General features: G+C 64.4%; 57 protein-coding genes and 1 tRNA gene (2 of these 58 cut by a window edge). 28 read left to right on the top strand and 30 right to left on the bottom strand.

Annotated features, from left to right (window positions below; translation table 11 throughout):
- The 8 genes from GJ654_RS11120 to trxA all read right to left on the bottom strand — a co-directional run.
- On the bottom strand, positions 1-781 hold the 5' portion of the coding sequence (locus tag GJ654_RS11120) for an ammonium transporter (protein WP_155446226.1). The gene continues 764 nt to the left of window position 1, outside the view; only the first 781 of its 1,545 coding nucleotides appear in the window; its start codon is at positions 779-781; its stop codon lies beyond the left edge, outside the window.
- 79 nt (positions 782-860) lie between these two features.
- Positions 861-1,199 carry a P-II family nitrogen regulator gene (locus GJ654_RS11115; RefSeq protein WP_155446225.1) on the bottom strand — a complete coding sequence of 113 codons (339 nt, stop codon included), beginning with the start codon at positions 1,197-1,199 and terminating at the stop codon, positions 861-863.
- Between the two features lie 234 nt (positions 1,200-1,433).
- Complete coding sequence (gene tesB / locus GJ654_RS11110; RefSeq protein ID WP_155446224.1) at positions 1,434-2,321, bottom strand: acyl-CoA thioesterase II; 888 nt, start codon at positions 2,319-2,321, stop codon at positions 1,434-1,436.
- Between the two features lie 80 nt (positions 2,322-2,401).
- Complete coding sequence (locus tag GJ654_RS11105) at positions 2,402-3,718, bottom strand: ammonium transporter (RefSeq protein ID WP_155446223.1); 1,317 nt, start codon at positions 3,716-3,718, stop codon at positions 2,402-2,404.
- Positions 3,719-3,739: 21 nt separating this feature from the next.
- Positions 3,740-4,078 carry a P-II family nitrogen regulator gene (locus GJ654_RS11100; protein WP_155446222.1) on the bottom strand — a complete coding sequence of 113 codons (339 nt, stop codon included), beginning with the start codon at positions 4,076-4,078 and terminating at the stop codon, positions 3,740-3,742.
- A gap of 132 nt (positions 4,079-4,210) precedes the next feature.
- Positions 4,211-4,426, bottom strand: a complete 216-nt coding sequence (locus tag GJ654_RS11095; RefSeq protein WP_155446221.1) for a Trm112 family protein — start codon at positions 4,424-4,426, stop codon at positions 4,211-4,213.
- 9 nt (positions 4,427-4,435) lie between these two features.
- Positions 4,436-5,107: an LON peptidase substrate-binding domain-containing protein gene (locus GJ654_RS11090; RefSeq protein ID WP_155446220.1), complete on the bottom strand. Its 672-nt coding sequence runs from the start codon at positions 5,105-5,107 to the stop codon at positions 4,436-4,438.
- A 9-nt stretch (positions 5,108-5,116) separates the two neighbouring features.
- Positions 5,117-6,025, bottom strand: coding sequence for a thioredoxin (gene trxA / locus GJ654_RS11085; protein ID WP_155446219.1), 909 nt, complete (start codon positions 6,023-6,025; stop codon positions 5,117-5,119).
- 211 nt (positions 6,026-6,236) lie between these two features.
- On the opposite strand from trxA, the gene GJ654_RS11080 reads away from it, so the two are divergent.
- Positions 6,237-6,311: transfer RNA gene (locus tag GJ654_RS11080), tRNA-Gly, on the top strand.
- Positions 6,312-6,466: 155 nt separating this feature from the next.
- Here the strand turns inward: GJ654_RS11080 and GJ654_RS11075 are convergent.
- Positions 6,467-6,685 carry a hypothetical protein gene (locus GJ654_RS11075; protein ID WP_155446218.1) on the bottom strand — a complete coding sequence of 73 codons (219 nt, stop codon included), beginning with the start codon at positions 6,683-6,685 and terminating at the stop codon, positions 6,467-6,469.
- 272 nt (positions 6,686-6,957) lie between these two features.
- On the opposite strand from GJ654_RS11075, the gene GJ654_RS11070 reads away from it, so the two are divergent.
- Positions 6,958-7,353, top strand: a complete 396-nt coding sequence (locus tag GJ654_RS11070) for a hypothetical protein (RefSeq protein WP_155446217.1) — start codon at positions 6,958-6,960, stop codon at positions 7,351-7,353.
- Positions 7,354-7,533: 180 nt separating this feature from the next.
- Here the strand turns inward: GJ654_RS11070 and GJ654_RS11065 are convergent, their stop codons facing one another.
- Both GJ654_RS11065 and GJ654_RS11060 read right to left on the bottom strand, forming a co-directional pair.
- Positions 7,534-8,811, bottom strand: a complete 1,278-nt coding sequence (locus GJ654_RS11065) for a hemolysin family protein (RefSeq protein ID WP_155446216.1) — start codon at positions 8,809-8,811, stop codon at positions 7,534-7,536.
- A 72-nt stretch (positions 8,812-8,883) separates the two neighbouring features.
- The gene (locus GJ654_RS11060) at positions 8,884-9,477 is read right to left on the bottom strand and encodes a TetR/AcrR family transcriptional regulator (protein WP_196305514.1); all 594 of its coding nucleotides are present in this window, start codon (positions 9,475-9,477) and stop codon (positions 8,884-8,886) included.
- Positions 9,478-9,592: 115 nt separating this feature from the next.
- Between GJ654_RS11060 and GJ654_RS11055 the strand changes: the two genes are divergently transcribed.
- From GJ654_RS11055 to GJ654_RS11040, 4 genes are all read left to right on the top strand, one after another.
- Positions 9,593-10,603 (top strand): HlyD family secretion protein, encoded by a 1,011-nt coding sequence (locus GJ654_RS11055; RefSeq protein WP_246664697.1) that lies wholly within the window; start codon positions 9,593-9,595, stop codon positions 10,601-10,603.
- Complete coding sequence (gene rbbA, locus GJ654_RS11050; protein ID WP_155446213.1) at positions 10,600-13,305, top strand: ribosome-associated ATPase/putative transporter RbbA; 2,706 nt, start codon at positions 10,600-10,602, stop codon at positions 13,303-13,305. The genes GJ654_RS11055 and rbbA overlap by 4 nt, the downstream gene beginning before the upstream one ends.
- Positions 13,306-14,433, top strand: coding sequence for an ABC transporter permease (locus GJ654_RS11045; protein WP_155446212.1), 1,128 nt, complete (start codon positions 13,306-13,308; stop codon positions 14,431-14,433).
- A 386-nt stretch (positions 14,434-14,819) separates the two neighbouring features.
- Positions 14,820-15,701: a hypothetical protein gene (locus tag GJ654_RS11040; RefSeq protein ID WP_155446211.1), complete on the top strand. Its 882-nt coding sequence runs from the start codon at positions 14,820-14,822 to the stop codon at positions 15,699-15,701.
- A gap of 18 nt (positions 15,702-15,719) precedes the next feature.
- On the opposite strand, the gene GJ654_RS11035 is transcribed toward GJ654_RS11040, so the two are convergent.
- The 3 genes from GJ654_RS11035 to GJ654_RS11025 form a co-directional block, all read right to left on the bottom strand.
- The gene (locus tag GJ654_RS11035; RefSeq protein WP_155446210.1) at positions 15,720-16,280 is read right to left on the bottom strand and encodes a hypothetical protein; all 561 of its coding nucleotides are present in this window, start codon (positions 16,278-16,280) and stop codon (positions 15,720-15,722) included.
- A 145-nt stretch (positions 16,281-16,425) separates the two neighbouring features.
- A complete protein-coding gene (lepA, locus tag GJ654_RS11030; protein WP_155446209.1) occupies positions 16,426-18,231 on the bottom strand; it encodes a translation elongation factor 4 in 1,806 nt (601 codons plus the stop codon).
- 83 nt (positions 18,232-18,314) lie between these two features.
- Complete coding sequence (locus GJ654_RS11025; protein ID WP_155446208.1) at positions 18,315-18,725, bottom strand: hypothetical protein; 411 nt, start codon at positions 18,723-18,725, stop codon at positions 18,315-18,317.
- A gap of 192 nt (positions 18,726-18,917) precedes the next feature.
- On the opposite strand from GJ654_RS11025, the gene rph reads away from it, so the two are divergent.
- Positions 18,918-19,628: a ribonuclease PH gene (gene rph / locus GJ654_RS11020; RefSeq protein WP_155446207.1), complete on the top strand. Its 711-nt coding sequence runs from the start codon at positions 18,918-18,920 to the stop codon at positions 19,626-19,628.
- On the top strand, positions 19,625-20,248 hold the full coding sequence (rdgB, locus tag GJ654_RS11015) for an RdgB/HAM1 family non-canonical purine NTP pyrophosphatase (RefSeq protein ID WP_155446206.1): 624 nt from the start codon (positions 19,625-19,627) through the stop codon (positions 20,246-20,248). Before rph ends, rdgB begins: the two co-directional genes overlap by 4 nt.
- On the opposite strand, the gene GJ654_RS11010 is transcribed toward rdgB, so the two are convergent.
- Positions 20,249-20,944, bottom strand: coding sequence for a carbonic anhydrase (locus GJ654_RS11010; protein ID WP_155446205.1), 696 nt, complete (start codon positions 20,942-20,944; stop codon positions 20,249-20,251).
- Positions 20,945-21,206: 262 nt separating this feature from the next.
- On the opposite strand from GJ654_RS11010, the gene GJ654_RS11005 reads away from it, so the two are divergent.
- The 4 genes from GJ654_RS11005 to GJ654_RS10990 all read left to right on the top strand — a co-directional run bounded on the left by GJ654_RS11005 (position 21,207) and on the right by GJ654_RS10990 (position 26,431).
- Positions 21,207-22,091, top strand: coding sequence for an HpcH/HpaI aldolase/citrate lyase family protein (locus GJ654_RS11005; protein ID WP_155446204.1), 885 nt, complete (start codon positions 21,207-21,209; stop codon positions 22,089-22,091).
- Between the two features lie 87 nt (positions 22,092-22,178).
- Positions 22,179-24,071 carry a COG4223 family protein gene (locus tag GJ654_RS11000; protein ID WP_155446203.1) on the top strand — a complete coding sequence of 631 codons (1,893 nt, stop codon included), beginning with the start codon at positions 22,179-22,181 and terminating at the stop codon, positions 24,069-24,071.
- Positions 24,072-24,099: 28 nt separating this feature from the next.
- Positions 24,100-25,662, top strand: a complete 1,563-nt coding sequence (locus GJ654_RS10995) for a heme biosynthesis protein HemY (RefSeq protein ID WP_155446202.1) — start codon at positions 24,100-24,102, stop codon at positions 25,660-25,662.
- A 250-nt stretch (positions 25,663-25,912) separates the two neighbouring features.
- Entirely contained in the window at positions 25,913-26,431 is a 519-nt protein-coding gene (locus tag GJ654_RS10990; protein WP_155446201.1) for a L,D-transpeptidase, read from the top strand.
- A gap of 66 nt (positions 26,432-26,497) precedes the next feature.
- Here GJ654_RS10990 and secB read toward each other — a convergent pair whose 3' ends face one another.
- Positions 26,498-26,962: a protein-export chaperone SecB gene (gene secB, locus GJ654_RS10985; RefSeq protein WP_155446200.1), complete on the bottom strand. Its 465-nt coding sequence runs from the start codon at positions 26,960-26,962 to the stop codon at positions 26,498-26,500.
- 173 nt (positions 26,963-27,135) lie between these two features.
- On the bottom strand, positions 27,136-27,582 hold the full coding sequence (locus tag GJ654_RS10980; RefSeq protein ID WP_246664696.1) for an FxsA family protein: 447 nt from the start codon (positions 27,580-27,582) through the stop codon (positions 27,136-27,138).
- A 128-nt stretch (positions 27,583-27,710) separates the two neighbouring features.
- Between GJ654_RS10980 and GJ654_RS10975 the strand changes: the two genes are divergently transcribed.
- From GJ654_RS10975 to GJ654_RS10960, 4 genes are all read left to right on the top strand, one after another.
- A complete protein-coding gene (locus tag GJ654_RS10975) occupies positions 27,711-28,358 on the top strand; it encodes a Tim44/TimA family putative adaptor protein (protein ID WP_155446198.1) in 648 nt (215 codons plus the stop codon).
- Positions 28,355-29,458 carry a murein transglycosylase A gene (gene mltA / locus GJ654_RS10970; RefSeq protein ID WP_155446197.1) on the top strand — a complete coding sequence of 368 codons (1,104 nt, stop codon included), beginning with the start codon at positions 28,355-28,357 and terminating at the stop codon, positions 29,456-29,458. Before GJ654_RS10975 ends, mltA begins: the two co-directional genes overlap by 4 nt.
- A gap of 4 nt (positions 29,459-29,462) precedes the next feature.
- The gene (locus GJ654_RS10965) at positions 29,463-30,011 is read left to right on the top strand and encodes a Smr/MutS family protein (RefSeq protein ID WP_264586207.1); all 549 of its coding nucleotides are present in this window, start codon (positions 29,463-29,465) and stop codon (positions 30,009-30,011) included.
- A gap of 92 nt (positions 30,012-30,103) precedes the next feature.
- Positions 30,104-31,108: an adenosine kinase gene (locus GJ654_RS10960; protein ID WP_155446196.1), complete on the top strand. Its 1,005-nt coding sequence runs from the start codon at positions 30,104-30,106 to the stop codon at positions 31,106-31,108.
- A gap of 75 nt (positions 31,109-31,183) precedes the next feature.
- Here the strand turns inward: GJ654_RS10960 and GJ654_RS10955 are convergent, their stop codons facing one another.
- The 7 genes from GJ654_RS10955 to rsmB all read right to left on the bottom strand — a co-directional run bounded on the left by GJ654_RS10955 (position 31,184) and on the right by rsmB (position 41,127).
- Positions 31,184-31,591, bottom strand: coding sequence for a hypothetical protein (locus GJ654_RS10955; protein ID WP_155446195.1), 408 nt, complete (start codon positions 31,589-31,591; stop codon positions 31,184-31,186).
- 192 nt (positions 31,592-31,783) lie between these two features.
- On the bottom strand, positions 31,784-33,373 hold the full coding sequence (purH, locus tag GJ654_RS10950) for a bifunctional phosphoribosylaminoimidazolecarboxamide formyltransferase/IMP cyclohydrolase (RefSeq protein WP_196305512.1): 1,590 nt from the start codon (positions 33,371-33,373) through the stop codon (positions 31,784-31,786).
- Between the two features lie 298 nt (positions 33,374-33,671).
- Entirely contained in the window at positions 33,672-33,950 is a 279-nt protein-coding gene (locus GJ654_RS10945; RefSeq protein WP_155446193.1) for a hypothetical protein, read from the bottom strand.
- Between the two features lie 128 nt (positions 33,951-34,078).
- Positions 34,079-35,734, bottom strand: a complete 1,656-nt coding sequence (locus GJ654_RS10940) for a hypothetical protein (protein WP_155446192.1) — start codon at positions 35,732-35,734, stop codon at positions 34,079-34,081.
- Positions 35,735-35,777: 43 nt separating this feature from the next.
- A complete protein-coding gene (locus tag GJ654_RS10935; protein ID WP_155446191.1) occupies positions 35,778-36,857 on the bottom strand; it encodes a hypothetical protein in 1,080 nt (359 codons plus the stop codon).
- A gap of 982 nt (positions 36,858-37,839) precedes the next feature.
- Positions 37,840-39,531, bottom strand: a complete 1,692-nt coding sequence (locus GJ654_RS10925) for a heparinase II/III family protein (protein ID WP_246664695.1) — start codon at positions 39,529-39,531, stop codon at positions 37,840-37,842.
- 174 nt (positions 39,532-39,705) lie between these two features.
- Positions 39,706-41,127 (bottom strand): 16S rRNA (cytosine(967)-C(5))-methyltransferase RsmB, encoded by a 1,422-nt coding sequence (rsmB, locus tag GJ654_RS10920; protein WP_155446190.1) that lies wholly within the window; start codon positions 41,125-41,127, stop codon positions 39,706-39,708.
- An 88-nt stretch (positions 41,128-41,215) separates the two neighbouring features.
- Between rsmB and GJ654_RS10915 the strand changes: the two genes are divergently transcribed.
- The 3 genes from GJ654_RS10915 (at position 41,216) to GJ654_RS10905 (ending at position 44,128) form a co-directional block, all read left to right on the top strand.
- Complete coding sequence (locus GJ654_RS10915) at positions 41,216-41,425, top strand: DUF1674 domain-containing protein (protein ID WP_155446189.1); 210 nt, start codon at positions 41,216-41,218, stop codon at positions 41,423-41,425.
- Between the two features lie 60 nt (positions 41,426-41,485).
- Entirely contained in the window at positions 41,486-42,343 is an 858-nt protein-coding gene (gene gluQRS, locus GJ654_RS10910) for a tRNA glutamyl-Q(34) synthetase GluQRS (RefSeq protein WP_155446188.1), read from the top strand.
- 78 nt (positions 42,344-42,421) lie between these two features.
- A complete protein-coding gene (locus tag GJ654_RS10905) occupies positions 42,422-44,128 on the top strand; it encodes a methyl-accepting chemotaxis protein (protein ID WP_155446187.1) in 1,707 nt (568 codons plus the stop codon).
- A 43-nt stretch (positions 44,129-44,171) separates the two neighbouring features.
- On the opposite strand, the gene GJ654_RS10900 is transcribed toward GJ654_RS10905, so the two are convergent.
- The gene (locus tag GJ654_RS10900) at positions 44,172-45,380 is read right to left on the bottom strand and encodes a polyhydroxyalkanoate depolymerase (RefSeq protein WP_155446186.1); all 1,209 of its coding nucleotides are present in this window, start codon (positions 45,378-45,380) and stop codon (positions 44,172-44,174) included.
- Between the two features lie 211 nt (positions 45,381-45,591).
- Between GJ654_RS10900 and GJ654_RS10895 the strand changes: the two genes are divergently transcribed.
- A complete protein-coding gene (locus tag GJ654_RS10895) occupies positions 45,592-46,248 on the top strand; it encodes a glutathione S-transferase family protein (protein WP_155446185.1) in 657 nt (218 codons plus the stop codon).
- A 188-nt stretch (positions 46,249-46,436) separates the two neighbouring features.
- On the opposite strand, the gene GJ654_RS10890 is transcribed toward GJ654_RS10895, so the two are convergent.
- Both GJ654_RS10890 and GJ654_RS10885 read right to left on the bottom strand, forming a co-directional pair.
- Positions 46,437-47,615, bottom strand: coding sequence for a urate hydroxylase PuuD (locus GJ654_RS10890; protein ID WP_155446184.1), 1,179 nt, complete (start codon positions 47,613-47,615; stop codon positions 46,437-46,439).
- Between the two features lie 3 nt (positions 47,616-47,618).
- A complete protein-coding gene (locus GJ654_RS10885; protein WP_155446183.1) occupies positions 47,619-48,287 on the bottom strand; it encodes a phosphatase PAP2 family protein in 669 nt (222 codons plus the stop codon).
- 203 nt (positions 48,288-48,490) lie between these two features.
- On the opposite strand from GJ654_RS10885, the gene GJ654_RS10880 reads away from it, so the two are divergent.
- Complete coding sequence (locus GJ654_RS10880) at positions 48,491-49,081, top strand: 2-hydroxychromene-2-carboxylate isomerase (RefSeq protein WP_155446182.1); 591 nt, start codon at positions 48,491-48,493, stop codon at positions 49,079-49,081.
- Positions 49,082-49,145: 64 nt separating this feature from the next.
- Positions 49,146-49,940, top strand: coding sequence for a HesA/MoeB/ThiF family protein (locus GJ654_RS10875; RefSeq protein ID WP_196305511.1), 795 nt, complete (start codon positions 49,146-49,148; stop codon positions 49,938-49,940).
- Positions 49,941-49,956: 16 nt separating this feature from the next.
- On the opposite strand, the gene GJ654_RS10870 is transcribed toward GJ654_RS10875, so the two are convergent.
- The 3 genes from GJ654_RS10870 to msrA form a co-directional block, all read right to left on the bottom strand.
- Positions 49,957-50,307 carry a RidA family protein gene (locus tag GJ654_RS10870; RefSeq protein WP_155446181.1) on the bottom strand — a complete coding sequence of 117 codons (351 nt, stop codon included), beginning with the start codon at positions 50,305-50,307 and terminating at the stop codon, positions 49,957-49,959.
- A gap of 54 nt (positions 50,308-50,361) precedes the next feature.
- A complete protein-coding gene (locus tag GJ654_RS10865) occupies positions 50,362-50,913 on the bottom strand; it encodes a TIGR00645 family protein (protein ID WP_155446180.1) in 552 nt (183 codons plus the stop codon).
- An 82-nt stretch (positions 50,914-50,995) separates the two neighbouring features.
- Positions 50,996-51,643 (bottom strand): peptide-methionine (S)-S-oxide reductase MsrA, encoded by a 648-nt coding sequence (gene msrA, locus GJ654_RS10860; RefSeq protein WP_155446179.1) that lies wholly within the window; start codon positions 51,641-51,643, stop codon positions 50,996-50,998.
- 76 nt (positions 51,644-51,719) lie between these two features.
- On the opposite strand from msrA, the gene GJ654_RS10855 reads away from it, so the two are divergent.
- The 6 genes from GJ654_RS10855 to GJ654_RS10830 all read left to right on the top strand — a co-directional run.
- Positions 51,720-52,601, top strand: a complete 882-nt coding sequence (locus GJ654_RS10855; RefSeq protein ID WP_155446178.1) for a LysR family transcriptional regulator — start codon at positions 51,720-51,722, stop codon at positions 52,599-52,601.
- Positions 52,602-52,604: 3 nt separating this feature from the next.
- Positions 52,605-53,252 carry a Crp/Fnr family transcriptional regulator gene (locus tag GJ654_RS10850; protein ID WP_155446177.1) on the top strand — a complete coding sequence of 216 codons (648 nt, stop codon included), beginning with the start codon at positions 52,605-52,607 and terminating at the stop codon, positions 53,250-53,252.
- Between the two features lie 71 nt (positions 53,253-53,323).
- Positions 53,324-53,509 carry a YgaP family membrane protein gene (locus GJ654_RS10845; RefSeq protein WP_155446176.1) on the top strand — a complete coding sequence of 62 codons (186 nt, stop codon included), beginning with the start codon at positions 53,324-53,326 and terminating at the stop codon, positions 53,507-53,509.
- Positions 53,510-53,600: 91 nt separating this feature from the next.
- On the top strand, positions 53,601-53,726 hold the full coding sequence (ykgO, locus tag GJ654_RS10840; protein WP_088521155.1) for a type B 50S ribosomal protein L36: 126 nt from the start codon (positions 53,601-53,603) through the stop codon (positions 53,724-53,726).
- Positions 53,727-53,789: 63 nt separating this feature from the next.
- Complete coding sequence (locus GJ654_RS10835) at positions 53,790-54,227, top strand: DUF1810 domain-containing protein (protein WP_155446175.1); 438 nt, start codon at positions 53,790-53,792, stop codon at positions 54,225-54,227.
- Positions 54,228-54,235: 8 nt separating this feature from the next.
- On the top strand, positions 54,236-54,546 hold the 5' portion of the coding sequence (locus GJ654_RS10830; protein ID WP_155446174.1) for a hypothetical protein. 250 nt of this gene lie beyond the right edge of the window; only the first 311 of its 561 coding nucleotides appear in the window; the start codon lies at positions 54,236-54,238; the stop codon falls past the right edge of the window.

Raw genomic sequence — 54,546 nt, 5'->3', positions numbered from 1 at the left:
TGCCGCCCGCGAAGTCGAGCGCGCCCGACTGGAAGATGCGGCCGGCGTCGGCGTTCACGGCGTCCAGCGCGGCCTGCGCGGTGGCCTTGTCAGCCTCCGTGGTCGCCTTGGCGAGAGCCTTGGCGGCGTCGCCGATCGCGTCCGGGCCGGCCCAGTACCAAACCATGTGGGCGATCGGGAAATAGATCACCGTCACCCAGAGCAGGATGAACAGCATGACCGCCGAGAACTTCATGCGCTCGGCGAAGGCGCCGACGATGAGGGCCGGGGTGATCATGGCGAAGGTCATCTGGAACACGAAATAGGCGAGTTCCGGAACCACGACGCCGTTGGAGAAGGTGGCCGCGACCGAGCTGGGGGTCACGCCGCTCAGGAAGACCTTGGAGAAACCGCCGACAAAGTCGTTGACGGCGCCGCCGTTGGTGAAGGTCATGGAATAGCCGTAGAGCGTCCAGACCACGCCGACCAGCGAGACGATGGCGAAAACCTGGGTGAGGATCGACAGCATGTTCTTGGTGCGAACGAGACCGCCGTAGAACAGGGCGAGACCCGGGATGGACATCATCAGCACCAGCGCGCTGGAGATCAGCAGCCAGGCGGTGTCGCCCTTGTTGGGGACGGGCGTCGCCGCTGCGGCGGCGGCGGGTTCAGGCGCAGCAGCCGCGGCCGCGGCCGCGGCGGGCGCCGCGTCTTGGGCATAGGCCGCGCAAGCGCAGAGGGCCACGCCGGCTAAGGCGAGCCCGAGCGCTTTCAGCCCGGTCTTCGATGGTGACAAATTCATCATTTCACTCCTGGGACACATGAGTTGGCGAAGTCCGGTCCCACGCCTCCGGGTCGGGGCGGACCATCGCGGGAAGGGATCAGAGCGCGTCGGAATCACGCTCGCCGGTGCGGATGCGGATCGCCTGCTCTAGCGGGCTGACGAAAATCTTGCCGTCGCCGATCTGGCCGGTGCGCGCGGCGCCGGAAATGGCCTCGATCGCCTTGGCCACGAGATCGGCGGCCACCGCGACTTCGATCTTCAGCTTCGGCAGGAAGCTCACGGCATATTCGGCGCCGCGATAGATTTCGGTGTGGCCCTTCTGGCGGCCGTAGCCCTTCACTTCCGTGACCGTGAGGCCGTGGACGCCGACCGCGGTCAGCGCGTCGCGCACCTCATCCAGTTTGAACGGTTTGATGATCGCCGTTACGATTTTCATTTGTTGATCCCTGTTCTTGGCGAAAGAAAATTTCGCTTCTTGGGCGGGCCGGCCGGGCACAGCCGGCGACCTGCTCTGCCTTAACAAGGACCATGCCAGACGCTGAGTCGTAGGGATTCATTAGGTTTTTTGAGCAGAAGCGCGGCTTTTCCCGCGCAATCCGCCTTCCGGAGAGGCAGATGGCGATAAATTAGGCAGACTCGCGCGGCGGCGATGCGGGCGGCGCCTTTTTCCTCACCACTGCCCCAGGCCCGGCGCCGGATCGCGGCGAAGGCGAATGAGGCCTTCCTGCGCGACCGAGGCGATCAGCGCGCCGTCGCGGCTGTAGAGCGCGCCCCGGCTGAAGCCGAGGCCGCCGCGCGCGTTGGGGCTGTCCTGCACATAAAGCATCCACTCGTCGGCGCGGAACGGGCGATGCATCCACAGCGCGTGGTCGAGGCTCGCCGCCTGGATGTCGGGATGGAACACCGAGCGGCCGTGCGCGATCAGCGAGGTGTCGAGCAGGGTCATGTCGGAAAAATAGGCCAGCGTCGCGCGATGCAGCGCGGGATCGTCGGGCAGGAGCGCGGTGGCGCGCACCCAGACTTTTTGCACGGGATCGTCCTGTTTTCCGCGCGAAATATAGCGACCGGGGTCGACGGGCCGCATTTCGATGGGGCGCTCCCGCTGAAAATAGCGGCGCACCGGTTCGGGCATTTGCGCCCCGTAGCGGGCGAGGAAATCACTCTCGTCAGGCAAGTTTTCTGGAGCTGGGACGTCTGGCGGCGAAAACGCGTGCTCGAGCCCGTCCTCCGCATTGAAGAACGAGGCGGCCATCGAAAAAATGACGCGGCCGTGCTGGATGGCCTGGCAGCGGCGGGTCGCAAAACTGCGACCGTCGCGAATGCGATCGACCTGATAGACGATGGGGGTGGAGGGATCGCCGCCGAGCAGGAAATAGCCATGGAGGGAGTGGGCGGGGGCCTGAGGCGCGGTGCGTTGCGCCGCAACCAGCGCCTGGGCGATCACCAGACCGCCGAACACGCGCTGCCAGCCGACCTGGGGGCTGCGGCCGCGAAACAGATTTTCCTCGATCTTTTCAAGATCGAGAATCTCAAGCAATTCGTCGACTGCGCGCGCCATAACCGTCCCCAGACAAAAAAGCGCCGCGGCTGGGCCGCGGCGCCGATCGGTTCACAATTGAACGCTTGCGACCAAGACGGTCAAGCGTGCAGCGATTCCCCGTGCAGGGCGAGGTCGAGGCCTTCGCGCTCCTGGTCCGGGCTCGCGCGCAGGCCGATGACGAGATCGACGAATTTGAGCACGATGGCGGTGCCGAGCGCGCACCACAGCCCGACGACGAGCACGCCGACGCCCTGGACCATCAGCTGATGCCAGTTGCCCTCGATCAGGCCGGAAACGCCCGGCTGTCCGTCGGCGGCGCTCACGGACGCGGTGGCGAACACGCCCGCCAGCAAGGTGCCCAAAACGCCGCCGACGCCGTGGACGCCGAACACGTCGAGCGAATCGTCGTAGCGCAGTCTCATCTTGAGCACGGTCGAGGCCCAGAAGCAGATGAAGCCGGCGAGCAGGCCGATCACCGCGCCATGCCAGGGCAGGACAAAGCCCGAGGCCGGGGTGATCGTGCCGAGACCCGCAACGGCGCCCGAGATCAGGCCGAGCACGGAGGGTTTTCCGCGCTGGGCCCATTCGATGCCGCCCCACACCAGCGCGCCGGCGCAGGCCGAAAGATGCGTTGCGGTGATGGCGTAGACCGCGCGCGAGCCGACCCCCAGAGCCGAGCCGCCATTGAAGCCGAACCAGCCCACCCAAAGCAGCCCTAAGCCGACGAAAGCCATGGACAGGTCATAAGGAGACAGGTTTTCGCGGCCATAGCCCATGCGGTTGCCGACCATCAGCGCGGCGATCAGGCCGGCAATGCCCGCGTTGATGTGCACGACGGTGCCGCCGGCGAAGTCGATCACGCCGAGAGTCTGCAAGAAGCCGTTGCCCCAGACCCAGTGGGCGCTGGGAATGTAGACGACGAACAGCCAGAGCGCGGCGAACAGGGTGAAGGCCGAGAATTTCATCCGGTCCGCCGCGGCGCCGCCGATCAGCGCCACTGTGATGATGGCGAATGTCATCTGGTAGATGCAGAACAACAGTTCTGGAATGGTCTTGGCCAGCGGGCTGATCGTGTCGAGGCCGATGCCGCTCAGGAACGGGGCGGAAAAGTCGCCGATCCAGGCGCCGTCGCCGCGGAACGACAGGCTGTAGCCGATCCCGAACCACAGCAGCGACACCAGCGCCGTCGCCATCAGGCTCTGCGCCATGGTCGCGAGCACGTTCTTCTTGCGCACCATGCCGGCGTAGAACAGGGCCAGACCCGGCAGGGTCATCATCAGCACCAGCGCGGTCGAAAAAATCATGAAGCCGGTGTCGCCCGCGTCGATCTTCGCATCGGCCGCCAGGGCGGGCGTCGCGCAGCAAAGCATTCCCAGCGCCCCGGCGACGCCGGGGCGGGCAAGATACTTTTTCATGGGGAGGGCCTTTGTTCGCGGTCAGACCGCGTCGTTGTCGGTTTCGCCGGTTCGGATGCGCAACGCGTGCTCAATCGGGCTGACGAAAATCTTGCCGTCGCCGATCTGGCCGGTGCGGGAGGCCGATACGATGGCTTCGAGCGCCGACGCGACCTGTTCGTCGCGGACGACGATCTCGACCCGCAGCTTCGGCAGGAAGCTGACCATATATTCGGCGCCGCGATAGATTTCGGTATGGCCCTTCTGCCGGCCATAACCCTTGGCCTCGCTGACGGTCATCCCGTCGATCTTCAATTCCAGCAGGCGTTCTCGGACTTCATCGAGTTTGAAGGGTTTGATGATGGCGGTGATGAGCTTCATGACGGGGACCAGAAAATAGCCGTTATGCCTGACAGGTATGCGCAAGCTGTGCCATTTTTAGGCACAGTCAGCGTGAGAGTCATGCGCAAATTTTAACAAGAATGCTGGCCTGCCAGGCAAATCGCTCAATAATCAGGCGGCATCATCCTCGAGTCGGCGCGCTTCTTCCGGCAGCATGATCGGAATGCCGTCGCGGATCGGATAGGCGAGGCGCGCCGCCAGCGACACCAGTTCGTTGCGTTCGGCATCGAAGCGCAGCACGGTCTTGGTCAGCGGGCAGACCAGGATCTCCAGCAGGCGCGGATCGATGCCGGCGGCGCCGGCGACGGATTTTCTTTCCTCGGTCATTTCAGAATCCTATTGCAGGGGGCGATCGGAATGGGTGGCGCGCGACAGGGCGATTTCCGCCAGCGCGAGCAGCAGGTCGGCGCGGCCCGTCAGGCCCGTGGTTTCGAGCAGCGCCTGCTTTTCCGAGGGGTTGAACGGGCCGATCATCGAGAACACGGAGATCATGTCGAAATCCGGCATGGCCTCGATGTCCTTGCGGGCGATGTCGAGTTTCAACGCCTTGGCGAGGTCGAAGGCGATGACGTTGAGTCCATCGCGACGCTCCGGCGAGATGGTCTCCTCGGGAGCGAAATCGTCCGAAAATTCGGAAAAATCGACGCGCGCCCGGCGGTAGGGGGCCTCGACCGGCAGTTCCTCGACCAGCCGGAAGCGCGCGATGCCGCTGAGCACGACAAAATAGCGGCCGTCGCCGGTCTCCGACATTTGCGTGATGCGGCCCGCGGCGCCGATGGGGCGAAGCGGCGGCGTCTCGCCCGGCGCCCCATCGCGGTCGTCGCGCGGCTGGATCAAGCCGATGATCCGTTCGGCGCGCATGGCGTCGTCGAACATGGCGAGATAGCGCGGCTCGAAAATGTTCAGCGGCAATTGTCCGCCCGGCAGCAGAATGGCGCCGGTGAGCGGAAACAGCGGCAATTCGTCGGGAAGCTCCGTCGGCGCCCGGTAGGGTTTGTTCATCCCCATGGAGGCTCCTCAGGAAAACAGCAGCGACGACAATTGCCGGCGCGCGGCGCGGGTGGCCGGGTCGGCCGGGCCCCAGCTGTCGAAAAATTCCAAGAGCAGTTTTCGCGCGGCTTCGTCGTTCCACTTGCGGTCGTGCTTGATGATCACCAGCAGCTCCTGCGCCGCCGCCTCGCGTTTTCCGGCCGCATTGAGGGCGACGGCGAGGTCGTAGCGCGCCGGATGGTCGTGCGGCGCGGTTTCGACGCGCGCCAGCAGCAACGCCATGTCGCCGACCCCGCCGGCCTTTTCTTCCAGCGCCAGGGCGGCGCGGGCGGCGGCCACGGCGGGGGTGTTGGCGTGTTTTTCCGGGATTTGCGCGAGAATCGCCTTGGCCTGCTCCGAATCGCCTTGCGCCAGGGCGCAGCGGGCGAGGCCGGCGAGCGCCGCAGGCTGCTCGGGATCGTTTTGCAGAATCTGCGCGAATCCCGCTTCGGCCACGGCGACCTGCCCGGCCTCGAGCAGAGCCTGCGATTCGGCGAGCAGGGCTTCCACATCGACGCCGCCGGGGCCGAGCAGGCGCTGAATAAAAGCTTTGATCTCGCTTTCCGGCAAGGCGCCGGTAAAGGCGTCGGCCATCTGGCCCTGGACGAAGGCGACCACGGCCGGCACGGACTGGACGCCCATTTTCTGCGCGATCTGCGGGTGTTCGTCGATGTTCATCTTGGCGAGACGCACTTTTCCGCGCGCCTCGCGCACGATTTTTTCCAGGCGCGGGGTCAGCTGCTTGCACGGCCCGCACCAGGGCGCCCAGAAGTCCACCAGCACGGGGCGGTCAAACGATTCCTCCATCACCTCCGCGCGGAATCCTTGCAGGGTGACATCGACGATATCGGGCCTTTGCGGCGCCATGGCGGGGGAGGGCGATTGCGGGCCGGGCATGAGGCATTCCATTGGGTGCAGGGACGGATTTGCCGGCTAAAATGGCGGCGCGCCGGCCCTTTCGCAAGTTTTTTGGCGCGGAGGGGCCCCAATTTTATCGCCCAGGTCCCGAGAGACAGGTTTTGAAAAAAAAGTGGTCACGGCCCTGTTGCAATGTCCAAAAGTTTGCGGCATATAGCCGTCATGCCGCGGCCAGCGGCGCTTGACGGATGCGGGTGTAGCTCAGGGGTAGAGCACAACCTTGCCAAGGTTGGGGTCGAGGGTTCGAATCCCTTCGCCCGCTCCAGTCAAAACAAGGGGTTAGACGACCTCGCCCAACCCAGGGCAAAAAAAGTCGCCAACCAGAAAGAATCACGCGGTCGAGAGGGTCGTCACGGGCTTGCCGCAATGGCGGCCGCGACAGGTCTTGCCCGTTATCAGGAATTTGGTCGGGAACGCAATTCAGGCTGACGCCCCGTGATCCACGTCGGAGAAAATTCTCCAGAGCTTGTCGCATTCGAGCTGCAGACCTTCATCGCCGCGCACGAAAAGAAAGCGTTCAACGGAACCGTCGGAGCGCCACCGGATGCGGATCGCAAATGGTTGCGCGATACCTGCGCCGAATGCCTGCGTACGGCGCCGCAACCGTCCGCTCGGATCGGGAAGGAACGGGGTCGCCAAGATGCTCCCAGCGCCGGCGAGGGCGGCCAGGCCGCTTGACCGCCGGCCAGCCGATTCAGGCGAGACTTATTAAGGCGCAAGGCCTTCGTGACGGCGCGTCTCGAGCCGGAGGCGCGGGCAAGCCCGTAAAGATTAGCGATCATTTTGCGCAAATTTTCTTCAAATGCATAAAATGCAACGAAGCGCGTTGGTCGTCCCTTCGTATCTGACCATCAATTCTCCGTGTGCGTGCGGCGCACGTTTTTCGCATCGTTTTTCTTCCGAGAAGACCCATGAACAAGACCGACTCCCTCCAATCGAACGAACCGCAGACCAAGCTGACGAAGCCTCGTTCCGAGGCGCCATCAACGAGCGCGGCCCCGAAGGAAACGAAACAGTTGATCGCGGTTGCAGCGATGGCGCTGGGTCTCGCGGGCTGGCTTGTCTCCTCGGCGCAGGCGTTCAATCTGTGGCCTTCCGAAGCCAATTTCGCCGCCGCGTGCGAGCGAAATCAGCTCAAACATGCGTATTCCAATTATTGCGTCGACGACCGCCGCATCGTCCATAGGCTCGCGCCAGACGGAACGACGTCCAGGCCCGGCTTTGACTGGAACGTGAACAATGCCGCTGTTGTCAGGGCCGAAGCGGCGGTGCGTTATGCGCGTCGCTCACAAGCCGTTGAACACTAGAGCGTTTTCGAGCGACGTGGATGCCGGTTCGCGTGAAGAAAACGCGTAGAAACAAAAACCCAGCGCCCGTTCGGTGAACGGGAGTTCACTGAACGGGCTCTAGACTTCGACGGAAAAGCGCCCGTCGGCGTAGCCGCGGCGGGCGGTCGCCATTTGAGGACGCGCGCTCGCGCTCGCGCGTCAGTGCGTCTTGCGTATCGCCAGGACCTTGTCGATGCGGCGTCCGTCGAGATCGACGACCTCGAATCGCCAGCCGGCGATGTCGACGTGTTCGCCCGCGGCCGGCAGGCGGCGCATGGCGTGAAGGATCAGGCCGGCCATGGTTTCGAATTCGCCCTGGGGCAGACGAAAGCCGAGGTGATCCGCGACTTCGTCCGCAGGCGTGGCCCCGGCGATCAGCCAGGAGCCGTCGGCGCGGCGCAGCATTTCATGCTCGTCGGCGCTGTCGTCCGAGCGGAAGGCGCCGGCTATGGCGTCGAGCACGTCGGCCGGGGTGGCCAATCCCTCGAACTGGCCATATTCGTCATGCACCAGCGCCACCGGAACCTCCGCCGCGCGCAGCGTCGCCAGGAGGTCGAGCGCATCGAGTCCTTCCGGCACGATGGGCGCGGGTTTGAGCAGCGCGCGCAGGTCGATGGGGCCGCCGCCGAGCGCCGCGTCGAGCACGTCCTTCACCTGCAACACGCCGAGGAATTCATCCGGCGAATTTTCGGAGACCGGCAGGCGCGCGTGGCGCGCCTTGCGCAAAGCCAGGAGGACCGCGGATTCCGGTTGCGATAGATCGAGCCATTCGACCTCGGTGCGCGGCGTCATCAGCGACCGCGCCGTGCGGTCGCCCATGCGCAGCACGCCGGAGATCATGCGATGCTCGTCGCGTTCGATCACGCCGGCGCCGGCGGCCTCCGCCATCAGCGTCTTGATTTCTTCTTCCGTCACGGCGCGCGAATCGGCGGCGGGCGCGCCGAAAAGCCTGAACACCAGACGGGTTGAGGTGTCGAGCAGCCAGACCAGCGGGGCGGCGACGCGCGAGATCATCGCCATGGCCGGCGCGACGATGCAGGCGATGCTCTCGGGATCGCGCAGCGCCAGTTGCTTGGGGACGAGTTCGCCGACCACGACCGACAGATAGGTGATGGCGCCCAGCACCAGCCCGAAGCCGGCGGGTTCGGCGATCCAATTGGGAATGTCTTGCGCGCGCAGAAAACCCGTCAGGGCCGCGCCCAGGGCCGCGCCGGAAAAGGCGCCGGCGAGCACGCCGATGGAGGTGATGCCGATCTGCACCGTGGATAGAAAACGGCCGGGCGACTCCGCGAGCCGCAGGGCCGCGCGCGCGCCGGCGCGGCCGCTGTCCGCCAGTGCGGAAAGCCTCGATTTTCGGGCGGAGACCAGCGCAAGTTCGGACAGGGCGAAGACGGCGTTGAGCGCGATCAGGCCAATCGCGATGGCAAGTTCAAGCAAGTCTTCTGCGCAGGCCGGCGGTCGGCCTCCTCTGGTGAGCGTCTGGCAGCATAGACCGAACCCGGGCGGGCGTCACTCCGGCGTCGCCGCGCGGGCGCGTCGCCTCGCCTCCGCACGCGTGAGGCCAAGGGCGATCAGAATCCGCTCGGCCGCCTCCATGCCGGCCTCGGCCGCGCGCTCCGGGCGCTCCAGCGTCGAGGCGATGACGCCGATGGTCGCGCCCGAAATGAAATTCACGACCGCGTCCAATTGCGCCTCGGGAAAATCGTAGAAACCGCGCGCGCGGCCGTCGCGCAGGTCGGCCAGGGCCTGTCCGGTCCAGATTTCGCGCAAGGCCGCGGCGCTGAAGCCGAAACGGAGGATGAACCGTCCGACGGCGGGGTCGCGCGCCGCGTAGAGAACATGCAGCCTTATGCCCGTAGCGAGGCGCTGCGCCGGTTCGTCCAGGCCCGCGATGGCTTGCTCCACCTGCGCGCTCATCTGCGCGGCGAGTTGCACCGCGACGGCGTCGAACAGGCCCGCGAGGTCGTCGAGATTGTTGTAGATCGTTCCGCGCGCGACGCCTGCGGCCTCGGCGAGCTCCTTGACATTGACCTGCGTGGCGCCGCGCTCGCCGAACAGTTTGAGGGCGGCGCGGAGAATCTGGCTCTGGGCGGCTGTGGTCATCGACATGCCCCGGCGAAGAACAGCCTTATAGCATTTGAACACTTGTGTTCAAAGTGGCCGCCGCCTATCATGGATTAAGCTTCGATGCACGGGAGTTCTGGCTATGCGCCACGGGATGAGCGGGCTTTCACGGCAAATGGCTGTCGCCCTGGTGGCCGCGCTCGCAATTTTTCCGCCCGCCGCCACGGCGAACGAAAAGCTCGACGCGCTGATCGAAAAGTTCCACCCGAAAGCGCTGCCGGGCGGTTTTGCCTCGGCCAATGGCCGGCTGGAGTCGGAGCAGGTGGAAATCGCCACCAAATTGCCCGGCCGTATCGCCGAGGTGCTGGTCAAGGAAGGCGAGGCGGTCGATCAGGGCCAGGTGCTCGCGCGCATGGACGTCGCCGACGTTCGCGCGCAATTGAGCGCGGCGGAAGCTTTGGAGCGCCGCGCCCAGCAGGCCCGCGCGCTGGCCGAGGCCGTCATCGCCCAACGCGAGAGCGAACTCAAACTGGCGGAACAGGAATGTGCTCGCGCGGAAGCCTTGTTCGACAAAGGGTTTGCGACCGCCGCCCTGCGCGACCAGCGTCAGTCCATTCGAAACGTCGCCTTCGCCGCGCTCAACGCCGGAAAGGCCAGCCTGAACGATTCCGTCGCCGCCATAGACGCGGCGCGCGCGGAAATCACGCGCATCAACACTCTGCTCGACGACAGCGCGCTCAAAGCGCCGCGGCGCGGCCGCATTCAATATCGGCTGGCGCAGGCCGGCGAAGTCTTGGGGGCGGGATCGCGGGTGCTCACCCTGATCGACCTCACCGACGTCTACATGACCGTGTTCGTCCCCGCGCATGTGGCCACCCTGCTCGCCTATGACGATGACGCGCGGCTGATCATCGACGCCATCCCGCAATATGTCATTCCCGCGAAAGTCTCCTTCATCGCCAGTGAGGCGCAATTCACGCCCAAGGTGGTGGAGACGCTGGAGGAGCGGGAAAAGCTGATGTTTCGCGTCAAACTGACGCTGCCGCCCGACCTGCTGCGCAAATACGAGCAGGAGGTGAAGACGGGCGTGCGCGGCATGGCCTATCTGCGCATCGACCGCAACAAGGACTGGCCTGACGCGCTCAAGGTCAAGCTGCCACAATGACCGATGTGGCCGCCCTCGAAAACGTCACCCATGTCTATGGGCGGACGCGGGCGCTCGACGGGGTCTCGATAAAACTTCCCGCCGGGAAAATGATCGGGCTGATCGGCCCGGACGGGGTGGGCAAATCGACCCTGCTGGCGCTGGTGGCCGGGGTGCGGCGCATCCAGAGCGGAAGCGTGACGGCGCTCGGCGGCGACATGGCGGACGCGCGCCACCGCGCCGCTTGCGCCGCGCGCATCGCCTATATGCCGCAGGGGCTCGGCAAGAATCTCTATCCGACGCTGTCGGTGTTCGAAAATCTGGACTTCTTCGGCCGGCTGTTCGGGCAGGGCAGGGCGGAGCGCGAGGCGCGAATCGCGGACTTGCTGGCGTCCACCGGCCTCGATCCGTTCCCCGACCGTCCCGCCGGCAAATTGTCCGGCGGCATGAAGCAGAAGCTTTCGCTGTGCTGCGCGCTGATCCACGATCCCGACCTGTTGATCCTCGACGAGCCGACCACGGGGGTGGACCCGCTGTCGCGTCGGCAGTTTTGGGATTTGATCGATCGCATCCGCGCGCGGCGGCCCGGCATGAGCGTGGCGGTCGCAACGGCCTATATGGAGGAGGCCGAGCGCTTCGACTGGCTCGCCGCGCTGAACGGCGGAAAGGTCATCGGCGCCGGCGCGCCTGCCGAACTGCGCGCGCTGACCGGCGAGAAAACACTGGACGCCGCCTTCATCGCGCTGCTGCCGCCGGAAGCGCGGGTCGACCATCGCGCCGTCGTCCTGCCGCCGCTGAAGGAAGGCGAGGGGTTCGCCATCGAGGCGGAAAACCTGACCTGTCGCTTCGGCGATTTTACCGCCGTGGATCACGTCAACTTTCGCATAAGGCGCGGCGAGATTTTCGGCTTCCTCGGCTCCAACGGCTGCGGCAAGTCCACGACGATGAAAATGCTCACGGGCCTGCTGGCGCCGACCGAAGGCGAGGCGCTTCTGTTCGGGCAAAAGCTGGATGCGGGCGATACGGCGACCCGCCGGCGCGTCGGTTACATGTCGCAGAATTTTTCGCTCTATTCCGAACTCACGGTGCGGCAAAACATGGTGCTGCACGCCCAATTGTTCGAATTGCCGGAGCCCGGCGCCTCCTCGCGGGTGAAGGAGATGCTGGAGCGGTTCGATCTGGAGGGAGTTGCCGACCAAAAGCCGGAAAGTCTGCCGCTGGGCATGCGCCAGCGCCTGCAACTCGCGGTCGCGGTGCTGCACAAGCCCGAGGTCCTGATCCTCGACGAGCCGACCTCCGGCGTCGATCCGGTGGCGCGGGATTCGTTCTGGCGTCTGCTGATCGGCCTTTCGCGCGAAGACGGCGTGACCATTTTCATCTCCACCCATTTCATGAACGAGGCGGAGCGCTGCGACCGCATTTCGCTCATGCACGCGGGCAAGGTCTTGGCGGTCGGCGCGCCCGCCGCGCTGGTGGAGGCGCGCGGCAAGCCTGATCTCGAGCAGACGTTTATCAGCTATCTCGAAGGGGCCGCCGATTTCGCCGAACCGAAGGAGCTGGGTTTTGTCGCGGCGCGCGCGAGCGGCGAAAAAATTCGCCGCTTCGATCCCGCGCGTCTCTGGGCCTATGCGCGCCGCGAGAGCATGGAAATTCTCCGCGATCGTCTCAGGCTGGTCTTCGCCTTCGTCGGCCCGCTCACCCTGCTGCTCACCTTCGGCTACGGCATTTCCTTCGACGTCGAGAACCTCGCCTACGCCGTTTACGACCAGGACAATTCGCTGGAAAGCCGCGAGCTGCTCGAAAATTTCTCGGGCTCCCGCTATTTCAGCCAAAAACCCGACATCACCTCCGCCAGCGAAATCGACCGCCGCCTGGCGAACGGCGAGCTCAAGCTGGCGCTGGAAATTCCCGCCGGTTTTGGCCGCGATCTCGTCTCCGGGAAAAGCCCGCAGGCGGCGGTGTGGATCGACGGCGCCATGCCGTTTCGCGCCGACACCATTCGCTCCTATGTCACCGGCATTTCGCAGACCTGGCTCGCCGAGCAGCAGCGCCGGCGCGGCCTGACGGTCGCGGCCTCGCCGATCAATATCGAGACGCGCTTCCGCTACAATCAGGCGTTCAAGAGCGTCTATTCGATCATTCCCGGCGTGCTCATGCTGATCCTGATGCTGGTTCCCTCTATGCTGACGGCGCTCGGCGTGGTGCGGGAAAAGGAGGTGGGCTCCATCGCCAATTTTCGCTCGACGCCGGTGACGCGGACGGAATTCCTGCTGGGCAAGCAGGCGCCCTATGTCGCCTTGTCCTTTGTCAGTTTCGGCGTGCTGCTGGCGACGGCCATTCTGCTGTTTGGCCTGCCGGTGCGCGGCTCCGCGCTCGCCCTGATTCTCGGCGCGGCGCTTTATATTTACGCAACGACATCGTTGGGCCTGCTGTTTTCGACCTTTTTGCGCACGCAAGTTGCGGCGCTGTTTCTCACAGCCATTGTCTCGATCATTCCCGCCGTCAACTTCTCCGGACTGCTCGTTCCCGTCGCTTCGCTGTCGGAGAGCGGGCGGCTCGCTGGCCTTGTCTTTCCCTGTGGCTGGTTCCAGGAAATCAGCATCGGCGCCTTCACCAAAGGCCTCGATTTCTGGCGTCTCGCGCCCAATCTCGCCGTGCTCCTCGCCTTCGGGCTGGTTTACCAGCTTTGCGCGCTGGCGGCCCTGCGCAAGCAGGAGGTTTGAATGCTTTCCGGGCTGCGGCGCATTTTTCGTTTGAGCGTCAAGGAATTGCGCAGCCTTTTGGCCGATCCGGTCCTGCTCGCCGTCATTTTCTACGTCTTCACCGTCGCTGTGGTGCAGGTGGCCACGGGCCTGAAATTCGAGGTCGAATCCGCGCAGGTCGCCGTGGTTGACGAGGACCGTTCGGACCTGTCGCGCCGCATCGTTTCCGCCCTGCTGCCGCCCTTGTTCAAGACGGCGGATGTGATCACGCCCGCCCAGATCGATCCGGGCATGGACAGCGGCCGCTATGTCTTTGTCGTGGAGATCCCGCCGAAATTCGAGTCCGAGGCGCTGGCGGGCAAAAGACCGTCGATCCAGATCAATGTCGACGCCACGGCCATGGCTCTGGCGGGAAACGGCGCTGTGTACATCCAGCAGATCATCGCGCGGGAAGCGGCGTCCTTCCTCGCTCGATCCGACCACGCCGGCGCGGCGCCGGTCGATCTCGTCGTGCGCTCGAAATTCAATCCGAATTTGAATTCCATGTGGTTCACCGCGGTGATGGAGGTGATCAACAATATCGCCATCCTCTCGATCATTCTGACGGGCTCCGCGTTGATCCGCGAGCGCGAGCACGGCACCATCGAGCATCTGCTGGTGATGCCGGTGACGCCGCTTGAAATCATGCTGGCGAAGATTTTTGCCAATGGCGCGGTGATCGTCGGCGCCTCGCTGCTGTCATTGTTGTTCGTCGTGCATTGGGGCCTGGGCATTCCCATCCAGGGATCCGTGCCGCTGTTCGTCGCGGGCGCCATCCTGTTCATGATTTCGGTGACGGCGCTGGGCCTGCTGCTCGCCACTTTCGCGCGCACCATGCCGCAGTTCGGCCTGCTGGCGCTGCCGGTGATCATCACTTTGTACTTATTGTCGGGCAGCACCACGCCGCTTGAAACCATGCCGGCTTGGCTGCAATTCGTGATGAAATTCACGCCGAACACCCATTTCGTCGCCTTCGCGCAAGCCGTGCTTTATCGCGGCGCTGGAATCGAACTGGTGTGGCCGCAGATGCTGGTCATGGCCGCGCTCGGCGTCGCCACGCTGGCGCTGTGCCGCAAGCGTTTTGCCAGCGTCATCAGCGCGCAGGACTAGAGCTTTTTCACGTTTCATGGAGCCATGAAAAAGCTCTAGAGTCTTGTTTTGACGCGTTTTATTCACGCGAACCGGCATCTATTTCGCTCGAAAACGTTCTCATACGATTTCCGAAGGATCAATTCGGAAATCGTATTCCGCTCGCGCGGAAATCCGCCCTTCGCCTGAAGGATTTCCGCGCGATTTCGTTTTCGCGGATCGCGAAGCGATCTTGCGGAAACCGTATCATGCCGCCCGCAAGGTCTCCGCGCCGATGACTGGGAGCAAATATTCGGTGTGCGAATCGGTTCCCGCGGGACGGCGCGCAAGTTGGAGTCGTTGAGTTGAGACGCTGCCGGGCGTAGGCTGGCCCCAGGGCTTCGCCTTTTGGCGGGAAGGAGCGCGTCATGTTGAGGATTTGGCTCGCGGCGGCGGTCGCGCTTTTGTCCTGTGCGTCCCTGTGCGCGGCCACGCCGGCGGAAGACGCCTATTTCGCGGCCCGGCAGGCGGCGGTCGCCAAGGTCAAGGCGGCGGTCGACGCCAACACGAAAGAGGAGGTGGTCCAAAAACTGGAGGAGTCCGAACGTGCGGAGCTGCTCAAGCAATTGTCCGCGCTCGTCGGTCCAAAACCTCAGGGCTACGAGCGGAGCGAACTCTCGCCGGAGAGCCTGGCGCCCGATTCGCCCGGCGGCGACGCGCTCGACGCCGTGGTCTACGCCAAAGCGGAAAAGGACCCGAGCATCGCCGTCACCACGCAGGGCGTGGCGAACGCCTGGCTGGCCGCCGTGCGGGCCGACCCGGAGAGCCAGAACCTCAACCTGCCGTCAACCCTCCCGGATGCGCTCAAGGCGGTGAATTTCTATTCCCTGGCGATCGGCGGCGACGCCGCCTTCTCGCTCCACGCGCCGATTCCGACGAGCGCTGACCCGAGCGCGGTGGCGCTGCTCGGCGCGTTTGCGCAGGATGTCGGGCCCACCGCCCCCAATGCGCTGGTGGTGAGCGTTCTGCGCGGCGACCTGCTCTATGTCATCCAGGCGCAGCCGGCGAAGGCGCCAAAACCCTCGACCGCCTGCCAGGCTTTGTGGAAGACGTTCGAGCAGAAGGCGAAAAAGGCGCAAAAGGCCTATCAGGCGTCCAAAGAGAAAGACGAGTCCCAGTTGGAGGCGGCGCAAAAGGCCGAAGCCGAGGGCGAGGAGGCCTGGCGGCAATGTTTCGCCAAGGCATTGAAGCCGGACGATCTCGCCGCCTTGGGCAAGCAGGCCGACGAACTGGTCAAGTTGTTGCCTTAGAACGCGCGAGATGGAGGCTCAGCGGCCCAGTACTTTTTTCTCCAGTGGCGCGCAGGCGGCGTCCGGCGCCGGCTCAAGCTGAAAAACTCTGTCGTCAGCGCCCGGGGCTATGAATACGCCGCGAGACGTATCGCAATCGTTCTCCAGGCCCACGCCTTCGCCCGACAATTTCAGTGCGACGCCCTCTCCTGATTTTGCGAGATCGAAGCCGCCGCCATCGCATTCAACCGCGCAGCGGGCCTTTTCGGCGCCCGCGCAATCTCCGGTTGCGGTCAGAGCCTTTCTGTCGGCGCGGCGTCGGGCGGACAGAGCGAATTCATAGGCGATGCGCTCGGCGTCGGCCGTGGCCGTCTCACCAGTTTTGTCATAGCCGCGCACACGCAAAAGCAGTGTCAAATCCGTCACCTTCTGGCGCGGATGTGCGCGCAGATGGTCAGGGTCGTAATGACGCGCGAAACAGATTTTCGCGCCCGGCTTCGGCGCTAGGATCGGCGTGAGAGATTTGAATTCTCGGTCGTCAATGGCGCCGGCGGCGGCGGGCCAAAGGCAGATCAGCGAAGCCAGGGGAAGAAATCGCATGGGGTGCCTCCTGCGAAGCGCCCCAATCTAAGCAGGATTTCCGAAAAGTGGCCACCGGTTTTCGGACGAAAATCCTGCGAAAACAAAGGAACCTAAGCAAACATTCGTTGGGCGACCAACGAATGTTTGCTTAGGAGGCTTGATCTCAGCTGTCCATTTTCAGCGCGGCGATGAACGCTTCCTGCGGAATGTCCACCTTGCCGAACTGGCGCATCCGCTTCTTGCCTTCCTTCTGCTTGTCCAGCAGTTTTCGTTTGCGGCTGACGTCGCCGCCGTAGCACTTGGCGGTCACGTCTTTTCGCAGGGCGCGGATGGTTTCGCGGGCGATGATCTTCGCGCCAATGGCGGCCTGGATCGGAATCTGGAACATGTGCTGCGGGATCAGCTCGCGCAGTTTTTCGCACATGGCGCGCCCGCGCGATTCGGCGCGGGTGCGATGCACCAGCATGGACAAGGCGTCCACCGGCTCGGCGTTGACCAGGAGCGACATTTTGACGAGATCGCCGGCGCGGTAATCGGTCAGCGCATAGTCGAACGAGGCGTAGCCCTTGGAGATCGACTTCAAGCGATCATAAAAATCGAACACCACTTCATTGAGCGGCAGTTCATAGACCACCATGGCGCGCTTGCCGACGTAGTTCAAATCCACCTGCACGCCGCGCCGGTCCTGGCACAGTTTTAGGACGGAGCCGAGATAGTCGTCTGGCGTCAAAATCGTGGCCTTGATCCAGGGTTCCTGTATCTCCGCGATTTTGACCACATCGGGCATGTCGGCGGGATTGTGCAGCTCGATCACATCGCCATTGTTCATGTGGATTTTGTAGATGACCGAGGGCGCGGTGGCGATCAGGTCGAGATTGAACTCGCGCTCCAGCCGCTCCTGGATGATTTCCAGGTGCAGCAGGCCGAGAAAACCGCAGCGGAAGCCGAAGCCCAGCGCGGCGGAGGATTCCATTTCATAGGAGAAGCTGGCGTCGTTGAGCCGCAACCGCCCCATGGCGGCGCGCAAATCCTCGAAATCGGCGGCGTCCACCGGGAACAGGCCGCAGAACACCACGGGCTGCGCCGGCTTGAAGCCGGGCATGGCTTCCGCGCAGGGTTTTCTTTCGTCGGTAATGGTGTCGCCGACGCGGGTGTCGGCCACCTGCTTGATCTGCGCGGTGATAAAACCGACCTCGCCGGGGCCGAGTTTTTCCACATCCTGCATTTTCGGGCGAAACACGCCTATGCGGTCCACTTCATAGTGGGCGCCGGTGGCGAGCATCTGGATTTTCTGGCCCTTTTTCAGCGCGCCATCGAAAATCCGCACCAGCACGACCACGCCGAGATAGGCGTCGTACCAGGAATCAACCAGGAGCGCCTTCAGCGGCGCGGTCTCGTCGCCTTTGGGCGGGGGCAGGCGCTTGACGATGGCTTCCAGCACCAGATCGATGTTGATGCCGGTCTTGGCCGAAATCGGCACGGCTTCGGAGGCGTCGAGGCCGATCACCTCCTCGATCTGCGCCTTGATGCGGTCGGGCTCGGCGGCGGGCAGGTCGATCTTGTTGAGCACCGGCACGATTTCGTGGCCGGCGTCGAGCGCGTGATAGACGTTGGCGAGGGTTTGGGCCTCAACCCCCTGGGAGGCGTCCACCACCAGCAGCGAGCCCTCGCAGGCGGCCAGCGACCGCGACACTTCATAGGCGAAGTCGACGTGCCCGGGCGTGTCCATCAGGTTGAGAATATAGGTCTTGCCGTCCTGCGCCTTGTATTCGAGGCGCACGGTCTGCGCCTTGATCGTGATGCCGCGCTCGCGCTCGATGTCCATGGAATCGAGCATTTGCTCGCTCATGTCGCGCGCCGCCACGGTGCCGGTCTGCTGGATCAGCCGGTCGGCGAGGGTGGACTTGCCATGGTCGATATGGGCGACGATGGAGAAGTTGCGGACATTTTCGATGGGATGGGCGCTCATGCGCCGCAGATAGCAGGGCGATCAAGGGAAAGGAAGGGCGAAGCGCAAAAATTCGCTTCGCCCCGATTGCCTTCCATGCCGGCTCAGTTGCAGTAGGCGTTGCGATAGCCGACCACATTGCCCCAGCTGTCATAGACGGGAACGCGGCAATACCCGCCGGATGACGCGGCCGCCGCCGCGGCCGCGGCGCCGAGAACGCCCAGTCCGATCGCAGCCCCGACGGGCGCGCCCCAGCCGTATCCGCCCCAGCCGCCGCCACGGTAGCCGCCGCCGCGATAGGCGTAGCCGCCGCCACGAACGGCGCCGCCGCGATAAACGGCGCCACCACCGCGATAGCCGCCGCCGCCGCCGCGATAGACGCCGCCGCCTCCGCCGCCGCCGCCGCCCCTGTAGCCGGGTCGCGCGTCAGCCGGGGCGCTGGTGGCGAGCACGAAGCCGAACGCCGCCGCCATCGCCAAAGCGCTGGTAAAGTATCCACGGGACCGCGTGATCATTGCTGCCTCCTGCGTCAACTGACTGTGGAAAAAAACGTCAACACCAAAACCAAGCTAATCCCGTCCTCGGCCGCGCGCAATGCATCCTTTGCGTGCATCCTTTACGTAGCCGCCTGATCGGCCCGAAAGTTTTGCGGTTTGCCGAAAGGCTTGTTATCAGGTCGCGACCGAACTCGTTTCCAGGGAAGAACAATGCGTCCGTCCAAACGCGCGCCCGACTCCATGCGCCCCGTCTCCATCGAGCGCAATGTCGCGCGCTACGCCGAAGGCTCGTGCCTGGTGAAATTCGGTGGCACCCATGTGCTGTGCACAGCCTCGCTGGAGGACAAGCCGCCGCAATGGCTGCGCGGCCAAGGCAAAGGCTGGATCACCGCCGAATACGCCATGCTGCCGCGCGCCACCCACACCCGCACGCGCCGCGAGACTTCGAAGCCCTCGGGACGGACGCAGGAGATCCAGCGGCTGATCGGCCGCTCCCTGCGCGCCGTCACCAATTTGCAGGCTCTCGGCGAGCGCCAGATCACGCTCGACTGCGACGTGATCCAGGCGGACGGCGGCACCCGCACCGCCTCGATCACCGGCGCCTGGGTCGCCCTTCACGATTGTTTGAAGTGGATGCGCGACCGCTCGATGATCAAGGATATGCCGATCAAGGATCATGTCGCGGCGGTGTCCTGCGGCATTTACCAGGGCGTTCCGGTGCTCGACCTCGATTACGACGAGGATTCGGTCGCCCACACCGACGGCAATTTCGTCATCACCGGGACGGGAGGTCTCGTCGAGGTCCAGGCGACCGCCGAGGGGGCGGTTTTTTCCGAGGAAGAGCTGACAAAGCTTCTTGGCCTTGCGCGAAAGGGCGTGACGGAGTTGGTGCAATTGCAGAAGCAGGCGATCACGGCATGAGCCGCAGGCTGACGGGCAAGCTCGTCATCGCCACCCATAACGCGGGCAAATTGCGCGAAATGCGCGAATTGCTCGCACCCTATGGCGTGGAGGCGGTTTCGGCGGGCGAACTGGGTTTGGCTGAGCCGGAGGAAACCGGCTCGGATTTTGTGAGCAACGCGCTCATAAAAGCCCGCGCCGCCGCCAAGGCCGCCAACCTGCCGGCCTTCGCCGACGATTCCGGCCTGTGCGTCGATGCGCTCGACGGCGCGCCGGGGATTTATTCCGCCCGTTGGGCGGGCGAGGCCAAAAATTTTGGCGCCGCCATGGCGCGGATCGAAGCGGAAGCGCAGGCCTCCGGTTCGCCTTCCCGCCGCGCCCATTTCGTCTCGGCGCTGGCCGTGGTCTGGCCTGACGGCGAAGAGGCTGTTTTCGAAGGCAAGGTTTTTGGCGACCTGGCCTTTCCGCCGCGCGGAATGGCCGGGTTCGGCTATGATCCGTGCTTCACGCCCGACGGCCACGCTCGCACTTTTGGGGAAATGTCCGCCGAGGAAAAGCACGGAATCCCGCCAGACGGGTCGGAAGCCCTCTCGCACCGGGCGCGGGCGTTCCAGATGATGGCGAGGACGCTGCTGAAGTAATCAAAACCTCGGCGTCGCCGAAAACGCTTCGCGATAGGCTTGCGCCGAGGCCTGGCAGAACTGCCCGGTTTCTTCATTCAGAATCTGCAATTCCCCCGTGGCGACGCCGAAATAGGCGCCGTGCAGGTGCAGCCAGCCCCGTTCTTCCAGCGTGGCGATGTAGGGGAAGGTGCGCAGGTTCGCGAGGCTTTGCTTGATCGACTCGTGGTTCAGCCGCTCCGACCAGTCGCGCAGCGGCTCGCTCGGCGGCCCCAGCGTTTCCGCCGCCGGCGCCAGCAGCTTGATCCAGCGGCCGATGAAATCGCCGGGGGCCAGAGGCCGCATGTAGGGGTCCGCCTGCATTTCGGTGAACGCCCGGATGCCGCCGCAGGCCGCGTGCCCCATCACCACGACATGCTTCACCTTCAGGCCCATCACCGCATATTCGATGGCCGCGGAGGTGCCGTGGTAGTCGTCGTTGGGCTTGTAGGGCGGCGCGAGATTGGCGACATTGCGCACCACGAACATTTCGCCGGGCCCCGCGTCGAAAATCAGCTCCGGGGACACGCGCGAGTCGCAGCAGCCGATGAGCAGGATTTCCGGGTTCTGGCCGCGCTGCGCCAATTCCTCGAAACGCTCGCGCTCCCGGCCGAAACGCCCGCTGAGGAAGTTTTCGTAGCCTTCGGTCAGCCGTTTGGGAAAACTCGCGACGCACATGGACAGTCTCCGCGCCGCCAGTCCTGGCCGCTGGCGGCGCGCCCCTTTTGCCGCAACGCGTCCCGCGGAGCAAGCGGCCGCGGCGCCCCCAAAGAAGCAAGCTTCAACGTCAAAATGACAATGGCGTGAAGCCGTCCGAACGATTAAGGTGCGCGCGCCAGTATTGGCGTCGCGGCGGGTTGCGGATGCGCAGCCCGCGCGACTTTTGTTTTTTATGCGTCTTTTTCGCCTTTTGCGAAGCCAGGGACGCCGCCAGGGAGCAATGATGACCAGCCTACGTCCTCGCCGCAGCGTGCTCTACATGCCCGGGTCGAACGCTCGCGCGCTGGAAAAGGCCAGGACGCTGGCCGCCGACGCCCTGATTCTCGACCTGGAGGACGCCGTCGCCCCCGATGCGAAAATTTTGGCGCGCGAGCAGGTCGCCGCCGCCGTCACGGCGGGCGGATTTGGCCGTCGCGAGGTCGTCATTCGCATCAACGGAACCCACACGCCGTGGGGCAAGGAGGATCTCGCCGCCGCCGCCGCCGCGGGTCCCGACGCCATTCTGCTGCCAAAGGTTTCGACGCCCGGCGACATCACCATCACCGCCAAGGCGATTCGCGATCTCGGCGCGCCCGAGCGTACAAAACTCTGGGCGATGATGGAGACGCCGACCGCGATCCTCAACGCCGATTCCATTGTGCGCACCGCGCTCGATCCGGCCTCGCGCCTCGCCGTTCTGGTGATGGGCACCAATGACATCGCCAAGGAGACCCGCGCGCGCCTCACCCCGGGACGTCAGTCCATGCTGGCCTATCTGTCGATCTGCGTCGCGGCGGCCCGCGCCCATGGCGTCGACATCGTCGACGGGGTTTTTAACGATTTTTCGGATGAGGCCGGTTTCCGCGCGGAATGCGAGCAGGGCCGCGATCTCGGCATGGACGGCAAGACCTTGATCCATCCCAAGCAGGTGGACATTTGCAACGACGTGTTCGCCCCCGCCGAAACCGAGGTTTTGTGGGCGCGGAAAATCATCGAAACCTTCGATCTGCCCGAGAACCAGTCCAAGGGCGCGCTGCAGATCGATGGCAGGATGGTGGAGCGGCTCCACGCCGACATGGCGCGGCGCACCGTCGCCATCGCCGAGGCGATCGCCGCCAACGCGTGATCCATATAAAACGCTTGTGTGCGCAAACTGGGGTTTTCCCGACGCGCGCGGCGGCTATAATGCCGGCAAACGGCAGGGGACTGCATAATGAACGCGCAAAACGGACAGGGCGAGGAACAACAGGCTAAGGGCGTGACGCCGCCGGCGCCGGAGCCTGTGGCGCCCAAGCCCCAGCCGGAGCTCAAGCCCCAGCCGGAGCTCAAGCCCCAACCTGGGGCCGAGGGGAAGGGCGCCAATCCGCTCGGCGGACCTGTCGCGCCTCCGCCCGGACCCGATGCGCCTGTGGTCGCGAAGCCGCCGCCGAAACCTGAAGTCACGCCGTCTGCCGAAAAGCCCGGGCCGAAACCTGTCGCCGCTCAGCTGGGGGCCGAGGGGAAGAGCGCCAAACCGTTCGGCGGACCTGTCGCGCCGCCGCCTGGGCCCGATGCGCCTGCGGTCGCGAAGCCGGCGCCAAAACCCGAGGTCGCGCCGTCCGCCGAAAAGCCCGGGCCGAAGCCTGCCGCCGCCCAGCCAGCGCCAAAACCCGAGGTCGCGCCGCCCGCAGAAAAGCCTGCGCCGGCGCCCGTCGCCGCGACGCCCACGCCAAAGCCCCCGCCGGCGCCCACAGCCGCCAAGCCGAATTCGAAACCCGAGGCCGCGCCGCGCCCGACGCCCGCTCCCGCGCCGAAAAGCGAAGCGGCCGCGCGTCCCCTGGTCAGGCCCGCGCCAATTCCCAAGCCGAAAAGCGACGCCCCGCCGCCTTTTCCCGGCAAGGCCCCGGCCGCCAACGCGTCCGCAACGCCCGAGAAACGCAAGCGCGGCCTCCTTGCGCCCGTCGCAGCTGTCGTCGGACTCGCGGCGATCGGCGGCGGCGTTTATCTCTCACTGGACCATTTGACGGACTTTTTCGCGCCGCCTGTCGACAGCCCCGCCGACAAGCCGTCAGCGGCCAAGATCGCCGTCGCTCCCGCGCCTGTCGCGGCTCCCGCGCCCGAGCCGGCCAAAGCGGAGCCAGCCAAGTCCGAACCCGCCAAGTCCGAACCCGCGGCGGTCGTCCCGGCAGAGGCGGAGAAGCCCGCCGCCGCGTCCGAAGCCGCTTCCTCGGGTGAGGGCAAGCCCGACACCGCCGAGACCAAAACTCCCGCCGCGGAACCGGCAGCCGAGCCCGCCGCCCGCAACGACGCGCCGCCGCCCGCCGAGACGGCGGCGCCCGCGGCCGTCGAGCCCGCGAAGCCGGCGGAGCCCGCCCCCGCCGCCACGGAGGCGGCGGACGCCAGCCTCAGCATGCGCGAACGCGCGCTGGTCGAACGCCTCACCGAGACGCGGTCGCAACTCGCCGACACCCAGGCGCAGGTCGCCGAACTGAGCCAGCGGCTCAGCGCCGCCGAGACCAAACTTTCGGCGCCCAAGACCGAGGCGCGGGCGCTGTCCGCTCTCGACGCGGGCCAGACGCGCGCCGACCCTTCCGCGCGGCTTGTGCTGGCCCAATCGGCGCTCACCGCGCTGACACAGGGGCTCGACGCCTCCGCTTTTATCGGGGGCCTCGAGCGGATGGGCGCAGATCCCGACCGCATCGCGCAGATGCGCGCCGGCCTGGCGACGCCGTCCCCGGCGAAGCTCACTTCGGATTTTGCCGCGCTATCGGAGAAGATCGTCGCTGCGGCGGCGCCTGGGCCGCAACAGCCCGCCGCCGACGCAAAACCTTGGGAAAAGGCGCTTTCCTACGTCCAGACGCACGCCACGAAGCTTGTGAAGGTCCGCCCCATCGGCTCGGCGGCTTCACCGGAGGAATCGGCGTCGTCCCTGGTCGCCAAGGCGCAGAAGTCTCTCGCCGCTGGCGATCTGGCCGGCGCTGTGGCGCTGGTGGCGCAACTGCCCGAGCCGGCGCGCGCCGCCGCCGCCGATTGGTTGAACGCCGCGAACGTTCGCCTCGGCGCCGAGAGCGCGGCCAGGGCGGAGTTCGAAGTCGCGCTGAAAAACGTCGGTAAAGCCAACAATTGACCGTTCTCTGTTACTTTGGGCGTCTTCCATGTTCAAAACGCTGATATACCTCGCTTTGATCGCCGGCGCCGCATGGGGCCTCGACATTCTGCATGAGACGAAGGGAACGCTCGTTCTCGAGTGGTTTGGCCGTCACATTGAAACGTCGCCGATGGTCGGACTTGCGTTCGTTCTGGTGGCGGCGATCATCCTGCTGCTGCTCTGGAAGTCGCTCAGCTTCGCTCTCAAGGTCCCCACGGTGGTGGCGGTGTCCCAGCGCGCCCGCAAACGCGCCCTGGGCCTGGACGCGCTTTCGCGCGGCATTGTCGCGGCGAACGCCGGCGACTTGCAGCGCGCGGAAAAGGCCGCCGCCGACGCGAAGAAACATTTGCCCGCCGAGCCGCTCACCCTGCTGCTGGAGGCGCAGACCGCGCAACTGGCCGGCGACCGCGTCAGGGCGGCGCGCGTTTTCCGTGAGATGACCGCGATTTCGGACACCAAGCTGCTGGGCCTGCGCGGGCTGCACGCCGAAAGCCTGCGCCAGGGCGACCAGGACGCCGCGCACGCCGTCGCGCTCCAGGCGCAGAACGCCCGCCCGCTGTGCTGGTCGGGACAGGCTGTGTTCGACCGCCACACCGCGGCCAAGGAATGGGCGGCGGCGCATGACTGCATCGCTCAGAACATCAAGGCCAGAATCGTCGACGCCGAGACCGCGCGCCGCCAAAAGGCGGTGCTGGACACGGCGATCGCGATGGACGTCGAGGCGACGGATCCCGCGCGCGCCATAAAACTGCTGCGCGCCGCGCTGGCCAAGGAGGCGACCCTGGTCCCCGCCGCCGTCCTGCTCGGCCGCCTGCTCTCGCGAAAAGGCGACATGCGCGCGGCCTCGAAGATGCTGGAAGGGGTTTATGCGAAGGCCCCGCATCCGGAAATCGCCCGCGCCTATCTCGATGTGCGCGTCGGCGATTCGGCCGCCGACCGCCTGAACCGCGCCAAGTCGCTGGCGCGTTGCGCCCCCGAGGCGCCCGAAAGCGCCATGGTCGTCGCCGCCGCCGCAATCGGCGCCCGCGATTTCGCCCTGGCCCGTCAGGTGATGGCGCCTCTGGTCGCCTCGGGGCAGCGTCCGACCGCGCGCATGTGCGTGATCATGGCGGAACTCGAGGATCGAGAAAATGACGCGCAGGGCCTGGTGCGCGAATGGCTGTCGCGCGCCACGCGGGCGCCCCGCGACGCCATGTGGTTCGCGGATGGCAACTGGTCGCGGCAATGGTCGCCGATTTCCCCGGTCACCGGCAAGCTTGACGCCTATGTCTGGGCCGAGCCCAAGGAAGAACTTTCTGGGCCGATGGAGGAGCCTCCGCCGGCCGGGAAGCCCGCTGTTCTGGAGAGCGCGCCGCCGCCGGCCACGATCGAACCGCCCGCCAAGGTTGAGATCGAGGCCAAGGCCGAACTGCAGCCCGAACCCGAGCCCGCTGCTGAGACGGTTCCGCCTGCGCAGCAGAAGGCGGCGGACATCGCCCACCGTTCGTCGCCGCAGCCGGTCATCTTCCCTCTGGCGACGCCGCCCGACGATCCCGGCCCCAAGCCTGCGGGCGCAGCCCGGACGTTTTGACATCGCATTTCAACCGGGGCCTGCTCGTCTCTCCGAGCAGGCTCTTTTTCTTTTCGAACCCGCCGGCGCGGCGCCGCTTCGCTTTGAAGACGCTGATAAAAATTAGAGCAAATTGTCTCATTTTTTCTTAGGGCTGCGTGCCGAAATTTTCGCGGACTGTGGCGCCGAAACGCTAGTGCGGCGCGTTTGGTGACGGCATCTTCAGGAAAACCCGCAGAAACTGCTCTGGTTCGCCGTCTGGGAGTTCACCATGCGTTCATTGCCGCTTGCCGTCGCCGCTCTTTCGCTCCTCGCCTCCGCCGCCGCGCCGTCGGTCGCCGAGGCCAGCACTAACCTCGTCAATTTCCGCACCAGTTATGGCCCGGGAACCGTGGTCATCAGCATGAGCCAGCGCAAACTCTATTATGTGCTCGATGACGCCCGCGCCATTCAGTATCCCGTGGCCGTGGCCAAGCCAGGCAAGGAATGGCTCGGCTCCGCCCATATCCAGGGCAAGCATTACCACCCCGACTGGACGCCGCCCGCCGTGGTGAAACAAGATCACCCCAACCTGCCGAATTTCATTCGCGGGGGCTCGCCGTCAAACCCGATGGGGGTGGCCGCGCTGACGCTCGACCGCTCTGAAATCGCCATCCACGGCACGTCGGCGAAAATGCGCGGCTCCATCGGCTCGCGCGCGTCCTATGGCTGCATCCGCATGCTCAACGAGGACGTGTCCGATCTCTACAGCCGCGTCAGCGTCGGCACGCCGGTGATCATGACGCCCTGAGCGGCGAAGTCCCGGTCAACAAAAAACCCGCCGTGACAGGCGGGTTTTTCATTGGAGCGGGTCGGCTCAGTTCGGGGCGCCAGCCGCGGCCTGCGCCTGCTGCATGCGCTGGGCGTAGAGCGTGGCGAAGTCGATGGGGTCGAGATAGAGCGGGGGGAAGCCGCCGTTGCGCACGGCGTCGGCGACGATCTGGCGCGCGAACGGGAAGAGCAGGCGCGGGCACTCGATCATCACCACGGGATGCGACTGCTCGGCGGGAATGTTGATCAGGCGGAACACGCCGGCATAGGTCAGCTCGAACTTGAACAGGGCGTCGGCGCCTTCGCCGGCGGAGCCTTCAAGCAGGATGTCCACCTCGAAGTCTTGCTCGGCGAGCTGCTTGGCGTTGACGTTCACCTGGATGTTGATGTTCGGCGCCTTTTCCTGCGGCCCCAGCGAACGCGGCGCATTCGGGTTCTCGAAGGAAAGGTCCTTGCAGTACTGCACCAGGCAATTCAGTGCGGGGGCCTGGCCGCCGGTGGTGTCGGTCATGAAAAACTCCTGTTTCGGGCCTGACCCGATGCGTCGGTGAGGACCCTGGCCGCCGCGCGAAAAAAGCGACGGGACGCAAGGCGGCGGGACAATCCGCCTTGTTCGCGCCTAGCACGAAACACCGCCGGAAAACAAGGCGGCCCTTCCCGCAGCGCCGGCGATTCGGCCCCGCGTCAGCGCGGCCTGCGCTCCGAGGATGCATCGGTGATGCGCCACTCGCTCGGGTTGAGATCGATCGCGGTCAGATCCGCTTTTCGGCCCGACCCGGGCTGGTGCGAGCGCATCTTCGAGGCGAGATCGTCGCGCACGGACGGGATGGTGAGCACGAGGCCCACGATGTCGGACAGGAAGCCCGGAAGGATCAGCAGGATCGCGCCGAAACTGCCGATCATGCCCTCGGCCATCGCGCCCTCGCGCGCCCGGCCGCCGGTGACCGCGGCGCGCACCCGCTGCAGCGCCACGCTCGCGTTCTCGCGCAAATTGGCGAAGCCCAGCAGCGTCGTCGCAACCCCGGCCAGCAAGGCGCCGCCGAGGCCGATGACATGCGCGACCGCGTAAAAGGTCGCGAGCTCCGCGGCCACCCAAATTATTAGCGCCGGTCCGAAAATGGAACGGAACATCCCCAAGCCTTTCCTTCGCGCAATGCCGTACGCCTCCCCGCCTTGCTGGCGGGCGCCTGCAATGCTACCCATCCCTCATATGGCCGCACGATCGTCGCGGTGCAACGCCGGCCTGTCACGAGGACGCCATGCAGGTTGATTCCATAACTATCATTTTCGTCGTTCTCGCCGCTTTTGTCTTGTGGAAGTTGCGTTCGGTGCTGGGCGAGCGGGAAGGTTTTGAACAAAGATTCGAGAACGGCCCGCAGGTCGCCCCCGGCGCGCCGCCGGCGCAGCTTTCGCCGGCCGAGCTGGAATGGGCGGAGTGCGCGGAGCGCGGCGGCCCGGTCTGGCGCGGTTTTGAACAGATCAGCCGCGCCCAGCGCGATTTTTCCCCAAAAATCTTTCTGGCCGGCGCCCGTTCCGCCTATGAGATGATCGTCCAGGCTTTTTCGCGCGGCGATGAAGAGGCTTTGCAGTCGTTGACCAGCCCGGACGTGCTCGCCGGCTTCAAGACGGCGCTGGACGAGCGCAGGGCGCGCGGCGAAACCATGCAGACCACGCTGGTTGGCCTGAACGACGCCCGAATCGTCGAGGCGCGGGCGGAGAAAAACCTCGCCGTCATCGCCGTGCGATTCGACGGCCAGTTCATCACCGCGACGCATGGGCCCGATGGCGCGCTCATCGAGGGCGATCCCAGCACGCCGACCAATGTGGTTGATGTCTGGACTTTTGCGCGGCCCCACGATGCGACGACGCCCAACTGGACGCTGGTGGCGACCTCGCCGGGTCAGTGAGTCTTTTGCGCGCGCCCCTGCTGCTGCTGATCGCGGGCCTGCTTTCCGCGCCTTGCTTAGCGGAGGGGCGCGGATTCTCGCTCGAACCGGCGAATGTCGGTCTGGATCCCTCCGCCGAAGCGCTCGCGGTCTGGCGGAAAAGCTGCGCGCGCCTCCCGGCGGCGCGCAACCTGCCCGAGCTGAAGCTCTCCGCGTGGAAAAAGGTTTGCGCCCTGGCGCAACACGGGGGGGCGGGGCCGGATTTTTTCGCCCGCCATTTCGCTGCCTTTCGCGTCGTTCCCGATTCGGCGCCCGATTCGTTCTTCACCGGCTATTACCAGCCGGAAATTCCGGGATCGCTGACGCCAACCCGCGCATTCGCCACGCCGGTTTACGGCCGGCCGCCCGATCTGGTCACAACCACGCAATTACAGGGCCTCACCGCCGCGAGACGCCGCGCCGGCGGGCTCGAACCCTATCCCGACCGTGGTGAGATCGAGGATGGCGCCCTGGAGGCGAGTGGCGCTCAAAAACTTGTCTTTCTGCGCGACACGGCCGACCTGTTTCTGGCCCAGGTGCAGGGGTCGGCGCGGGTGCGTCTGCCCGACGGGCGGGTGTTGCGCCTGTCCTTCGCCGGTCGCAACGGCCAGCCCTATACGGCCATCGCCCGCATTCTGGTCCAGCGCGGCGTTGCGACGCCGGCGGAAATGACCATGCCGCGCCTGATCGCCTGGTTGCGGGCGCATGGCCTGCAAAAAGGCGAGGAAGGCGACGATTTGCTGCGCCAAAATCGCTCCTTCGTGTTTTTCGAGGGGCGCATCGACACCGGCTCCGCCCAGCCGGAAGGCGCGAGCGGCGTCCCCCTGACCCCGCTGCGCTCCATCGCGGTCGACAAAACCATCTGGGCCTATGGCCTGCCGTTCTTCATCGACGCGGACTTGCCGTGGCGGGACGAGTCGCTAAAACCGTTTCGGCGGGTGGTGATCGCGCAGGACACAGGCTCGGCCATTGTCGGGCCGGGCCGCGCCGACATTTACTTCGGCCTCGGCGACGCCGCGGGCGCGCGCGCCGGCGCCTTGCGCCATCACGGCCAGTTCTATCTGCTGCTGCCGAAGGAGTAGCGGCGTGAGCGACGGCAAGAAGAGACTGCGCCTGCTCTCGCGCGAGGAGCTCGCCCTCTGGCGGCATGTCGTCGCCGATGTCGTTCCGCGCGCCGGGCGCAAGCGCATGCTGGGCGAGGATTTGGCGCCGGCGAGGCCGCCGACGCCGTCGCCGGCCTCGCCGATGGCGCCGCCTATCGTTCCCGCGAAACCGGCGCGTCGGGAGCCGCCGCCGCTCGCGCCCTTGGAGCCGAAACTGCGCCGACGCCTCGCCTCGGGACGCGAGGCCATCGAGGACCGGCTCGATTTGCACGGCATGACCCAGGCGCAGGCCCATTCGGCGCTGATCGGCTTCGTCCACCGCGCCCATGCGCGCGAAACGCGGATCGTGCTGGTGATCACCGGCAAGGGAGGCGGCGACTTTGGCGAGCGCGGGGTGCTGCGGCGGGTCGTGCCGCTGTGGCTGCGCGAACCCGCTTTGCGCGCGCTGGTGTCATCGGTCGAGGAGGCGGCGCGCCCCCATGGCGGCGCCGGCGCCTTTTATGTGCGTCTGCGCCGCAGGCGGCCGGGCTGAATCGCGGGCGTCGCGCGCGGCTGCGGCTTTTCGGGCCTTGACCGGGCGCGCGGGGCGCCGCAAGAGCAGCCAACCTTTCCAAGGATCGCCCCATGTCCCAAAATTTTGACGTCCTCGCGCTCGGCAACGCTATTGTCGATGTCCTCGCCCCGGTCGATGACGACTTCATTGTCGCGCAAGGTCTTCGTAAAGGCGGCATGCAGCTCGTGGACGAGGCCCAGGCGCTGGCCCTTTACGACGCCATGGGCGCGACCACCATTGTCTCGGGCGGCTCGGCGGCCAATACCGTGGCGGGCCTCGCCAGCTTCGGCGCAAAGGCCGCCTTTGTCGGAAAAGTGCGCGACGACGAGGCGGGCCGCGCCTTCACCCACGACATCAAGGCCGTGGGCGTGCATTTTTCAACCGCGCCCGCGACCGAAGGGCCGAGCACGGCGCGCTGCCTCGTGCTGGTGACCCCCGATGGCCAGCGCACCATGAACACCTATTTGGGCGCGTGCCAGAACCTCACCGTCGCCGATCTCGACGCCGCCGCGATCAAGGCGTCGAAAATCCTGTATCTCGAAGGCTATCTCTGGGACCCGCCGCACGCGAAGGAAGCTTTTGTCGAGGCCGCGAAAATTTCACACGCGGCGGGCCGGCAGGTGGCGCTGACCCTGTCCGACACGTTCTGCGTCGACCGCTACCGCGACGAATTCTTGGGGCTGATCCGCGACGGCGTCGTCGACATCCTCTTCGCCAACGAGTCCGAACTGCACGCCCTGTTCCAGACCGCCGACTTCGATGTCGCGCTCGCCGCGCTTCGAAATGAAAAGGTTTTGGCGGCGGTGACCCGCAGCGAAAAGGGCGCGGTGATCCTGCGCGCCGGCCAAAGCGTTGCGGTTCCCGCCGCGCCCATCGAAAAACTCGTGGACACGACCGGCGCCGGCGACCTGTTCGCCGCCGGATTCCTGGCGGGTCTGACGCAAGGAAAACCGCTCGACCGTTGTGCCCGGCTCGGGGCGCTGGCGGCGGCGGAGATCATCCAGCATTTTGGCGCGCGACCGGAGGTCAGCCTTTCGGGCCTCGCCGAACAGAGCGGCTACGTTCACGCGGTCTGAACCGCCCGGGCGCGACGATCCGCGCCATGCCTTGTTCCAGCCGATCCGGCCCGCCGGATCGGCTTTTTTCGTCGCTCAGGCCGCGCGGGCCTGCGCCACCTGCGCGGCGGCCGAGACCAGACGCGTGATATAGTCTTTTGCCTGCTCGGGCGCGCGCCTGTAGCGATGCAGCACGAGGTCGGTCAGTTCGTCGACCACCACGGCGTCGGCGCGGTCGATCACGGCGGGATTGACGTGCGATTCCTCGATGATATGCGCCAGCGCCTGTCGGGAGGCGCGGCCCTGGCTCGCCAGTTGGCGAAGATAGGCGCGCCAGCACGACCAGTGCAGGCGCGCCGCCTGGCGCGCGCGGTCCGTTTCGCTGAAGGCGGTGGAATAAAGTCCGAACAATCTGTCGCAGACCGGCGCCTCGCTCCATGAGGTCAGGTCGTCGGGAGATTTCGGGGCGAGGGTCGTGGAGGACGTGGGGAGGAATGGCAACATAACGCTACGATAGACTCTATTTATTTCAGTAATTTGGCTCGTGAAATGAGACAATTGAAAGGCAAAGGCGCCGCTAGGGACGCCCTATCCACCGTTTGGCGCCGCCTGTGGAAGAAAAAGCCTCGGCGCAAAAAAAACAAAACGCCGGCGGAATCTCCGCCGGCGCTGTGTGTCGGTTGATCCAAGCCGCGTTCAGTGGCGGAAGTGGCGATGTCCGGTCAAGACCATGGCGAGGCCGGCCTCGTCCGCCGCCTTGATCACCTCGTCGTCGCGCATGGAGCCGCCGGGCTGGATCACCGCCGTCGCGCCCGCTTCGGCCGCAGCCAGCAAACCGTCGGCGAACGGGAAGAAGGCGTCGGAAGCGACCACGGAGCCCTTGGCCAGGGTTTCCGGCAGGCCCGCCGCCTTGGCGGCTTCGGCGGCTTTCCAGGCGGCGATCCGCGAGGAATCGACGCGGCTCATCTGGCCCGCGCCAATGCCGACGGTCGCGCCGTTTTTGGCATAGACGATGGCGTTGGACTTGACGTGCTTGGCCACGCGGAAGGCGAATTTCAGGTCGGCCAGTTCCTGCGCATTGGGCGCGCGCTTGGTGACGATCTTCAATTCCATGTCGTCCACGACCGCATTGTCGCGCGACTGGAACAGCAGGCCGCCCGAGACCGAGCGCACCGCGAGGCCCACCTTGCGCGGGTCGGACAGGCCGCCGGTGAGCAGCAGGCGCAGGTTTTTCTTCGCGCCGATCAGGGCGATGGCGTCTTCATCGGCGTCGGGCGCGATGATCACCTCGGTGAAGATCTTCACGATTTCGGAGGCGGCGGAGGCGTCCAGTTTTCTGTTGAGCGCGACAATGCCGCCGAAGGCCGAGACGGGGTCGCAGGCCAGCGCCTTGAGGTAGGCGTCGGTCAGGCTCGACCCTTCCGCGACGCCGCAAGGGTTGGCGTGCTTGATGATGGCCACCGCCGCCGTGCGGGCGGGATCGAATTCCGACGCCAGCTCGAAGGCGGCGTCGGTGTCGTTGACATTGTTGTAGGAGAGCTGCTTGCCCTGCACCTGCCGCGCCGTGGCGACGCCGGGCCGGTTTTCGCCGGTCAGATAAAAACCCGCCTTCTGGTGCGGGTTCTCGCCATAGCGCATCAGCTCGGACAGCTTGCCGCCGACGGCGCGGTATTCCGGGGTGTCCTCGCCAATCGCCTGCGCAAACCAGTTGGAGATGGCGGAATCGTAAGCGGCGGTGCGGGCATAGGCCTTTTGCGCCAGCTTTTTGCGCAAAGCGCGGGTGGTCGCGCCGTCATGGGCTTCGAGCGATTCAAGAACAACGGCGTAATCGGCGACATCGACGACCACGGCGACATCGTCGTGGTTCTTCGCCGCCGCGCGGATCATCGCGGGTCCGCCGATGTCGATGTTTTCAATCGACTCGTCCCAGCCGGCGCCCTTGGCCACGGTGGCCTCGAACGGATAGAGATTGACCACCAAGAGGTCGATGGCCTCGATGCCATGGGCGAGCATGGCCGCCTCGTGCTCGGGATTTTCGCGGATCGCCAGCAGGCCGCCATGCACCTTGGGGTGCAGGGTTTTCACGCGCCCGTCCATCATTTCCGGAAAGCCGGTGACGTCTGAGACGTCGACCACCGGGACGCCCGCGTCAGCGATCGCCTTGCGTGTGCCGCCGGTTGAAATCAGAACGACGCCGCGCGCGGAAAGGGCGCGGGCGAAATCGATCAGGCCGGTCTTGTCGGAAACGGAAAGCAGCGCGCGCTTCAGGACACGAGCGTCGGTCATCTTGTCTCTCTCTCGAAAAATCCGCAGTTCAAGCCGGCGGGGCGGTTGCGCCGCGCTTAGCATGTTTCTGGCGCGAATCAAACGGAAGGAAGGGTTTTGGCTAACGGCGGCGGGAGAAGCGGCGCGCTTTGGCGAAAAGTGAAAACCGCGAATTGCGCCGAAACGTCAATGTGTCAAATCAATGTTCATGTTTTGTTTTCACGTGAAACATCCCTGTGGGGAGGAAATCTCATCCAACTTACTGTTAAAAAATGAGAAAAGCACCGCTGTCCGCCGCATGGATTCTGGTGAACAACGTTCACGCAGGGTCGCCGTTGCTACAACCTGCGAGATGCAATCGCGAAAACCGCACGATTTTTAGCGGAAAATCGCGTATTTTTGCACAAATTCGCAAGTTTTGAGCGGTTTTGCGCGGGGGAAATTCAACCTGAGGTAGAAATTTGCAGGAAAAGCGCTCTCGCGAGCGATCCGAGGGGTGCCAAAAAGAAACCATCGCGATGCGCCGCACGGCTTCGTCGGGAATCGGCGGCAACCGGTCGTTGGGCGACGGACTGCTTTGGAAAAGAACACCCGTCATTCGCCGCATCAAGGCCGCCGAAGGCGCGGACCTGCTTACGTTTCCAAGATGACAACCGCGTCACTCTTCCGTTCGTCCGCGCCGCGCCCTTGACCGGATTTGGGGTGCGCGCCGAAATTGCGTGAATTCTAAGCATCACGACGGGATGACCTGTTCTGCATCTCCTTTAATGTTTGATCGATTAGTTCCGCCGAAAATGGTTCCGGTAAAAAACTGTCACCCAAATAGTAGTATTCCCTAAATTGCTGCAAATCATATACCAAGCCTGGATCTATATTGTAATAAATGATGTCATCTGAGCGAAAATATCCTAGGGGTTCACCCGCAACGCCACTGCGCTCAATCGTTAGAAGGTGCGTTAATGAGCCCGCTTCAATGCGATCTGCTAGACTCGACCTTAATAAATTTATGGCGTTGATTTTCTTATCAAAAAGATTTATTTCTTTTCGCAATCGATCCGCCGTCACAATATCGTCAGCATGGCTTGATTCTTTTAGTCTGGCTTTAAGAGTCTCTTTCTTCTTATTCGCAATAGCAGCAGAGTTCTTTAATTGGTCGATTACTACTGATTCTTTGCCAACCAAATCTAATATCGCATATCCGAACGCAAACATCTTTGCGTCACCATGAAGTCCGTTAACATAAACGACCACACACTTTGCAACGCAGCTAAGGTCGCGTAAAAGCTCAACAAAATGGCGAGACGTATTGAAAGAAGGAACAAGAATTATTGATGGAAACGAGGACGAATACAGACGGCACTGCAATACAAGATTTAAAAACATGCTTGGATCAAATGCGTCATAGCAAATCGCGACCATTATCGCGAATTCAGTGGTCGTTTCGCCAATTGTTATGCTTGCGCAGTAAGTAGGAAATTTAAGCGTGTCTGGCCCTAAGACGTTTTCGCCAAGCCCACGTGCCGATGCTGTTTTTAGGTGGGGCCAAGCCTGCGAAACAGCCGCGCCTTTCCTGGACAAGATGAGGCCGCGATTTGCGCCGCCAATATGACGCGAGCCGGCGAAGATGAAGTGATCGGCTTGCGCGCGCTCCGAAACTTCTCTTATACGCCTCTCGATCGACTGCGATTCTTCGCTTTCAGAGGGTAGTGCGAATTCAGGAAAAACGACGATATGCGGCTCTCGGCGCAATGCCAATTCAAGGCCGCTGATGACCTCATTCTCCCATTCGGCAGCGTTCCCAAGCCCGCGTGTGCGGCTCAGTCGAAGCTCCCGCGATGGTTCTCCCGTCCCGTCCAGGGTAATTTGCGGATGCCTGCCAAGCAGGCAGAGGTGCTCGTTGAAATACCCCGTTTCCGGCAATTTGCTGATGCCCACCCGGTATCCAACGACCGCAATTCGGAGGCGCTGACTTATTTGGGATTCCTGCGCTTTTCCCTTCAAGCTTTCAATTGCTTCCTCGTGACCTGAAAATCGTGGATCGTGTCGCTCTTGCGTTTGCCGCGCGTCGAAGACCAGCGTGAATTCGCGAAGTGCTTTGAGGTCTTCCGGCGATAACGGCGTTCGTCCCCTACGTGACTGTTTGTAGCGTTCGATCAAACTTGGTTCTGGTTTGCGTGTAGAGTGGTTTGCTGTCGCCAGGAATTTCTCTACAGACAAACTATCATGTAAATCAACCTGCAGCGGCACGCATGAGCTAATCGTTCTATGCAACAACAAATGCTTCAGTAGCGCCTTCCCGTATGCAACTTGATTCTCTTCTTCAAGTAGCAAGGGGTCAGAGGAAAATATTGCTCCGTATACTTCGGTAACACCAGATGACAATGTATTACGTCCTGTCTATTGTTATACGTTCGATACCTGCGCTTCACGTGTAAGCGTAGGTATCACTCTCTTTTATTGTCAACATTCGATCAATCTTCTTTGCTTCATATTGCGCAAGCCAGGCGCTTATGGGCCTTGCGGCAGACAAGACCCGTAAGACAGATTCTTCTTTTGCTCTACGCTTTTGAGCAGCTGGCAAAAATTCGTACCCGACCGATGAGCTCGCTTGGCGAGCGAAACCAATCACCACCGTGCGGTCAGGCGACTGGCCTTCCTCTCGATAGAACACGCCTCGTGAGCCGGGAACCGAGCTAACGATACAAAAATTATCGTTCGGCATCGGTCGATCACCAACGATCCCGTGCACCAACTCTTCGAGTTCCAATAATCCACGTCGAGGAACTGTATTTTCTGTTGCTCGGATGTCGGAGACATGATTCCCTTCCGCATACATCGCGTCGACCAAAGCCGCAGCCTCCGGCGCTGTCGTGTCAGCCATAGCGATTTTGATCCTGTCCCATCCGTCCTGCACCTCTTGCAATCGGCTGTCTGTAGCGGCGTTGAAAGCTGTGCCATAAGCTTCTCGCAGCAGCGGCATCGCTGCAGCTTCCATCAGACCTACAAGCTTAATGAACGCAACCACGTGCGATTCTTGCGGCCGATTGTCCGGATCCGTATCCGCAGGAACGCCCTCAAATGTCCACCAAAGTTTCGCGTGACGTCGAGCGCTTTGCAGCGCACAAGCAGTCACGGATGCGCGCGTTCTTAGGATCCAGCGCAGGCCATTCGATTCACAAATTAGTCGACGAGACGGCAGCGTGGCGATGATCGGCGCCGCATCCTCGCCACCTCCGTCAGAGCCCTGCATAAACACGATTGTCTCGCCAGAGCTGTTTTCCGTTGGTTCGTCGCGAAAACAGTCACGGTCGCTAAGGCTGTTGCGCGCGATATCTCCGATTGACGAGTTGGCCCCGGCAAATGCCGAGCTTTCCGCAATCGCTTGGGCCTGGCCCTTGAACAGTTGCAGGACATTCTTCTGGCTAAAATCCCCCGACAAGCCTGCCGCCCAATCAGCCTGCCCTGCCAGCGCGCCATGTCGACATATTGTAAGCTCATAGGTCATTGGAGTCACACGTATTTATGATGAAGATACTTAGTCCTGATCATTAATGGGGTAGGATCATAATCCGTTCCTGTCGGGAGGCAACAATAAAACCGCTCCGTATGATCAGCAGGTCGCTTCCTGTTGCATAATGGTGACAGCTTCACCGCCATGCACAAGATTGCACTGGGATCCATGAACTGTGCATTAAGATCATCAGTCGAACCGATATTGGTGCCTGAATATTCGTCATTCGCCCACACCGATGTCTCCTGCTTCCGTGTCGCTCACTGAAGGCAACACAGATCAAACGGTGGCATGTAGTCATGACTAAATGCGAACAGGAAGCCACGTAAAGCAAGCACGTTTTTTGTGCAAAGGTGTCAACAATCTCACATTTTCTCTCGTATATTGATCGGATACGTGCTTCTCAGTATATGGCGCGCGCGGTCCTTTACGCAGCTAAAGCCTTAAGCAGAAGCGAAAGGTCGCCTCAGTCCGTATTAGAATACGCCGTCCGCTCGACTAAAGCTTGACGATTGAGCCGCACTCGCCACGGTCAAGCCGATGGCCGATGGCCGATGGCCGATGGCCGATGGCCGATGGCCGATGGCCGATGGCCGATGGCCGAGGGGCCGGATCGTGTACCGTCAGCTGTAACGACGCTTCGTTCTCTATGCCGACCGCCAGCTGCTTCGTCCCGAGATCATCGCGCGCATCCAATAGTTTCGCGCTTCCGGCGGACAGTACCGACATCGAAACCGACGGCCATTACCGGAGCACGGAATCGACCGGTCGCCCGAGATGATGCTCAGCAGGCGAGCATCCGCGACCGCTATTCCGAACGGATGGAAATTGCCGAGGAGTTGTCGAAGCGGGTGAATCAGCGGTCGATTTGAAGTCGCACAGTTTGGAAGTCGCCTGACCGTGGGACAGCGGACGTTGGCACCGGAGCCCGTAGTTCCGGAATGAGCCGACTTCGCCCAATCACAAAACAAATGTCCTACGCGCCGCCCTGCTTGCGGAACGACCACGACACCTCGGCGATATCGGAAGCATGGCCGTGGATCACCAGTTGGGCGCAGGGGCGCGGGCCCTCGGGCGCGGCGAAAAAAATGCTCTCTTCGATGGAAACCGGCAGCCCCCCGGCCTCGAACGCCAAAACCCCCTCGGCCCCGACCAGCAGCGCCCCCCGCCCATTGTACAGGGCCGAGGCGGCGATGCGCGGATGGAGGTGGAAGCGCAGGGCATAGGGAATGTCGGGCGGGTCGCCGGCGCCGATAAGGCGGTCGCGGCCGCGCAGCACCGCGCCGTCGGCGCTCAGGGCCAGCCGGCGTTCGTGCCGCAGGCCGAAACGCTTGAGATAGCCGTCGTGACTCGCCGTGACCGCGATTTCCTCCGGCCGCTCCTCGCGCTCGCAGGCGACGGTGGGCCCGAAAAGAATTTCGCCTTCGAATTTGCGCTCGAGGCCGTGTCGGCCGGCGATGATGCAGGAGGAGGTGTTGTCGAGCGTCAGGGTGGAGTGGGCGGCGGTCAGGCGCGCGGTGGCGCGCAGGTCGGCCCGGTGGCGATTGGGCGCGCCGCAATTGACCACCACGCGGTCGCGCCCCAGCGAATATTCGAACGACAGGCAACCCGCATGGGCGTTGCGCGAAAACAGCGGCGGCGGCGGCGCCCCGACATCGACGATCGCAAGGCTTTCGCCGGCCGCAAGCCGCTGGTAGCCCGCATGCGGGGCGCTGACGAGCGCCGCCGAGCGCGAATCCTGATAGGCCAGCAGGGTGGCGACGCGGTCGGGCGCGGTGACGCTCATGCCGTTGAACAAGGCGAGAGACCCGTCGCCGTGGCGGAACATGCGCAGGGCGGGAGTCATCCGGTCGATGGCGTTCAGCAGATCATCGGGGGGCGGCAAACCGCGCGCGGCAAAAGCCTGGCGCAGCGGCAGCAGCTCGAACAGCAGGTCAACAAGGGTTTGCGGATTGCGCGACAGCGGCCCGCCATCGGGCAGGACTTGCAGCTTGAGCTGCTCCGCCAAGGCGGCGGAGGCGGCTTTCAACTGCGGCGCCGCGCCCTGCGAGCACAGCGCGAACGAGGTCATGGCCGTCGCCGCGAGCAGCTGCGTCTCGCCGGAGAGCCCGACGTCGAGACAGCGCCGCAGCCGCTTATGGCCCTCGACGAGCACGTCAATAAAACGCCGGTAATCCTCGTATTCGACGTTCTCCAGCAGCATGGGCGACTGGCTGAGCCACGACAGGGCGCGGCGCGCGACCACATCGGGGCGCCAGGCCGGATGCGCCGAGGGTTGTCCCAACAACGCGATGAATTCCTTGACCAGCGCGCGGGCGTTGGCGCGCGCCAGCGCCGAATCCGCCGCGCGCAAATGGCGCAGCCAGCTGAAGCCATACAGAATGCGCGCCCATTCCGCGGACGGCGGTTTCAGCGCGAAGGGCGAGACCCCGCGGCTGTCGACGATTTTTCCGGCGAAGGTGAAGAAACCCGCATAAATGTCGGCGGCGATGGTGGCGTCGCCGGTGCGGATGTCCTGCGGCGCGATGAGAAGCCGTTCCGGGGCCGGCGCGCCCCACCGCGACACGAGATGCAGGGGCGCCATCAGCGCGGCGCGCGCCCTCCTGGCCCCGCGCCCGGCGAGCAGGCGCAGAAGGACGAGGGTGGCGGGGGCGCTCGTTTGCGTCAAAGGCTTTGGAACTCAAGACGTAGGACGGGTTTGCCCAACGCCACACGTTCGCCGATGAATCTTAAGGAGGCGTTAATCATGAAACCGTTGGTTCGCCAACGATTTCACGATTAGCCTTTTGGGTTGAGCAGGATTCTTATCCGAAAACCGGCAGCCCCTATTCGGAAATCCCGCCTAACCGAGTTTTTTCAGGCTTGCGATGAAAAACCCGTCGAGCCCGCGCTGGCGCGGATCGGGATCGGGCAGCAGGTCCGGCAGCAGGCGCAGGTCGCCGTCGGGGGTCGCGGCTTGCGCCGGCAGACCGAGCGCCACGGGATCGATCCTTTCGTGGGAGACGTCGGGATTGCGCCGCAGCAGCGCGGCGATCTGCGCCTCGCCCTCTTCGGGCTCAAGCGAGCAGGTGCAATAGACCAGCCGCCCGCCGCGTTTGAGCAGGGTCAGGGCGTGGTCGAGAATGCGCGCCTGGATGGCGGCGAGCGCCGAAATGTCGCCCGGCTTCTTGATCCAGGGCACGTCCGGGCAGCGTCGGGCCGTGCCGGTGGCGGAGCAGGGGGCGTCCACCAGAATGGCGTCGAACGGCTCCGCCTTGAACTGCGCGGCGTCGCCGACGGCGACGGACGCTTCCAGTTGCAGCCGGGTGAGATTGGCCGCGAGAATTTTGAGCCGTTCGGCGGAACGGTCGAGCGCGGTCACCTTGGCGCCGGCGCTGGCGAGCTGCGCGGTCTTGCCGCCGGGCGCGGCGCACAGATCGAGCACGCGTTCGCCCGGCTTGACCGCGAGCACGCGCGCGGGCAGGGCGGCGGAGGCGTCCTGCACCCACCATTCGCCCTCCGAAAATCCGGGCAGTTCGGGAATCGGCGTATGCGCCGCCAGCCGCACGGAGCCAGTCGGCAGCACGCGCCCGCCGAGTTTTTCGGCCCAGGCCTGCGCGTCGCTCTTCACGGTGAGGTCGAGGGTCGGCTCGTCGCGATGCGCGGCCGCGATTTTTTGGGCGCGCTCCTCGCCATAGACCCGCCGCCAGCGCGCCGCCAGCCAATGCGGCGTGTCGTCTTCCAGCGGGTCGGACTGCTCCAAAAACTCGTCGCGCCGGCGGATCAGATTGCGCAGCACGCCGTTGACCAGATTGGCGAATCCGGCGCTTTTCGTATCGAGCCGGGCGGCGCGCACGGCGAGATCGACCGCCGCATGGTCGGGAATGTCGAGGAACAGGATTTGCGCGGAGCCGGCGATGAGAATCCATTCGAGCGACGCGCAATTGCGCGGCAGGCCTTTTTCCACCAATTGGCTCAGCGCCAGCCGGATGGTGCCGAGCCGGCGCAGCGCGGCGGTGGCGATCGAGCGGGCGAGGCCCTTGTCGCGCTCGGCGAGGCCGGCCAGCCGCGACGGCGCGGCCTCGGCGGCGAATTTTTCGTCCAGCGTATGGCCGCCCTGGATGACGTCGCCGATGATGGCGGCGGCGGCCACGCGCGCGGCGAGGCCGGGATGGGCCAGCGCCTCGGCGGCGGCCTGTTCGGCGGTCTGCGGTTTGGTCCTGCCCGGACCCGTTTTTCCCGGACCCGTCTTGGGTCGGCCGAAACTTGCCTTGTCTCTGATCATGCGCTCGTATTGGTGGGAGTTGCGCGCCGGCGGGTTTCCATTATGAATCGGCCGAAATTCTGTCTATCACAGCGATGGGTTGAATAAAATGAGCGATGCGCGGCCAGCAAGTGACGAACAGCCTGTCGCGGCGAAGAAAATCTCGCCCGAGGCGCAGCGCGCGCTCGCCGAGGCCGAGGAGCGCCGCCGCAACGCGCCGCCCGCGCCGGAGCGTCCCCCGGAATTTTGCGGGCCGTCCGGGCCTGAGCCGGTGCGCTACGGCGACTGGGAGCGCAAGGGCATAGCCAGCGATTTCTGATAGCGCTTTCGAGCGAAGTGGATGCCGGTTCGCGTGAAGACAACGCGTCAAGACAAAAACATGTTGATCTGTCGTTTCGCGCCCTCGCCCAACGGGTTCCTGCATCTGGGCCACGCTTATTCCGCGCTGATGAACGCGAGGCTGGCGCGCGCCCATGGCGGGCTTTTCCTGCTGCGCATCGAAGATATCGACCGCGAGCGCTCAAAACCTCAGTTCGAACAGGCGGCGCGTGAGGATTTGCAATGGCTTGGCCTCGACTGGCCGCGCCCCGAGCGCCGGCAGTCGGGGTTTTTTGGCGCCTACCGGGCGCTGCTCGACGGCTTGCTGGCGCGCGGGCTGGCCTATCCCTGTTTCTGCACGCGGGGCGCCATCGCCGCGAAGGCGGCAGGCGCGCGCGATCCCGACGGCGCGCCGCTCTATCCCGGCTCGTGCCGCGACATGACGCCCGATGTGCGCGCGCAAAAAATCGCTGCGGGGGAAAAATTCGCCGTGCGCCTCGACATGGCGCGGGCGCTGGCGGAGATCGAGCGTCCGCTGACCTACCGCGAATTTTTCGAGGGCGACACGCCGCAGGTCATGACCGCGCGCGCCGCGCTGTGGGGCGACGCGGTGATCGGCCGCCGCGACGTCCCCGCCTCCTATCACCTCGCCTGCGTCCATGACGATGCCGCGCAGGGGGTGACCGACGTGGTGCGCGGCGCCGACCTCGAAGCGGCGACCGGCCTGCATGTCTTGCTTCAAGCCCTGCTCGGCTTGCCCACCCCCGACTATCGCCATCACCGGTTGGTGCTGGACGAGGACGGCAAGAAACTGGCGAAGAGCAAGGGCTCCAAAACCCTTCACGCGCTGCGCGAGGGCGGCGTCACGGCCGCGGACGCCCGGGCGATGCTGGGCGAGCGGATGGGGACGCAATTTTAAGAGTTGATTCAATTGTCTCGCCTAGGTTGAGTCCGTTGTTTCGCGCAACCTTGCGGCGAGCAACCCGAGACGCCCTTCATGACTCTTCCAAAACTTCACCTGCGCGGCAAGGCGCTGGCCCTATTTGTTCCGGGCCTCGCCCTGGTCGCGGCCGCAGTGACGGCGTCCGTCATGTGGCTCGCCTCGGAAAGTCTCGACGCCAAGCTGAACGAGGACCTCAAGCTGCAATCGCGGGTCATCGCGACCGCATTTGCGGACGTGGGCGCCAATGAAACCGTTGAAATCATTGATGGCGTGGTGCGAAAGGTCCAGACGCAGCGGATGCCGGACTTCAAGGACCACGATGTCGTCGACAAGGTTTCGACGGTGACGGGGGGCGTCGCCACTGTTTTCCTCCGGGATGACGCTCAGGGCGATTTCGTCCGTCGCACGACGTCGATCACGAACGAAAAGGGCGAGCGCGCCGTCGGCACGATGCTGGGGCAAGAACACCCGGCATTCGCCGCATTGATGGCCGGGCGGATGTTCCGCGGCGAGGCGACGCTGTTCGGGCGGCCTTATTACACGCAATACGACCCCGTGTTCGACCCGGGCGGCAAGGTCATTGGCGTTCTCTTCGTCGGCGTCGAGAAGAAATATTTCGTCGAAACGCGCCAGAACCTGATGAAAGGAATAGTCATCGCCGCGACCTTGGCCTTGGTCATTCTGTCCGTGCTCGGCGCGATCGCCTTCAACCGTCTGTTCAGGCCGCTTGGCGACGTCAACAAGAGCGTCGCCTTGCTCGCGAACGACCAACTGGACGTCGTGATTCCCCACACGACCCTCACCGATGATATCGGCGATCTCGCGCGCGCCCTGAGCGTGTTTCAAGAGCATGCCGTCGAGCGCCGCAAGTTGGAGCAGGCCCAGGCCGAGCAGGATTCTCTGCGCCGCCAGCGGGCCGAGCGGATCGATCGCTTGATCCGGGATTTCGAGCGCGTGACGGAGGGCGCCATCGGCGCTGTTTCATCGGCGGCGACCGAGTTGCAGACCGCGGCGCAAACCATGTCCGCTGCGGCCGAACAGACCAGCCAGCAATCGCTGGCGGTGGCCTCGGCGTCCGGGCAGGCCTCCGCCAATGTCCAGACCGCGGCTTCGGCGGCTGAGGAGCTGTCCGCTTCGGTGGCCGAGATCGGTCAACGCGTCAACGAATCCGCGACCATCGCCGCGTCGGCGGCGCGCGACGCCGAGGGCGCCGCCGCAAAAGTGTCGCGTCTGTCGGAGGGCGCCAAGAATATCGGCGACTTCGTCGGGCTGATCTCGACCATCGCCGGACAAACCAACCTGCTGGCCCTGAACGCCACCATCGAGGCGGCGCGCGCGGGCGAAGCCGGCAAGGGGTTTGCGGTCGTCGCCAACGAGGTGAAGACGCTCGCCGAGCAGACGGCGAAAGCCGCTGCGGAAATTTCGGCCCAGGTCGAGCAGATCCAGGGCGCGACCGCGGAGTCCACCAAAGCGATCGGCGACATCACGGAAACGATCCAACGGATGGACCAGATTTCCGCCTCGATCGCCACGGCGGTCGAGCAGCAGGGCGCGGCGACCGACGAAATCGCCCGCAGCGTCTCCCAGGCGTCCGCCGGCACGGCGGAGGTGTCGAACAACATCGCCGGGGTGGCGCAGGCCGCTTCGAATTCCTCGGAAGCCTCGATGCAAGTGTTGAACTCGGCGGGCCGCCTCGCCGCAGAGTCTGACATGCTCCAGGAAGAGGTTCACAGATTCCTGACGTCGGTCCGCGCGGCGTAACGATGCGGGTGATCAAAGCGTCGCCCCGCCAGGGCGGCGCCCCTCAATCGTTCTGCAGGATCATGTTGCGGACGATCGGATAGACCTGATTTTCCCACTTCTTGCCGCTGAACACGCCGTAATGGCCGACGCCGGCCTGGAGGTGGTGCCGCTTGCGAAACGGTTTCAGGCTCGAGGCGAGATCGTGCGCCGCCATGGTCTGGCCCACGGCGCAAATGTCGTCGCGCTCGCCTTCCACCGTGAGCAGCGCCGTCTTGCGGATCGCCTTGGTGTTCACCGTCCGGCCCTTGTATTGCAGCGTTCCCAGCGGCAACTGGTGGTCCTGGAACACCCATTGCACGGTTTCCAGATAAAATTCCGCGGGCAGATCGAGCACGGCGAAATATTCGTCGTAAAAAGCCTTGGTCTGGTTCGCCTTTTCCACTTCGCCGCCGGCGAGATTGTGGAACAGGTCGACATGCGCCTTCACATGGCGATCAATGTTCATCGCCATGAAGGCGGAGAGCTGGATGAAACCGGGATAGACGCGCCGGCGCGCGCCCTTGTAGCGCCAGGGCACCCGGGCGATGAGATTGCTCTCGAACCAGGACATGGGTTTTTCGCGGGCGAGGTCGTTGACCTTGGTCGGCGCGATGCGCGTGTCGATCGGCCCGGCCATCAGCGTCATCGAGGCCGGTTGCGCCGGATTGTCGTCCTCCGCCATCACGGCGGCGGCCACCAAGGCCTGCACGCAGGGCTGGCACACCGCGAGGATATGGGCGCCGGGGCCGATATGTTCGAGGAAGCGGATCACATGCGCGACATATTCGTCGAAGCCGAACCGGCCGTCCTCCAGGCTCACGTCGCGGGCGTTGTGCCAGTCGGTGATATAGACGTCATGATCGGACAAAAGCGTGCGCACGGTCGAGCGCAACAGCGTGGCGAAATGGCCCGACAGCGGCGCGATCACCAGGACGCGGGGCTGCGGCGTCGCCACATCCTTGCGGAAATGCAGCAGCGTGGCGAAGGGCGTGACCAGAGCCGCCTCCTCGACGATCTCCAGGTCCGCATTGCCGACCGGCACGCTTTTCACGCCATAGGGCGGGCGGTCGTGGGTGAGGCCGGCGCGCTCCACCATCTCGTAGGCGGCCGTGATGTTGCGCAGCAGGGGATTGGCGTCCGCATGCCCGTTCAGCATTCCCAGCGCCAGCCGCGCATAGGCCTTGACCGGCGCCATGAGGTCGGACTGGGCTTGATAAGCGCGATACAGCATATGCGGACGTTTCCCTTCTCGCGACCCGAGGACCGGGAGCTTAGCATCTTTGTTGCAAGGCAAAAGCGTCACAATTGACAGATGGTCGCATACCAATGGCTAATGGCGAAGCCGCAAGCGCTTGCGGTCTTCCCGGATCATCGGCGGACGCAATTTGCGGATTGCTTGCACGGAACGCCTGCTTTAACTTCGCCGGGCAGGGAGCGAGACAATGCCCAAAGCGGTCCTGACCATCAGCAGCAAGAACTATTCCTCCTGGTCCCTGCGCGGATGGCTTCTGTGCAAGATAGCCGGGCTCGATTTCGAGGAGCGGCGCGTGCCGATCGACGACGCCGACGCGCGCGCCGAACTGCTGTTGCTGTCGCCCTCGTTCCGCACGCCGGCGCTCGACCATCACGGCGTGCATGTCTGGGACACGCTGGCCATCGCCGAATATCTCGTGGAAATTTGCCCCAAGGCCGGCCTCCTGCCCGCGGACCGCGCCGCGCGCAGCCACAACCGCGCCGTGTCGGGTGAAATGCACTCGGGCTTCGCCAATCTGCGCTCGGCCCTGCCGATGAACATCAAGGGGGATTTCCCCAATTTCCGCATCTGGTCGGGCGCCAAGCCCGACATCGCGCGCATCACGCAAATCTTTCGCGAATGCCTCGACCATTATGGCGGCCCGTTCCTGTTCGGCGCCAAGCCGACCGTCGCCGACGCCATGTTCGCGCCGGTGTGCTCGCGCTTCGCCACCTATCACGTGGCGCTGGATTCGGATGCGGCGGGCTATCGCGACCATATCTTGAATTGGGCGCCCATGATCGAATGGGCCGAAGGCGCGAAAGTCGAGCCGGAGGAGATGGAAGAACTCGACGTCGAGTTCTAGCGCTTTTTCACGTTTCATGGACACATGAAAAAGCTCTAGATTCTTGTTTTGACGCGTTTTCTTCACACGAACCGGCATCCGCTTCGCTCGAAAACGCTCTAGCGCTTCGCAGCAGGACGAACCCCTCATCCGGCCCCTTCGGGGCCACCTTCTCCCGCAAGGGGAGAAGGACAGGGCCTCCACTCGCCTCACCGCAGCGCCCGCCAGAGCAAAAGCTTGTCCTCGTCGTCGAGCGGCGGGGCGGCGCCAGGCGGCGGCATGGCTGAACTCAAGACCGCCGCGCGCAAAATGGCCGCGGCGTTTTTTTCGACCGTCGCGCGGTCGGAAAAATCGAGGCCGGCCGGCGGGCGCGAAAAACCCGGCCAGGCGGGCGCGGCGGCATGGCACCAGCCGCATTTCTCTTCGATCAGACTGTGCGCCGCCGCTGGGCCGGGGCGAACCAGTTGCGAAATCGCCTGTCCGGCTGAGAGCGCCGCCTTTTCCTCCGGGGCTTTTGGCCAAGCCAGCGCCAACATCGCCACCAGCAGCAGGGCGGCGGCGGCTGCGAGCGCCCATTCGGAGCCGGCGCCCCGCGCGCGCTTCAGAAAAAAACGGCGGACCAAGAATCCGGCGCCGATCGCCAGTATGGCGACGCCGATGCGATGCGGCCCGGAAAACAGCAGCGGCGCATGGCCCGCGAGCATGAAAAAAACCACGGGCAGCGCGAGATACTGGTTGTGCAGGGCGCGCGCGCCCGCCTTTTTGGCGTCGGCCTCGTCCGGCGCCTCGCCCGCGCGCAGGGCTTTCAGCCTGCGGCGCTGCGCCGGGGCGATCACGTGAGCGATGTTGCCGGCCATCAAAGTGGCGAGGTTCGCGCCGATCAGCGGAAAGGCGGCGCGTCCGGCGAACAGCAGGCAGATGAGGACCGAGAGCGCCGCGCAAAAGCCGAACAGGCTGTAAAGCGCGGCGTCGCCCTCGAGCCGCGTCAGCCGGAAAAAGATTTCATAGACGAGCAGCACCGCCGGCAGCATCGCCAGCGCGACGGTGATCGCCGCCCAGGGCGCGGCGTTCCAAAGCTGGGGGTCAATCAGATAGAGCCGCGGCTCCGCGCAAAAAATCATGCAGATCAGGGCGAAACCGCTGAACCAGGTCGCATAGGCCTCGACCTTGAAGGTCAGCGCCGGCTCGTCCGCATCGGCCTGCGTCGTGCGCGAAAGACGGAACGAGGCGCCGCCGTTGAGGAACAGGGCGCCGCCGCCCTCACGCGAGCGCAGCGCCAGATCGAGCCGCAGCAGGGCGAAGGCCGAGCCCACCCAGACCATGGCGGCGATCACATGCAGCCAACGCAACAGAAAGGCGGCGTCATCGAGCAGCAGGTCGGAAAACATGCGTCAAATCCAGCTCTTGGACCCGCGAGAATACCAGCGATAGCCCGCGAGCACGATCAGAATGGTGAACAACGCGGCGAGCGTGACATCGGACAGATAGTGGCCGCCATAGGCGACGCGCAGCGCGCCAGTCGCGACGGTGAGCAGGAGCGCGGCGGCCACCGCGTAGGCGCGCGCCGGCGGCGGCGCCAGCAGCGCGGGCGCGAGCGTCCAGGCGGACGCGCCGGTTTCGCCCGAGGCGAAGGAGCAGTTGGTGTCGCATTCGCCACGGAAATCGTACCAGGGCCTGAACCCCCAGTCGCCGCCGAACTCTTTGCTGAACACCGGGCGCGGCCGGCCCGAATGCTCCTTGAGCGCGCCGTTGAGCAGCAGCCCCGGACCGAGCGCCAGTGTGGCGACAAGAAAGATCACGGCGCGGCCGTCCGGGCCTCGTCGGATGCGGCCCATGCGCCGCAGGGCGTAGGCGGCGAGGAAACCGGCGAGAACGACGTAGGGCGCATCCCAGAACACGCGTCGCGCCGCGTCGCCGGCCGCGGTGAACGCGCCGACAAAACCGCCGTCGCGAAAAAGCATCCGCGAGACCGACAGGTCCAGTTCCGGCGCGAGCGCGAACAGCCCCATGCAAACCAGCGTGATGATGATGACGAGGCGGTTCGTCGATGGCGGCGGCACGTCTTCCCCTTTTCCGGAACGACTGAGCAAATAGTCGTTGGTCGGCCAACGAATGTTTGCTTAGGTTCTTTTGTTTTCGCAGGATTTTCATCCGAAAACCGGTGGCCACTTTTCGGAAATCCTGTTTAGCGTCTAGCCGTGTTTTGCGCCCAGTTCCACCCGTGGGCGCGCAAATCTTCGCAACCCTTTGAGAGGAAGAGACATTGCGCCATTTGGATTTCTGGTATGAATTTGCCAGCACCTATTCCTATCTGTCGGTCCATCGCATTGAAAAGCTGGCGCAACAGGCTGGCGTCGCCCTGCGCTGGCGGCCGTTTCTGCTTGGGCCGATTTTTTCGGCCCAGGGCTGGCTGAACTCCCCCTTCAACATCTATCCCGCCAAGGGCCGTTACATGTGGCGCGATCTCGAACGCACCTGCGCCGCGCGGGGGCAGCCTTTCACGCACCCCCCTGGATTTCCGCAGAATTCGCTTCATGCGGCGCGTCTGGCGCTGGCGGTGCCCGACGCGCGCCGCCCCGATTTTTCGCGCGCCGTTTTCGCCGCGCAATTCGGGTTCGGAAAAGTCATTTCCGACGAAACCCTGCTCGCCGGCATTCTGGCCGACCTCGATCTTCCCGCGGATTTGCTGGAACAATCCAGATCCGATCCCATTCGCGCGCTGCTGCGCGAAGAGACGGAAACCGCGCGAAAACTCGGCCTGTTCGGCGCGCCGAGTTTCGTCACGCAGGACGGTGAAATTTTTTGGGGCGACGACCGGCTCGAACAAGCGCTTGAGTGGAGCGGACGGGCGTGACGCGCAAGCATGGATTCGTCAATGAATTCATGCTTGGCTTTGGCGTGCTCTTTTTGGATCGCCCATGACCCCTTTGCCCGAACTCACGCCCGAGGAAATCGAACGCTACGCGCGTCACATCCTGCTGCGCGACATCGGCGGGCCCGGCCAGCGCAAGCTCAAGGCGGCGAAAGTCGCCGTGATCGGCGCGGGAGGGCTCGGCGCGCCGCTGCTGCTCTATCTGGCGGCGGCCGGGATAGGGCGGCTGAAAATCATCGACGACGACAAAGTGTCGCTGTCCAACCTGCAAAGGCAAATCCTGTTCGCCGACGAGGATGTCGGCGCGGGCAAGGCGGTCCTTGCGGCCGAGGCGGTGAAGCGGCTCAATCCCAATGTCGCCTGCGAGGTCGAGGCGGTCAGGCTGACGGAGCTCAACGCGCGCGCGCTGATCGACGACTGCGACCTCGTCGCCGACGGCTCCGACAATTTCGATACTCGTTATTTCGTCTCGGACGCCTGCTTTTACGCGAAAAAGCCGCTGGTGACGGCGGCGGTCGGCCAGTTCGACGGCTCGCTCACCACCCTGCGACCGTTCGAGGCCGCGCCGGACGGCAAGCCAAACCCGACCTATCGCTGCCTGTTCCCGCAAAAGCCGCCGCCGGGCGCGGTTCCGACCTGCGCCGAGGCGGGGGTTTTGGGCGCGCTCACCGGCATGGTCGGGGCGCTGATGGCGCTGGAGGTGATCCGGGAGATTGTCGGCTTCGGCCGCTCGATGGTGGGGCGTCTCGCCCTGTTCGACCTCGCCAACATGCGTTTCGAGACGCTGAACTACGGCTGGGACGAGGACAACCCGCTGAATGGAAAAAACTCTCCCCGCTAGCGGGGAGAGGGAAAAATCAAATCGACGCGACCACCGCGATCTCGACCTTGTATTCCGGGGCGACCAGCTTGGCCTCGACCGTCGCGCGGGCCGGCGTGGCGCCCTCGGCCACCCAGGCGTCCCAGGCCAGATTCATGTCCGCGAACGTCTTGATGTCGGCGAGATAGATGGTCGCCATCATGATCTTGGTCTTGTCGGTGCCGGCCTCGGCCAGCAGCTTGTCGATCTGGCCCAAAATTTCCTTGGTCTGCTCCGCCACCGAAGACCCCGCCTTGGTTTCCGCCACCTGTCCCGCGAGGTAAACGATGTCGCTGCGCGCAACCCCCTGGCTCATGCGCTTGCCAGGGTGAAGTCTTTTCAGGCTCATGGGAACTCTCCTCGGTCTAACTGCGTCGGCGATAGACCAAGGCGCGCGTCAACGTCAATGCCCCTCGCCGTGGCTGGAAATCCGGTCCATCCAGGCCAGCAGCACGGCGGAGAGCACGAAGGTCATGTGGATGCCCACAGTCCAGGCCAGTTCCTGGTTGGTGCGGTTGTTCATGTCGAGCAGCACGCGCAGGGTCTGGATCGCCGAAATGGCCACGATCGACGACATCAGCTTCAGCTTCAGCCCGTTGAAATCGATGGTGCGCATCCATGTCGGCCAGGAGGCCTGGGTCTTAGTCGCTTCGGCGCCGCCGTCGGGCTCGTCGAGGTGGTCGATGCGGGACACGAAATTCTCGTAGCCGGCGAAGATCACCAGCACCACCAGGGCGCCGGTAAAGGTCAGGTCGATCAGGCTGAGCGAATCGAGCACCACCGAGGTTTCGGAGGCGCGGAACACCGTCGAGATCACATGGTAGACATGCATTTCGGCCTGGACCAGCAAAGCCACAAGGCAGAGAATCAGCGCCAGGAAGAAGGGCGCCAGCAGCCAGCGGCTGGCAAACAGCAGCGTTTCGAGCGTCTTCTCGACCTTTTTGCTAAAACTCATGCCCAAACCTTTCCATTACGTCTTCGACGAAATTCAATGGGCCGCGTCGCCCGGGCGCGGCCGTATTTATTCGGATTTTTGCTCAGGCCTCAAGCCCAATCGGGCAGGAAACTCCGCTGCCGCCCAGACCGCAATAACCGCCGGGATTTTTGGCGAGATATTGCTGATGGTGTTCCTCGGCGAAATAGAATGGACCGGCCGCCGCGATCTCCGTTGTGATCGGCCCGTAGCCATGCCGGGACAGGGCAGACTGGTAGGCCGCTTTCGAGGCTTCCGCGGCGACGTGCTGCGCCTCGCTGGTGTAGTAGATGGCAGAGCGATATTGCGTTCCCATGTCATTGCCCTGGCGCATGCCCTGGGTGGGGTCATGCGATTCCCAAAAAATCTTCAGGAGCTGCGCCAGCGGAATCCGCTCAGGGTCGAACACCACCTGCACCGTTTCGGCATGGCCTGTCATGCCCGAGCAAACCTCATCGTAGCTGGGGTTTGGCGTGAAGCCGCCGGAATAGCCGACCGCCGTGACATGCACGCCCCGGACCTGCCAGAACTTGCGCTCGGCGCCCCAAAAACAGCCCAGGCCGAACTGGATGGTTTGCGTGTCCCGGGGGTAGGGCGGCTGCAGCGGCATCCCCAAGACAAAATGTCGCGGACCCGGGTCTATCGCTTGCGCGCGGCCCGGAAGCGCCTCCGCTGCGCTGGGCAGTTTCAGCTTTTTTCCGTAGGCAAACATCGACGCCTCCTATAGCGTAACCGGACTGCAATGAACGCATGACTCCCATGCCAGGGCGTCATGACGGGGCGGGCCAATGGACTGGGACAAGCTACGCATATTTCACGCCGCCGCCTCGGCCGGCTCGTTCACCCATGCCGGCGAGTCCCTGCACCTGAGCCAATCCGCCGTCAGCCGTCAGGTAAGCGCTCTCGAATACGATCTCAAGACCACGTTGTTTCACCGCCACGCGCGCGGCCTGCTGCTGACCGAGCAGGGCGAGATGCTTTTTCGCACCGTGCAGGAGGTGCTGGCCAAGCTCGAGGGCGCGCGCCTGCGCCTGTCCGATTCGCGCGAAAAGCCGCGCGGCGAGCTGCGCGTCACCGCCAACACCGGCTTCGGCGCTTCTTGGCTCGCGCCGCGCCTTGCGGAATTCCGCGAACTTTACCCCGATATCACCCTCACCGTCATCCTCACCGACGACGAACTCGACCTGTCGATGCGTGAGGCCGATGTCGCCCTGCGTCTGCGCGAGCCCACCCAGAGCGATCTGATTCGCCGAAAACTGTTTTCGCTGACCTATTCGGCCTATGCGTCGCGGGCCTACATCCAGCGTTTCGGCCAGCCGCAGAGCGCCGCCGACCTCGACGCCCATCGCATCCTCGCCTTCGGCGTGTCCGGCCCGGCCTATCTCAACAACCTCAACCTGCTGCTTTACGCCGGCCGCGACCCGAAAAAGCCGCGCGAGCCCTCCATTTCGATCAACAACCTGTTCGCCGTGCGCCAGGCGGTCGAGCGCGGCGCGGGCGTCGCGATCCTGCCCGATTATGTCATCGACGTCTCGTCGCCGCTGACCCGCCTCGACCTTCACCTGGATATGCCGGTGTTCGATTGCTGGCTGGCCTATCCCAGCGAGATGAAGAATGTCGCGCGCATCCAAGCGTTTCGCGATTTCCTGGTCGCAAACGCGTCCGTTTGATCCATGTGGCTCGACCATTTCGCGCCCCTGCACAAACTCGACGCCGACGCGCGCGAAAATCTGGCGCGGCTGCCCGAGCTGAAGATTCCCAAGGGCAAGATCCTGTTTTCGGCGGGCTCGCCCTGCCAGGGTTTTGTTGTCCTGCTCGAAGGCGGCGTGCGCGTCGGCGTCACCGCCGAGAACGGCCGCCGCCTCGTGCTCTACCGGATCGCGCCGGGCGAAACCTGCGTCCAAACCACTTTGTGCCTGATGGGCGCGCTCGACTATTCCGCCGAGGGCGTCGCCGAAACCGATTTGCGCCTGGTCGTGGTCCCTCCACCCCTGTTCAAGCGGTTGATGCGCGAATCCGGCGAATTTTCCGAGTTCGTGTTCGAGCGTTTTGGCGCGCGGCTCGCCGAAATGATGCGCCTCGTTGAAACCATCGCATTCTTGCGCGTGGACGCGCGTCTGGCCGGCGCCGTCCTCGCCCGCGCCGGGGACGCCGCGTCGTTCGAGGCGACGCACCAGGAGCTTGCGGAGGACATTGGCGCGGCGCGCGAGGTGGTCAGCCGGCAATTGTCGCTGTTCCAGCGCGCCGGGCTGGTGCGGCTTTCGCGCGGCCGCATCGAGATCGGCGACCGCGCCGGTCTTGAAGATTTTTCGAATTCGTGACCGAAGTCACCGACCCCGTATTCCCCTTGCCCTAACAAGAGGGCATCGCTTCAACACGGAGGAGACAGGTCATGAGGAATGTCGGGCAACTCGATCGCATTTTGCGCGTCATCATCGGCCTTGCGCTGATTTCGCTGGTTTTCGTCGGCCCGCAAACGCCCTGGGGCTGGATCGGCGTCCTGCCGCTGCTCACCGGACTGGTCGGCTGGTGCGGCCTTTACACGGTGCTTGGGCTCAACACCTGCAAGAAAACCTGAGCCCAGGGCTTGATCGCGCCGCAAAAATTTGGCAGAAGCACGGCTCCAATTTCCGGCTGAGGGAGAACCCCGGCCAACTCCGGGGTAGACAATGAAAGTCCGTAACTCGCTCAAGTCGCTGCGTACGCGTCACCGCGACAACCAACTGGTTCGCCGCAAGGGCCGCGTTTACATCATCAACAAGACCCAGAAGCGCTACAAGGCCCGCCAGGGCTGAGGCTTCGGTCCGATTTTCGAGAACCCCGGCCTTGCGCCGGGGTTTTTCGTTTTGGAGGGGCGCATGGACGGTTTCGATCTCCAGCGGTTTGTCGACGCCCAGGCGCACGTGTTCGCCCAGGTCGAGACGGAATTGCGCGCCGGGCGCAAGCGCAGCCATTGGATGTGGTTCATCTTCCCGCAACTCGCCGGGCTCGGTTTTTCGCAAATGGCCCAGCTTTATGCGCTGGAGTCGCTGGAGGAGGCGCGCGCCTATCTCGCCCATCCGATTCTGGGGCCTCGCCTGCGCGCGTGCGCAAACTGGGTGTGCGCCGTCGAGGGCCGAACCCTGAACGAAATTCTTGGCGCGCCGGACGATGCGAAATTCCGCTCCTCCATGACTTTGTTCGCCCAGGCCGCGCCGCAGGAGCCGGTTTTCGCCGAGGCGCTCGCGAAATTGTGTGGCGGTCAACCCGACCCGGCGACCCTGGAGCTGTTGGCCCGGGCGCGCAAATCTGTTTGACTGAGCGCATGAGACGAATTTTTGCAGTGTTTCTGGCGTTGGGGCTTCTGGCGCCGATGTTTGGCGCGTCGCAAGCCGGCGCGCCGCCGCGCCAGAATCTGATCGACGGCCTGTTCCAAAAACTGGGGCAGGCGGAGGATCCCGAATCCGCCGCGCAATTGCGCGCCATGATAGGCGCGCTGTGGAGTCATTCGGGCTCGCCGACCGCCGACCTTCTCATGGCCCGCGCGGAAACCGCGTTGCGCGCGCAGAAGGCGGAGATCGCGGCGAAACTGCTGGACCGGGTGGTCACGCTCTATCCCGATTGGGGGCAGGCTTG

The sequence above is a fragment of the Rhodoblastus acidophilus genome (assembly GCF_009720655.1).
GTDB classification, from domain to species: domain Bacteria; phylum Pseudomonadota; class Alphaproteobacteria; order Rhizobiales; family Beijerinckiaceae; genus Rhodoblastus; species Rhodoblastus acidophilus_A.
Note: the sequence above shows the minus strand (reverse complement) of the source record. Positions and strands in the feature narration are given on the sequence as shown.

What these genes read in the sequence shown, in the direction of transcription:
- GJ654_RS10855 (WP_155446178.1), top strand. Translation starts at nt 51,720, where the DNA reads ATGGACTGGGACAAGCTACGCATATTTCACGCCGCCGCCTCGGCCGGC.
- GJ654_RS11105 (WP_155446223.1), bottom strand. Translation starts at nt 3,718, where the DNA reads ATGAAAAAGTATCTTGCCCGCCCCGGCGTCGCCGGGGCGCTGGGAATG.
- GJ654_RS10960 (WP_155446196.1), top strand. Translation starts at nt 30,104, where the DNA reads ATGTCCCAAAATTTTGACGTCCTCGCGCTCGGCAACGCTATTGTCGAT.
- GJ654_RS10995 (WP_155446202.1), top strand. Translation starts at nt 24,100, where the DNA reads ATGTTCAAAACGCTGATATACCTCGCTTTGATCGCCGGCGCCGCATGG.
- tesB (WP_155446224.1), bottom strand. Translation starts at nt 2,321, where the DNA reads ATGGCGCGCGCAGTCGACGAATTGCTTGAGATTCTCGATCTTGAAAAG.
- purH (WP_196305512.1), bottom strand. Translation starts at nt 33,373, where the DNA reads ATGACCGACGCTCGTGTCCTGAAGCGCGCGCTGCTTTCCGTTTCCGAC.
- GJ654_RS10835 (WP_155446175.1), top strand. Translation starts at nt 53,790, where the DNA reads ATGGACGGTTTCGATCTCCAGCGGTTTGTCGACGCCCAGGCGCACGTG.
- rph (WP_155446207.1), top strand. Translation starts at nt 18,918, where the DNA reads ATGCGTCCGTCCAAACGCGCGCCCGACTCCATGCGCCCCGTCTCCATC.
- secB (WP_155446200.1), bottom strand. Translation starts at nt 26,962, where the DNA reads ATGACCGACACCACCGGCGGCCAGGCCCCCGCACTGAATTGCCTGGTG.
- msrA (WP_155446179.1), bottom strand. Translation starts at nt 51,643, where the DNA reads ATGTTTGCCTACGGAAAAAAGCTGAAACTGCCCAGCGCAGCGGAGGCG.
- rbbA (WP_155446213.1), top strand. Translation starts at nt 10,600, where the DNA reads ATGACCGATGTGGCCGCCCTCGAAAACGTCACCCATGTCTATGGGCGG.
- GJ654_RS10935 (WP_155446191.1), bottom strand. Translation starts at nt 36,857, where the DNA reads ATGACCTATGAGCTTACAATATGTCGACATGGCGCGCTGGCAGGGCAG.
- GJ654_RS10895 (WP_155446185.1), top strand. Translation starts at nt 45,592, where the DNA reads ATGCCCAAAGCGGTCCTGACCATCAGCAGCAAGAACTATTCCTCCTGG.
- GJ654_RS11035 (WP_155446210.1), bottom strand. Translation starts at nt 16,280, where the DNA reads ATGCGATTTCTTCCCCTGGCTTCGCTGATCTGCCTTTGGCCCGCCGCC.
- GJ654_RS11095 (WP_155446221.1), bottom strand. Translation starts at nt 4,426, where the DNA reads ATGACCGAGGAAAGAAAATCCGTCGCCGGCGCCGCCGGCATCGATCCG.
- rdgB (WP_155446206.1), top strand. Translation starts at nt 19,625, where the DNA reads ATGAGCCGCAGGCTGACGGGCAAGCTCGTCATCGCCACCCATAACGCG.
- GJ654_RS11100 (WP_155446222.1), bottom strand. Translation starts at nt 4,078, where the DNA reads ATGAAGCTCATCACCGCCATCATCAAACCCTTCAAACTCGATGAAGTC.
- GJ654_RS10980 (WP_246664696.1), bottom strand. Translation starts at nt 27,582, where the DNA reads ATGTTCCGTTCCATTTTCGGACCGGCGCTAATAATTTGGGTGGCCGCG.
- GJ654_RS10945 (WP_155446193.1), bottom strand. Translation starts at nt 33,950, where the DNA reads ATGACGGGTGTTCTTTTCCAAAGCAGTCCGTCGCCCAACGACCGGTTG.
- rsmB (WP_155446190.1), bottom strand. Translation starts at nt 41,127, where the DNA reads ATGATCAGAGACAAGGCAAGTTTCGGCCGACCCAAGACGGGTCCGGGA.
- GJ654_RS11000 (WP_155446203.1), top strand. Translation starts at nt 22,179, where the DNA reads ATGAACGCGCAAAACGGACAGGGCGAGGAACAACAGGCTAAGGGCGTG.
- GJ654_RS10905 (WP_155446187.1), top strand. Translation starts at nt 42,422, where the DNA reads ATGACTCTTCCAAAACTTCACCTGCGCGGCAAGGCGCTGGCCCTATTT.
- GJ654_RS10990 (WP_155446201.1), top strand. Translation starts at nt 25,913, where the DNA reads ATGCGTTCATTGCCGCTTGCCGTCGCCGCTCTTTCGCTCCTCGCCTCC.
- GJ654_RS11070 (WP_155446217.1), top strand. Translation starts at nt 6,958, where the DNA reads ATGAACAAGACCGACTCCCTCCAATCGAACGAACCGCAGACCAAGCTG.
- lepA (WP_155446209.1), bottom strand. Translation starts at nt 18,231, where the DNA reads ATGAGCGCCCATCCCATCGAAAATGTCCGCAACTTCTCCATCGTCGCC.
- GJ654_RS10955 (WP_155446195.1), bottom strand. Translation starts at nt 31,591, where the DNA reads ATGTTGCCATTCCTCCCCACGTCCTCCACGACCCTCGCCCCGAAATCT.
- GJ654_RS11010 (WP_155446205.1), bottom strand. Translation starts at nt 20,944, where the DNA reads ATGTGCGTCGCGAGTTTTCCCAAACGGCTGACCGAAGGCTACGAAAAC.
- GJ654_RS11060 (WP_196305514.1), bottom strand. Translation starts at nt 9,477, where the DNA reads ATGACCACAGCCGCCCAGAGCCAGATTCTCCGCGCCGCCCTCAAACTG.
- GJ654_RS10845 (WP_155446176.1), top strand. Translation starts at nt 53,324, where the DNA reads ATGAGGAATGTCGGGCAACTCGATCGCATTTTGCGCGTCATCATCGGC.
- GJ654_RS11040 (WP_155446211.1), top strand. Translation starts at nt 14,820, where the DNA reads ATGTTGAGGATTTGGCTCGCGGCGGCGGTCGCGCTTTTGTCCTGTGCG.
- GJ654_RS11025 (WP_155446208.1), bottom strand. Translation starts at nt 18,725, where the DNA reads ATGATCACGCGGTCCCGTGGATACTTTACCAGCGCTTTGGCGATGGCG.
- GJ654_RS10975 (WP_155446198.1), top strand. Translation starts at nt 27,711, where the DNA reads ATGCAGGTTGATTCCATAACTATCATTTTCGTCGTTCTCGCCGCTTTT.
- GJ654_RS11045 (WP_155446212.1), top strand. Translation starts at nt 13,306, where the DNA reads ATGCTTTCCGGGCTGCGGCGCATTTTTCGTTTGAGCGTCAAGGAATTG.
- trxA (WP_155446219.1), bottom strand. Translation starts at nt 6,025, where the DNA reads ATGCCCGGCCCGCAATCGCCCTCCCCCGCCATGGCGCCGCAAAGGCCC.
- GJ654_RS10900 (WP_155446186.1), bottom strand. Translation starts at nt 45,380, where the DNA reads ATGCTGTATCGCGCTTATCAAGCCCAGTCCGACCTCATGGCGCCGGTC.
- GJ654_RS11115 (WP_155446225.1), bottom strand. Translation starts at nt 1,199, where the DNA reads ATGAAAATCGTAACGGCGATCATCAAACCGTTCAAACTGGATGAGGTG.
- GJ654_RS11005 (WP_155446204.1), top strand. Translation starts at nt 21,207, where the DNA reads ATGATGACCAGCCTACGTCCTCGCCGCAGCGTGCTCTACATGCCCGGG.
- GJ654_RS10915 (WP_155446189.1), top strand. Translation starts at nt 41,216, where the DNA reads ATGAGCGATGCGCGGCCAGCAAGTGACGAACAGCCTGTCGCGGCGAAG.
- GJ654_RS10865 (WP_155446180.1), bottom strand. Translation starts at nt 50,913, where the DNA reads ATGAGTTTTAGCAAAAAGGTCGAGAAGACGCTCGAAACGCTGCTGTTT.
- gluQRS (WP_155446188.1), top strand. Translation starts at nt 41,486, where the DNA reads ATGTTGATCTGTCGTTTCGCGCCCTCGCCCAACGGGTTCCTGCATCTG.
- GJ654_RS10850 (WP_155446177.1), top strand. Translation starts at nt 52,605, where the DNA reads ATGTGGCTCGACCATTTCGCGCCCCTGCACAAACTCGACGCCGACGCG.
- GJ654_RS10870 (WP_155446181.1), bottom strand. Translation starts at nt 50,307, where the DNA reads ATGAGCCTGAAAAGACTTCACCCTGGCAAGCGCATGAGCCAGGGGGTT.
- GJ654_RS11090 (WP_155446220.1), bottom strand. Translation starts at nt 5,107, where the DNA reads ATGGGGATGAACAAACCCTACCGGGCGCCGACGGAGCTTCCCGACGAA.
- GJ654_RS10890 (WP_155446184.1), bottom strand. Translation starts at nt 47,615, where the DNA reads ATGTTTTCCGACCTGCTGCTCGATGACGCCGCCTTTCTGTTGCGTTGG.
- GJ654_RS11055 (WP_246664697.1), top strand. Translation starts at nt 9,593, where the DNA reads ATGAGCGGGCTTTCACGGCAAATGGCTGTCGCCCTGGTGGCCGCGCTC.
- GJ654_RS10875 (WP_196305511.1), top strand. Translation starts at nt 49,146, where the DNA reads ATGACCCCTTTGCCCGAACTCACGCCCGAGGAAATCGAACGCTACGCG.
- ykgO (WP_088521155.1), top strand. Translation starts at nt 53,601, where the DNA reads ATGAAAGTCCGTAACTCGCTCAAGTCGCTGCGTACGCGTCACCGCGAC.